At 57.7% G+C, this 57,671-nt stretch carries 56 protein-coding genes (2 of these 56 running past the window's edge); 10 read left to right on the forward strand and 46 right to left on the reverse strand.

Features of this window, described 5'->3' with window-relative positions; genetic code table 11:
- The 5 genes from CBW65_RS21010 to recQ form a co-directional block, all read right to left on the reverse strand.
- Positions 1-75, reverse strand: partial view of a methyl-accepting chemotaxis protein gene (locus CBW65_RS21010; protein WP_087458519.1) — the beginning only. The gene continues 1,389 nt to the left of window position 1, outside the view; only the first 75 of its 1,464 coding nucleotides appear in the window; it begins with the start codon at positions 73-75; the stop codon falls past the left edge of the window.
- Between the two features lie 93 nt (positions 76-168).
- Positions 169-801: a hypothetical protein gene (locus CBW65_RS21015; RefSeq protein ID WP_087458520.1), complete on the reverse strand. Its 633-nt coding sequence runs from the start codon at positions 799-801 to the stop codon at positions 169-171.
- Between the two features lie 15 nt (positions 802-816).
- Positions 817-1,269, reverse strand: coding sequence for a hypothetical protein (locus CBW65_RS21020; RefSeq protein WP_087458521.1), 453 nt, complete (start codon positions 1,267-1,269; stop codon positions 817-819).
- Between the two features lie 90 nt (positions 1,270-1,359).
- Positions 1,360-1,938 (reverse strand): TetR/AcrR family transcriptional regulator, encoded by a 579-nt coding sequence (locus tag CBW65_RS21025; protein WP_087458522.1) that lies wholly within the window; start codon positions 1,936-1,938, stop codon positions 1,360-1,362.
- Between the two features lie 27 nt (positions 1,939-1,965).
- On the reverse strand, positions 1,966-4,098 hold the full coding sequence (gene recQ, locus CBW65_RS21030) for a DNA helicase RecQ (protein ID WP_087459325.1): 2,133 nt from the start codon (positions 4,096-4,098) through the stop codon (positions 1,966-1,968).
- Positions 4,099-4,319: 221 nt separating this feature from the next.
- Between recQ and CBW65_RS21035 the strand changes: the two genes are divergently transcribed.
- A complete protein-coding gene (locus CBW65_RS21035; protein WP_087458523.1) occupies positions 4,320-4,967 on the forward strand; it encodes a hypothetical protein in 648 nt (215 codons plus the stop codon).
- A gap of 41 nt (positions 4,968-5,008) precedes the next feature.
- Here the strand turns inward: CBW65_RS21035 and CBW65_RS21040 are convergent, their stop codons facing one another.
- From CBW65_RS21040 to CBW65_RS21110, 15 genes are all read right to left on the reverse strand, one after another.
- Positions 5,009-6,634, reverse strand: a complete 1,626-nt coding sequence (locus CBW65_RS21040; RefSeq protein ID WP_087458524.1) for a M20/M25/M40 family metallo-hydrolase — start codon at positions 6,632-6,634, stop codon at positions 5,009-5,011.
- 103 nt (positions 6,635-6,737) lie between these two features.
- Complete coding sequence (locus CBW65_RS21045) at positions 6,738-7,940, reverse strand: D-alanyl-D-alanine carboxypeptidase family protein (protein ID WP_232463388.1); 1,203 nt, start codon at positions 7,938-7,940, stop codon at positions 6,738-6,740.
- A gap of 120 nt (positions 7,941-8,060) precedes the next feature.
- Entirely contained in the window at positions 8,061-8,276 is a 216-nt protein-coding gene (locus CBW65_RS21050; RefSeq protein WP_087458525.1) for a DUF1540 domain-containing protein, read from the reverse strand.
- A 65-nt stretch (positions 8,277-8,341) separates the two neighbouring features.
- On the reverse strand, positions 8,342-9,670 hold the full coding sequence (locus CBW65_RS21055) for a pyrimidine-nucleoside phosphorylase (protein WP_157722104.1): 1,329 nt from the start codon (positions 9,668-9,670) through the stop codon (positions 8,342-8,344).
- A 12-nt stretch (positions 9,671-9,682) separates the two neighbouring features.
- Positions 9,683-10,858, reverse strand: a complete 1,176-nt coding sequence (locus CBW65_RS21060) for a phosphopentomutase (RefSeq protein WP_087458527.1) — start codon at positions 10,856-10,858, stop codon at positions 9,683-9,685.
- 146 nt (positions 10,859-11,004) lie between these two features.
- Positions 11,005-11,835: an STAS domain-containing protein gene (locus CBW65_RS21065; RefSeq protein ID WP_087458528.1), complete on the reverse strand. Its 831-nt coding sequence runs from the start codon at positions 11,833-11,835 to the stop codon at positions 11,005-11,007.
- Between the two features lie 185 nt (positions 11,836-12,020).
- Entirely contained in the window at positions 12,021-12,908 is an 888-nt protein-coding gene (gene xerD / locus CBW65_RS21070) for a site-specific tyrosine recombinase XerD (protein ID WP_087458529.1), read from the reverse strand.
- A gap of 92 nt (positions 12,909-13,000) precedes the next feature.
- Positions 13,001-13,246 carry a DUF4227 family protein gene (locus CBW65_RS21075; protein WP_157722105.1) on the reverse strand — a complete coding sequence of 82 codons (246 nt, stop codon included), beginning with the start codon at positions 13,244-13,246 and terminating at the stop codon, positions 13,001-13,003.
- A gap of 90 nt (positions 13,247-13,336) precedes the next feature.
- A complete protein-coding gene (ald, locus tag CBW65_RS21080; RefSeq protein WP_087458531.1) occupies positions 13,337-14,455 on the reverse strand; it encodes an alanine dehydrogenase in 1,119 nt (372 codons plus the stop codon).
- 228 nt (positions 14,456-14,683) lie between these two features.
- Positions 14,684-15,124 carry a ferric iron uptake transcriptional regulator gene (fur, locus tag CBW65_RS21085; RefSeq protein ID WP_087458532.1) on the reverse strand — a complete coding sequence of 147 codons (441 nt, stop codon included), beginning with the start codon at positions 15,122-15,124 and terminating at the stop codon, positions 14,684-14,686.
- A 64-nt stretch (positions 15,125-15,188) separates the two neighbouring features.
- Entirely contained in the window at positions 15,189-16,037 is an 849-nt protein-coding gene (locus CBW65_RS21090) for a HEAT repeat domain-containing protein (protein WP_087458533.1), read from the reverse strand.
- Between the two features lie 60 nt (positions 16,038-16,097).
- Entirely contained in the window at positions 16,098-16,439 is a 342-nt protein-coding gene (locus CBW65_RS21095) for an RNHCP domain-containing protein (protein WP_087458534.1), read from the reverse strand.
- A gap of 22 nt (positions 16,440-16,461) precedes the next feature.
- Positions 16,462-17,112 carry a stage II sporulation protein M gene (gene spoIIM, locus CBW65_RS21100; protein ID WP_157722106.1) on the reverse strand — a complete coding sequence of 217 codons (651 nt, stop codon included), beginning with the start codon at positions 17,110-17,112 and terminating at the stop codon, positions 16,462-16,464.
- 81 nt (positions 17,113-17,193) lie between these two features.
- Positions 17,194-18,381: an endonuclease Q family protein gene (locus tag CBW65_RS21105; protein WP_087458536.1), complete on the reverse strand. Its 1,188-nt coding sequence runs from the start codon at positions 18,379-18,381 to the stop codon at positions 17,194-17,196.
- Between the two features lie 3 nt (positions 18,382-18,384).
- Complete coding sequence (locus tag CBW65_RS21110; protein ID WP_087458537.1) at positions 18,385-18,942, reverse strand: NUDIX domain-containing protein; 558 nt, start codon at positions 18,940-18,942, stop codon at positions 18,385-18,387.
- 84 nt (positions 18,943-19,026) lie between these two features.
- Between CBW65_RS21110 and mciZ the strand changes: the two genes are divergently transcribed.
- Entirely contained in the window at positions 19,027-19,188 is a 162-nt protein-coding gene (gene mciZ, locus CBW65_RS24420; protein ID WP_157722107.1) for a Z-ring formation inhibitor MciZ, read from the forward strand.
- On the opposite strand, the gene CBW65_RS21120 is transcribed toward mciZ, so the two are convergent.
- Both CBW65_RS21120 and CBW65_RS21125 read right to left on the reverse strand, forming a co-directional pair.
- A complete protein-coding gene (locus CBW65_RS21120) occupies positions 19,134-20,303 on the reverse strand; it encodes a DUF3866 family protein (RefSeq protein WP_087458539.1) in 1,170 nt (389 codons plus the stop codon). The genes mciZ and CBW65_RS21120 overlap by 55 nt on opposite strands.
- Entirely contained in the window at positions 20,303-21,484 is a 1,182-nt protein-coding gene (locus CBW65_RS21125) for a M20/M25/M40 family metallo-hydrolase (protein WP_157722108.1), read from the reverse strand. Before CBW65_RS21125 ends, CBW65_RS21120 begins: the two co-directional genes overlap by 1 nt.
- A gap of 135 nt (positions 21,485-21,619) precedes the next feature.
- Here CBW65_RS21125 and CBW65_RS21130 point away from each other — a divergent pair, with 135 nt between their 5' ends.
- Positions 21,620-23,548: a metallophosphoesterase family protein gene (locus tag CBW65_RS21130; RefSeq protein ID WP_087458541.1), complete on the forward strand. Its 1,929-nt coding sequence runs from the start codon at positions 21,620-21,622 to the stop codon at positions 23,546-23,548.
- A 41-nt stretch (positions 23,549-23,589) separates the two neighbouring features.
- On the forward strand, positions 23,590-24,543 hold the full coding sequence (locus CBW65_RS21135) for a Gfo/Idh/MocA family protein (protein WP_087458542.1): 954 nt from the start codon (positions 23,590-23,592) through the stop codon (positions 24,541-24,543).
- 52 nt (positions 24,544-24,595) lie between these two features.
- On the opposite strand, the gene CBW65_RS21140 is transcribed toward CBW65_RS21135, so the two are convergent.
- The 3 genes from CBW65_RS21140 to csaA all read right to left on the reverse strand — a co-directional run bounded on the left by CBW65_RS21140 (position 24,596) and on the right by csaA (position 26,161).
- Positions 24,596-24,856: an NAD/NADP transhydrogenase alpha subunit gene (locus tag CBW65_RS21140; RefSeq protein ID WP_232463389.1), complete on the reverse strand. Its 261-nt coding sequence runs from the start codon at positions 24,854-24,856 to the stop codon at positions 24,596-24,598.
- 65 nt (positions 24,857-24,921) lie between these two features.
- Positions 24,922-25,827 (reverse strand): DMT family transporter, encoded by a 906-nt coding sequence (locus tag CBW65_RS21145; protein WP_087458543.1) that lies wholly within the window; start codon positions 25,825-25,827, stop codon positions 24,922-24,924.
- 1 nt (position 25,828) lies between these two features.
- Positions 25,829-26,161: a chaperone CsaA gene (gene csaA, locus CBW65_RS21150; protein WP_087458544.1), complete on the reverse strand. Its 333-nt coding sequence runs from the start codon at positions 26,159-26,161 to the stop codon at positions 25,829-25,831.
- A 100-nt stretch (positions 26,162-26,261) separates the two neighbouring features.
- Between csaA and CBW65_RS21155 the strand changes: the two genes are divergently transcribed.
- Together CBW65_RS21155 and CBW65_RS21160 are read left to right on the forward strand one after the other, a co-directional pair.
- Complete coding sequence (locus CBW65_RS21155; RefSeq protein ID WP_087458545.1) at positions 26,262-26,501, forward strand: hypothetical protein; 240 nt, start codon at positions 26,262-26,264, stop codon at positions 26,499-26,501.
- Between the two features lie 113 nt (positions 26,502-26,614).
- On the forward strand, positions 26,615-26,839 hold the full coding sequence (locus CBW65_RS21160) for a DUF1450 domain-containing protein (protein ID WP_157722109.1): 225 nt from the start codon (positions 26,615-26,617) through the stop codon (positions 26,837-26,839).
- Positions 26,840-26,894: 55 nt separating this feature from the next.
- Here CBW65_RS21160 and CBW65_RS21165 read toward each other — a convergent pair whose 3' ends face one another.
- The 8 genes from CBW65_RS21165 to trpS form a co-directional block, all read right to left on the reverse strand.
- Positions 26,895-28,874, reverse strand: coding sequence for a methyl-accepting chemotaxis protein (locus CBW65_RS21165; RefSeq protein ID WP_157722110.1), 1,980 nt, complete (start codon positions 28,872-28,874; stop codon positions 26,895-26,897).
- 143 nt (positions 28,875-29,017) lie between these two features.
- Positions 29,018-30,136 carry a M20/M25/M40 family metallo-hydrolase gene (locus tag CBW65_RS21170; RefSeq protein WP_087458548.1) on the reverse strand — a complete coding sequence of 373 codons (1,119 nt, stop codon included), beginning with the start codon at positions 30,134-30,136 and terminating at the stop codon, positions 29,018-29,020.
- A complete protein-coding gene (locus CBW65_RS21175; RefSeq protein ID WP_087458549.1) occupies positions 30,133-30,348 on the reverse strand; it encodes a hypothetical protein in 216 nt (71 codons plus the stop codon). Before CBW65_RS21175 ends, CBW65_RS21170 begins: the two co-directional genes overlap by 4 nt.
- Positions 30,349-30,359: 11 nt before the next feature.
- The gene (locus CBW65_RS21180; protein ID WP_087459328.1) at positions 30,360-31,886 is read right to left on the reverse strand and encodes an acyl-CoA carboxylase subunit beta; all 1,527 of its coding nucleotides are present in this window, start codon (positions 31,884-31,886) and stop codon (positions 30,360-30,362) included.
- Between the two features lie 15 nt (positions 31,887-31,901).
- Entirely contained in the window at positions 31,902-32,330 is a 429-nt protein-coding gene (gene mce / locus CBW65_RS21185) for a methylmalonyl-CoA epimerase (RefSeq protein WP_087458550.1), read from the reverse strand.
- Between the two features lie 5 nt (positions 32,331-32,335).
- Positions 32,336-32,740, reverse strand: coding sequence for a cobalamin B12-binding domain-containing protein (locus CBW65_RS21190; protein WP_087458551.1), 405 nt, complete (start codon positions 32,738-32,740; stop codon positions 32,336-32,338).
- 15 nt (positions 32,741-32,755) lie between these two features.
- Positions 32,756-34,411, reverse strand: a complete 1,656-nt coding sequence (locus tag CBW65_RS21195) for an acyl-CoA mutase large subunit family protein (RefSeq protein ID WP_087458552.1) — start codon at positions 34,409-34,411, stop codon at positions 32,756-32,758.
- A gap of 226 nt (positions 34,412-34,637) precedes the next feature.
- The gene (gene trpS / locus CBW65_RS21200; RefSeq protein WP_087458553.1) at positions 34,638-35,621 is read right to left on the reverse strand and encodes a tryptophan--tRNA ligase; all 984 of its coding nucleotides are present in this window, start codon (positions 35,619-35,621) and stop codon (positions 34,638-34,640) included.
- 245 nt (positions 35,622-35,866) lie between these two features.
- On the opposite strand from trpS, the gene CBW65_RS21205 reads away from it, so the two are divergent.
- Positions 35,867-39,754, forward strand: a complete 3,888-nt coding sequence (locus CBW65_RS21205; protein ID WP_198299681.1) for a non-ribosomal peptide synthetase family protein — start codon at positions 35,867-35,869, stop codon at positions 39,752-39,754.
- A gap of 297 nt (positions 39,755-40,051) precedes the next feature.
- Positions 40,052-41,812 (forward strand): methyl-accepting chemotaxis protein, encoded by a 1,761-nt coding sequence (locus tag CBW65_RS21210; RefSeq protein ID WP_198299682.1) that lies wholly within the window; start codon positions 40,052-40,054, stop codon positions 41,810-41,812.
- 125 nt (positions 41,813-41,937) lie between these two features.
- Here CBW65_RS21210 and lipB read toward each other — a convergent pair whose 3' ends face one another.
- The 8 genes from lipB to CBW65_RS21250 all read right to left on the reverse strand — a co-directional run bounded on the left by lipB (position 41,938) and on the right by CBW65_RS21250 (position 52,146).
- The gene (gene lipB, locus CBW65_RS21215; RefSeq protein WP_087458556.1) at positions 41,938-42,693 is read right to left on the reverse strand and encodes a lipoyl(octanoyl) transferase LipB; all 756 of its coding nucleotides are present in this window, start codon (positions 42,691-42,693) and stop codon (positions 41,938-41,940) included.
- Between the two features lie 52 nt (positions 42,694-42,745).
- Positions 42,746-43,672 (reverse strand): lipoyl synthase, encoded by a 927-nt coding sequence (gene lipA, locus CBW65_RS21220; protein WP_087458557.1) that lies wholly within the window; start codon positions 43,670-43,672, stop codon positions 42,746-42,748.
- A gap of 25 nt (positions 43,673-43,697) precedes the next feature.
- Positions 43,698-45,044, reverse strand: coding sequence for a dihydrolipoamide acetyltransferase family protein (locus CBW65_RS21225; protein ID WP_087458558.1), 1,347 nt, complete (start codon positions 45,042-45,044; stop codon positions 43,698-43,700).
- Between the two features lie 24 nt (positions 45,045-45,068).
- Positions 45,069-46,052, reverse strand: a complete 984-nt coding sequence (locus CBW65_RS21230) for an alpha-ketoacid dehydrogenase subunit beta (RefSeq protein WP_087458559.1) — start codon at positions 46,050-46,052, stop codon at positions 45,069-45,071.
- Positions 46,053-46,067: 15 nt separating this feature from the next.
- Positions 46,068-47,063, reverse strand: coding sequence for a thiamine pyrophosphate-dependent dehydrogenase E1 component subunit alpha (locus tag CBW65_RS21235; RefSeq protein ID WP_087458560.1), 996 nt, complete (start codon positions 47,061-47,063; stop codon positions 46,068-46,070).
- 14 nt (positions 47,064-47,077) lie between these two features.
- Positions 47,078-48,523 (reverse strand): dihydrolipoyl dehydrogenase, encoded by a 1,446-nt coding sequence (lpdA, locus tag CBW65_RS21240; protein ID WP_087458561.1) that lies wholly within the window; start codon positions 48,521-48,523, stop codon positions 47,078-47,080.
- A gap of 47 nt (positions 48,524-48,570) precedes the next feature.
- Positions 48,571-49,644, reverse strand: a complete 1,074-nt coding sequence (locus CBW65_RS21245) for a Leu/Phe/Val dehydrogenase (protein WP_198299857.1) — start codon at positions 49,642-49,644, stop codon at positions 48,571-48,573.
- Positions 49,645-50,058: 414 nt separating this feature from the next.
- Complete coding sequence (locus tag CBW65_RS21250) at positions 50,059-52,146, reverse strand: sigma 54-interacting transcriptional regulator (RefSeq protein ID WP_087459329.1); 2,088 nt, start codon at positions 52,144-52,146, stop codon at positions 50,059-50,061.
- A 240-nt stretch (positions 52,147-52,386) separates the two neighbouring features.
- On the opposite strand from CBW65_RS21250, the gene CBW65_RS21255 reads away from it, so the two are divergent.
- Positions 52,387-52,629 carry a DUF2627 family protein gene (locus tag CBW65_RS21255; protein WP_087458563.1) on the forward strand — a complete coding sequence of 81 codons (243 nt, stop codon included), beginning with the start codon at positions 52,387-52,389 and terminating at the stop codon, positions 52,627-52,629.
- Positions 52,630-52,652: 23 nt separating this feature from the next.
- On the forward strand, positions 52,653-53,030 hold the full coding sequence (locus CBW65_RS21260; RefSeq protein ID WP_087458564.1) for a hypothetical protein: 378 nt from the start codon (positions 52,653-52,655) through the stop codon (positions 53,028-53,030).
- Between the two features lie 84 nt (positions 53,031-53,114).
- On the opposite strand, the gene CBW65_RS21265 is transcribed toward CBW65_RS21260, so the two are convergent.
- The 5 genes from CBW65_RS21265 to steA form a co-directional block, all read right to left on the reverse strand.
- Positions 53,115-54,239, reverse strand: a complete 1,125-nt coding sequence (locus CBW65_RS21265; RefSeq protein ID WP_087458565.1) for a glycosyl hydrolase family 18 protein — start codon at positions 54,237-54,239, stop codon at positions 53,115-53,117.
- Between the two features lie 135 nt (positions 54,240-54,374).
- Complete coding sequence (locus tag CBW65_RS21270) at positions 54,375-55,238, reverse strand: hypothetical protein (protein ID WP_157722111.1); 864 nt, start codon at positions 55,236-55,238, stop codon at positions 54,375-54,377.
- Positions 55,238-55,900, reverse strand: coding sequence for a glycosyltransferase family 2 protein (locus CBW65_RS21275; RefSeq protein WP_087458567.1), 663 nt, complete (start codon positions 55,898-55,900; stop codon positions 55,238-55,240). The genes CBW65_RS21270 and CBW65_RS21275 overlap by 1 nt, the downstream gene beginning before the upstream one ends.
- Positions 55,897-56,814, reverse strand: a complete 918-nt coding sequence (locus CBW65_RS21280; protein ID WP_157722112.1) for a copper transporter — start codon at positions 56,812-56,814, stop codon at positions 55,897-55,899. The genes CBW65_RS21275 and CBW65_RS21280 overlap by 4 nt, the downstream gene beginning before the upstream one ends.
- A 7-nt stretch (positions 56,815-56,821) precedes the next feature.
- Positions 56,822-57,671 carry the 3' portion of a putative cytokinetic ring protein SteA gene (gene steA, locus CBW65_RS21285; protein WP_087458569.1) on the reverse strand. 302 nt of this gene lie beyond the right edge of the window, so only the last 850 of its 1,152 coding nucleotides appear in the window; its start codon lies beyond the right edge, outside the window; it ends in the stop codon at positions 56,822-56,824.

A 57,671-nucleotide genomic window follows, 5' to 3' on the forward strand; every position in this document is an offset into this window, starting at 1 on the left:
ACGGGCCAGGTTGACCGACTTCAGATAAAAGTCATGCTGAAACAGCCTCTCTTGCAGTCTTTTTTCGTTTGTCACAGTTCCACCCCTACACTATGAATCAATCAAACTCAATTATAGGGGTTTTTTAACTTCATTTCCATAGCAAAAAACCGGGGATCTCATCCCCGGTTAACTTTTTGTCAGTCGATATCCATAATAGATCAGCCCGATGCCAATCGAGTTGGCAAGCGGCAGCATCTGCGGCAGGTCGAGGCGCGTAAACGTCCCGCCCATCGCGATGATCAGCGACCCGATCCCAATCCACAGACCCGATTTGGAACGGCGCGCGATCGCGGTGAAAAATGCGCCGCCGATCAGAGCCAGACTGCCCGGAATCGTCAGGATCGGCGAGAAGATGCGCACCGCGCTCGGCAGCGCTTCGCCGCCGATCTCGCCTTCCGCCCCTTGCAGCACCGTCAGATCGACCGGCACCGTCAAGGCCTGGTACAGCATAACCGCTGTGACGCCTACGATCAGCACCAGAAAGACATGGGCCCAGCGGGGCCTGATCGTAAAATACAGCTGGCCCGCCCCGAGGAATGCGACAAGCGATGCTGCCGATACATACCACAGCCGGTAGACAGTCTCGTCCCAGCCCCAAATATAGGAGAGTGCGCTGCCCAGCGCGCTGAAGGTGTACATCAGAAAGCCGATCAGCCAGGCCAGCTGAGCCGCCTTGCGCTTCCGCAGCCACTCCTGCAGGATCTGCAGGGAGAAATAGCCGGCGAGCAGCGTGGCAAAGCTCCACAACAACAAGTTCATCATGCGTCCTTCTTTCTACGTGATCTTCAGAGAAACGACGCCAAGCACCGCCAGCACGCCAACGACGGTGACCAGCAGCACCAAGCGGTACGGCCATGCTGCTTGGATCGCAGCGTCTGCCCCGCCTGCCGTGTGCAGACGCTTTTTCAAACGGCGCCCCACCAAAGCGAGCACGATGGTGGAGAACAAGACCATCATCGAGCCGCCTTGTTCCATAAACGAGATCCAAAACGGCAGATTGCTATGTTCAATCCCCAACTGCTGGAGCATGACGGCGCCCGAGATCAGCACGATCACTGCGCTCGGATGCGACAGGCTGTTCGTCAGCTTGAGGTACGCGATGATCTGTGCTTTAACAGTTTCTCCCGCACCGCGTTTGATCATGACGAGCAAAAAGCATAACACGACCAAACTGCCCAGCCAAATGGCCAGACCGGTGATATGCAAAAAGAACATGAATTCATACATCAGACTTCACCTCGATCTCGATACGTGCAAAAGCAACCCGACACTAGTGTCGGGTTTGATTATGTCATAGGCTGACCCGTGAGTCAAGAATCAATTCGGGACCTGCAGACCGCCGTACAAGAGGTCGAAAATCTGCTCGCTCCACCTCCCTGCCTGCAGCCCTTCCGGGTTCGGCAGCAGAACAGATTGGAACAGCAGCGCGGCGATCATCGCGGTCGGCACGTCGCGGCGGATTGCGTTTTGCCCTTGCGCTGTTTCCAGCGCTGCGGTCATCAGTTCGGCCAGCCACTGGTGATCCTCCTGTACGGCGGCGAGCGCCTGGGCCACTTTTTCCGAAGCGGCACCCGCTGCTTTGAGCGCCGGGATCAGCTGCACGATCTGATGGAGTTGCGAATGCGTGTGGAAGATGCGGATCATCCCTTTGATCTGCAGCAGGGCTTCGTCCTCGGCCCGCAGGCTTTCGCATTCTGCGATGATCCCGGCCATCGCGTCGGTCATGTAGGCGGCGATCAGGTCGTCTTTGTTGGAAAAGTGGTCGTAGAGCGTGCTGCGACCGACGCCTAAGCGTTCGGAGAGCAGAGAGAAATTGAACCCGTCATAACCTCGCTCCACAAGCAGCCGTTCGGTGGCGGTCATCAGGTCGCCCCGCTCCACTTTTTTCTTCGCCACAAGCTCTACCTTCTTTCCGTGTGCGTGCTAGGCGTGCTGCAGGGAACGCTTGCAGAGCACGCCTTTGATCGCAAAATAGTCGACGTCGCCAGGCAGCGCTTCTTTGAGCGGCTTGAGCGTTTCTGCGCCCAGTTCGTCGATCGCAGCCAGGATCAGGCTTTCCTGCTCCGGCGGGATGATCCGCTCCCACTGCACCGGCTGCCCTTCGGAGATGGCGCGGATGATGTGATCCTGCACGGTGACCGGCTTCAGCCCGCGCTCGTCGGCGACTTCGGCGAGCGACAGGCCGTCTTGGAACAGCTGGTAGGACTTGAGGTGGCTTGGCGTCTCGTCTCCTGCTGCCCCCTCCTGTGCAGCAGGCGCGGGGGTGCGGGTCGAGGTGATGCCGCGCTCCTGTGCGTACTCCTGCAACAGTTGCAGGAACGGGGTGCCGTAGCGGGCCATCTTGCCTTCGCCGATCCCTTTGACACCGAGCATCGCCGCTTCGTCGGTCGGGCAGTATTCGCTCAGTTCGCGCAGCGTGCTGTCCGAGAAAATGATGTACGGCGGCACTTTTTCACGCTGCGAGATCTCTTTGCGCAGTTCGCGCAGGCGTTCGAACAGCGTGTTGTCGCCGCTGACCGTCTTTTCCGGGCGCAGGCGGATCTTTTGCAAAACTTGCGCTTGCCCTTTCAGCACTTGCGCCGCTTGGGCGTCGAGGCGCACCACCGGATACTGCCCGTCGGTGAGCACGAGATACCCTTCGGCGATCAGGACGTGGATCAGGTCGGTGATCTCTTTTTCTTTGTAGGACTTCATCAAGCCGTAGGTCGGCAGCTTGTCGAAGCCGAACTGGAGCACTTTTTTGTTCGCCGAGCCTTTCAAGACTTGGGCGACGAGGGACGCGCCAAAGCGCTCCTTCATCCGGTAGATGCAGGAGAAGATCTTTTGGGCCTCGACGGTGATGTCTTTCAGTTCGCTTTCGTCTTTGCAGTTGGAGCAGACGCCGCACGGTTCCACCGCTTCATCGTCGAAATACTCGAGGATGTAGTTGCGCAGGCAGCGCGTGGTGTGCGAGAAGTCGACCATGGTCTGGAGCTTCTTGTACTCCTGCGGTTTGCGCTCGGGGGCCATCACCGACTGCTCGATGAGAAACTTCTGCAGTTGCACATCCTGCGGGTGGTACAGCAGGATGCATTCGCTGGGCTCGCCGTCGCGTCCGGCGCGGCCTGCTTCCTGATAGTACGATTCCATGTTTTTCGGCAGGTTGACGTGCAGCACATAGCGGACGTTTGACTTGTCGATGCCCATGCCAAATGCGTTGGTGGCGACCATGATGCGGATGTCGTCGTAGAGGAACTGCTCTTGGTAGAGCGTCTTCTCTTCGTCGCTCAGCCCGGCGTGGTATTTGCCGGCCGTGAAGCCGCGCTGCAGCAGTTCGGCGTGCAAAGTGTCGACTTCTTTGCGGGTGGCGGCGTAGATGACGCCGGCCTGTTCGCGGACTTGTTCCAGATAGTGCAGCACAAAATCGCGCTTGTTCTCCCCGCGCAGGACTTTGAACGTGAGGTTCTCGCGATTAAACCCGGTGACGAACGAATACTCCGGGTCGATGCCAAGAAGCTCGACGATATCAAGCGTGACCTCGGTGGTCGCGGTCGCCGTAAACGCGGTGACGAGCGGACGCTGGGGCAGCAGGTCAAGCACCTTGGGAACGGCGAGATAGCTGGGGCGGAAGTCGTGACCCCACTGAGAAATGCAATGCGCTTCGTCGATGGCGATCATCGAGATGGGGAGAGTTTCGAGCTGGGAGCGGAACCGTTCGGAGTCGAGCCGCTCCGGGGCGATGTAGATCAGCTTGTACGCGCCGTGGCGGGCTGCTTCCATGCGCTCTTCCGCTTGGGACTGGGTGAGCGATGAGTTGATATACGTGGCGGGGATGTCGATGCTGGTGAGCGCGTCGACTTGGTCTTTCATGAGGGAGATCAGGGGGGAGATGACCAGGGTGACACCGGGCAGCAGGAGCGCCGGGATCTGGTAGCAGATCGATTTGCCTCCGCCGGTCGGCATGATGCCTAGGACATCGTGTCCGCTCAAGATGCTGGCAATGATCCGTTCCTGTCCTTTGCGGAACGAATCGTACCCGTAGTATTTCTTGAGCAGGTGCAGAGCTTGTTCAAACACGGGCAACACCTCGCTTTCCTTCTATCCTACCACCCCTTCTGTAAAAAAGAAACGAGACTTCTGTGCAAATCCGGGCCAAAAATGTTCAATCTAGGCAAAGCGACAAGCTTGCGCTATAATGACCACATCCTGCTCTTCCGACTTACAAAATACGTGGATGTTACTCTTTTAAAAGAGAGACAGCATCCCTTTCACTCCAATTGAAAAGGAGCAAGATCCCCATGGAACAAAAACTCGACCAAGTCCTCTCCATCCTCACCGCCATTCAGCAAAACGTCTCCGCTATTCAGCAAGACGTAACCGGACTTCAGAAAAACGTCTCCGCTATTCAGCAAGACGTAACCGGACTTCAGAAAAACGTCTCCGCTATTCAGCAAGACGTAACCGGACTTCAGCAAAACGTCTCCGCACTTCAGCAAGACTTCACGGCTTTCAAGGCTGAAACTGCAGCCAACTTCACAAGACTGGAACAACGAATCACCGGTCTGGAAGAAGAGGTAGCGGGTTTGAAACAGGAGTTTTACGATCACCGTCAAGAGTTTAATGATCTCCGTCAGGAATTTAACGAGCACCGCCACGAGTTTAGCGATCTCCGTCAGGAGTTTAACGAGCACCGTCAGGAATTTATCGCGTTTACGGAGGAGACCGCCACGCATTTTGCCATCGTGGAACGGGACATTGCTGCGGTGCAGGCAAAAACCGGCTTCATGGAAAAGCATTTCGCCATGATCAATGAGCATACCCTTCATATCCTCAAGTTCCTGCCCAGTCACTTTGAGCTACAGTGCCTGGTGTACAAGCACCAGATCATCTTAGCGAAACTTCACATTCAGCGCGAAGAACAAGCACCTGTTGAAGTTGCCGTTTAATCAAAAGAGTCAACCTCCACTCCGAGGTTGACTCTCCCCTTTTACTTCCCCGCCAATAACTTCTCGATCGCCAATGGCAACAGTTCCCTTAGCGTACCAAACGAATAGCTCAGCTCCAGTCGCTCCGTCCACTTGTGCGCATCTTTCCCCACCGGGCCAATGTTCAGCACCGGCACATCCAGCCGCTTCATTTCATCCAATGGCAGCTGATACCCTTTTTCCCACAGGGGCATGTTGGCCGTCATCGGGCGCATCGCATCCGGCGGCACCGGCAGCCCGACATAGCTGAGGTCGCAGATCCCCGGGAAAAAGTGCACCTGCTCCAGCTCAATCCCATACGTATCCTCCGCACGCTTGATTACGTCTGCCACCACATCCTGCACCAAGCAGTGACGGCGCGAACTCACGGCCGGGTAAAACGACGGCGTGAAAAAGACCACGATCATCGGCGCCAATTCTTTGCACAGTCCGGCCAGATCATCAACCAGTTCCACCGAGAAGTTCCGATCGTCCATCCCGCCGCGCCCGGCCGCCAACTTCGCCTGACGCTGTTCCAGCACTTCCTGCCCATGTGTCTGCACGGCATATGCATGCAGCTGTTCATAGCTGAGCACCCGCACCGAGACCGCTCCGCTTTCTGCCGAGCCCAACTGCCGGCTGTGTTGGATGCGCTCTGCATAATGCTGCTCAATCTTCCGCGCTGCCCGGTTTGCAGCTGTCAGCAACTGCTGCATGACATCATCGATCGACCGCTCGAACAAAAACAGATTAAACAACGTCACCGCCCGGCTGGGAATCTGCACCGAATAGTCTTTGCGCAGATCCTTCTGCAGCAAATTGGTCGGCGGCGGGGTCACTTCCCCTTCCACCCGCTCGCAAAAATCGGCGTTCAACTCCACTTCCAGCGTCGCCAAGGATGCCATCAGATTCGCATTCAAGCCCCGAAACGGCTCCCCGACATGCGATTCCTTCCCGTAGCAGTACAGCCCCGGCAGCACTTTGCCGATCGTCCCGGTGTAGAGGTACTTTTTCGTGTCACCCGGCGGCAGCGCAAACATCGGCTCTGAGTTGAGCACCGCTTGGTACTCCAGACCATGCTCTTCCGCAAGTTTCAGCATGGCCGGCACCGCTGCCCGCATCCCGATTGAGTCCACCTCTTCATCCGGCACGGTCAGCAAGAGCACATTCCCGGCAAACTTCCCGGCGCACGCCTGCTCCACCATCGCCATCTGCAAGGCCAGCCCGGCCTTCATATCCATCGTCCCGCGCCCGAACAGCCACTCCCCCGACTTCAGATCATCCTGCACCTCGGGAGGTAGCACTTCCTGGTGCTCATTAAAGAACCTGGTCAGTTCTTTCGCATCAAACGCCATGTCCTTCCACTCGCCATAGTCCTGCACCGACACCACGTCAAAATGCGAGAGCAGCACCACCGTCTCGCGCACATCCGGCGCCTTTTTCACCAAAGCGGTCACAAACTCCCGCCCATCCCCGGTCGGATGGAGCTGCAGATGCTCGCGATGCGCCTGAAAATAAGCCAGCGTCCCCAGCTTCTCTGCGACCAGCCCCGGCACCGCTTTTTCCGCGTCGGTCAGCGTGATGCTTGGCACTCGCACCAGTTCGCACAAGAGCTCTGTCAAATCCGCTTTCGTCTGCCACATCTCCATCGCTCCGCCTCCTCCCATCACTCTAGTAAATTTATAATGCCATTATAACAAAAAGAGCACCAAAGACCCACGATGGCCTTTGATGCTCTCCCGTTCATTTCAATTACGAACCAAACGTCAACCAGCTTTCCACCGTGCGTTTGAACATGGTCCACATGCCGGCTTTGCTGACGTCGATGCTGGCTACGAGTTCCGATTTGGCGATGACCCCACCGTCTTTTTTGATCACGATGGCGCCAAGCACCTGACCTTTTTTAATCGGGGCCTGCACATCGTTCAGGACGATTTCCTGCTGGTAGGCCGCTTTCTTGTCGCCTTTTTTCATCAGGACGCCAACCGTGTCGCGGGTGACGATCGGCAGGTTGCGGACGTCGCCTTTGTCGATCGGGACTTGCTGGACGACTTGGCCTGGCTTGAACAGGACTTCCGACTTGTAGTTGGCGAAGGCGTAGTCCATCATCTGCGAGATCTCCGCGTTGCGCACCGGAGAGGTCGGCGCGCCCATCGCAACGGCGATGACGCGGAAGCCGCCGCGCTTGGCCGTCGCGGACAAGCAATATTTTGCTTCAGCCGTGAAGCCGGTCTTCAGGCCGTCCATGCCGGTGTAAAAGCGCACCAGCTTGTTGGTGTTGACCAGCCAGAACGGCTTTTCGCTCGTTTTGCGCAGATAGTCCTGATAGATGCCGGTGAACTTCGTCACGCCGTCATGCTTCAGCAGTTCGCGCGACATCAGCGCAATGTCATACGCCGAGGTGTAGTGGTTCTCCACTGGCAGACCGTTTACGTTGCTGAAATGCGTGTTTTTGCAGCCGAGCTGCTCAGCGCGCTCGTTCATCATCTGCACAAAGCCTTCTTCCGAACCGGCCAGATGCTCCGCCACCGCCACCGCTGCGTCATTGCCCGAAGCGACGGCGATCCCTTTGAACATCTCTTCCAAAGACATCTCTTCGCCCGGCTCCAGGAAGATCTGCGAGCCGCCCATGCTGGCCGCGTTTTCGCTGGTGCGGATCTTGTCGCTCCATTTCACTTTGCCGTTTTCCACCGCTTCCATGATCAAAAGCATCGTCATCACTTTCGTCACCGACGCAGGCGGCAGTTTCTGGTTGCCGTTTTTCTCAAACAGCACCGTGCCGGTCGCCTGATCCATCAGCACTGCCGATACCGATTGTTTCGCCAGGTCTACCTGTGCCGCTTTGTTATCCTTTTTCTCGGCTGCCGCTGCCGAGCCTGTAAAAGATGCAAACATAAGTGCCGTCGCGCACAGCAGCGCTGTGCAGTTGCGGCCAAGTCGTCTTGTGAGAGACATGTCTTACCCTCCCTGGATCGTTTCAAGTTAAAGTCAGCACTTGTAGCATGCTTCCAGTTCGGTTTTTTTATTACAAAACATGAAAAGACATGAAAAAACCCCTCCGATGAGGGGTTGTGTTTAGTGTTGCTCGTCAAAACGCTCACGATATTCTTTTTTGCTGAGGCCTGCATCCGCGCGATAGTGGTCACGGTAATCAAAAGTCCCGCACATGGTCCCTTTGTTGGTGCCCACCACATCGTTTCCGTTCGAGGTCACTTCGATCATCTCCGCGACGCATGCAGTCTCTTTATTGTACGTGCACTCTTCCACTTGGCATTTTACACCTGCTGGCATTCCATTCACCCCCTATGGAGCTTATTGTTGCCAGCAAAAATGCCGCGTATACCGCATCTGTGACCTTAGACGAAGCGTTCGATCCCCGTTTTGGTGACCACGCCGTAGATCAGCGGAGGCGCCGCAGTTGGTTCATCTGACAGCACGTACGCCGCCTGCAATCGCGAGATCACTTCCCGCAGCCTGCTCTCGTCGTTGACGTGCAGGGTCGCGATCGGTTCGTTGGCCGCCACCGCATCGCCCGCCTTTTTGTGCAGCACGATGCCGACCGCCAGATCGACTTCCGACTCTTTCGTCTCCCGCCCTGCGCCAAGCAGCATCGCGCAGGTGCCGACCTCTTCGGCGTGAATTTCCGCCACATAGCCCGCGCGGCCCAGCGTCACCGGCACCTGGCGCCCTGCTTGCGGCAGCAGGGCCGGGTCGTCGACAACCGCCGGGTTGCCGCCTTGCGCTTCGATAAAGCGGCGGAACGTCTCCAAGGCCTTGCCGCTTTGCAGCGAATCGGTCAGCATCTGCAACGCTTCCTCTGCCGTCTGGGCATGGTTGGTCGCGACCAGCATGTACGAGCCCAGCACGAGGCACAGCTCGGCCAGATCTTCCGGCCCTTGACCGCGCAAGGTGTCGATCGCTTCCTGCACTTCCAAGGCGTTGCCGATCGCATAGCCCAGCGGCTGCTCCATCCCGGAGATCACGCCGATCGTGTTGCGCCCGACGTTGGTGCCGATGTCGACCATCGCCTTGGCCAACTCAAACGAGCCGTCCAGCGTTTTCATAAACGCGCCGTCACCCGTCTTCACGTCCAGCACGATCGAGTCGGCGCCCGATGCGATTTTCTTGGACATGATCGAAGAAGCGATCAGCGGAATCGTGTCGACCGTCGCCGTCACGTCACGCAAGGCGTACAGCTTTTTATCGGCCGGCGCCACCGAGCCGGTCTGGCCGATCAGGGCACAGCCGTACTCGTTGACGTTTTTCACAAACTGCTCCTCCGGCATGTCGATCCCAAAGCCCGGAATCGCCTCCAACTTGTCGATCGTGCCGCCCGTATGCCCAAGGCCGCGCCCGGACAGCTTGGCGACCGGAACGCCAACAGATGCGACCAGCGGCAAGAGCACAAGCGTGGTCGTGTCGCCAACGCCGCCGGTGGAGTGCTTGTCAACTTTGTTCCCTTTGATCGCCGACAGGTCCATCATGTCGCCCGACTGCGCCATCGCCAAGGTCAGTTCTGCCGTCTCTTCGGCCGTCATGCCTTGGAAATAGATCGCCATCGCCATCGCCGACATCTGGTAGTCGGGAATCGTGCCGTCGGTGAACCCTTTGATCACGTAGGTAATCTCCTGCTTGTTCAGTTGGCCGCCGTCGCGTTTTTTGTGGATGATGTCATACATTCTCATCGCAGTTGCCCCTTAGCCTTTCACGATTTGGCTCAGGAAGCTTTCCCCGAGAGCGGTGCTCTTCAAGCCGTAGTTCTCCGCGATCGTCGCCCCAAGATCGGCAAATGTGCTGCGGGTGCCGAGGTCGAGGTCGCCTGTTGCGTTTTTCCCGTAGACCAGGAGCGGCACATACTCGCGGCTGTGGTCGGTGCCCGGCGTGGTCGGGTCGCAGCCGTGGTCGGCGGTGAGGATCAGCAGGTCATCTTCTTTCATCGCCGCGATGATCTCCGGCAAACGCGCGTCAAATTCGAGGATCGATTTCGCAAACCCTTCCGGATCGTTGCGGTGCCCGTACAAAGCGTCAAAGTCGACGAGGTTGGTAAAGATCATGCCCTTCTCGACTTGCTTCATCTGCTCAAGCGTCTTCTCAACGCCGTCCATGTTGCCATTGGTCGACGCTTTGCCGTTCACGCCGGAACCGCCGTAGATGTCGTAGATCTTGCCGACGCCAACAACCGCCAGCCCCGCCTCGTCCATCTCGTTGAGCACGGTGCGGCCAAAATCGCGGGAATAGTCGTGACGGTTCGCCGTGCGGGTGAAGTTGCCCGGCTCGCCGATAAACGGACGGGCGATGACGCGGCCGACCGCATGTTCGCCGACGAGCAGTTCGCGGGCGATTTTGCACATGTTGTACAGTTCTTCGAGCGGAATCACTTCTTCATGCGCGGCGATCTGGAACACCGAGTCGCCCGAAGTGTAGATGATCGGCGAACCGGTCTTCATATGCTCTTCGCCGAGGTCTTGGATGATCTCGGTGCCCGACGCCGGGTAGTTGCCAAGCGTCTTGCGGCCGGTGCGGCGCTCAAACTCGTCCATCAGATCGCGCGGGAAGCCGTCCGGATAGGTCGGGAGCGGCTTGTCGAGCTTGATACCCATCATCTCCCAGTGGCCGTTGGTCGTGTCTTTGCCTGCCGACAGCTCGGCCATCTTGCCATAAGAGCCAAGCGCTTCAACCTGCGCACTCACGCCTTGCAGCGGGTGAATCTTGCCCAGGCCAAGGCGCTCCAGGTTCGGCACGTTCAAGCCGCCGACCGCCTTGGCGATGTTGCCAATCGTATTCGAACCTTGATCTCCATATTCAGCAGCATCGTACATCTCACCGATGCCGCAGCTATCCAATACGATAAACACGATGCGATTAAAGCTCATGTTAGAATCTCCTCCGTTTTGCTCGATACTCACAATTAGGGTATGTCTTTCCTGTCTTGTCCATTAATGTACCCCAAAGGACAGATGTCTGACAACCCATAGAGACCAGGAATCAAAAAACCGCCTCCTGTGGAGAAAGCGGTACCTTACAGTCCATACGAAGCTAACACCTGTTTCAACGACCCTTTGGTCTGCACTTCCTCCGGCATTCGCAAACCAAGCTCCACCATCGTCATGGCGATTTCCGGACGAATGCCGGTCACCATCGCTTCACAGCCGAGCAAGCGGATGCCGTCGAGCAAGCGAAACAAGGTGCCTGCCACCGCCGTGTCCATCATCGGAACGCCGGACAGGTCGAGGATGATCAAGGTCACGCCATGCTCGGCGACTTGTTCCAGCACCTGATCTTGGATCTTTTGCGCCCGGAACGTGTCGATCATGCCGATCAGCGGCAGAATGGCTTTGGTCGCCGACAGCGGAATCACCGGCACCGACAGCTCTTCCACCAGCTCGCGGTGCAGGCGGAGCTGTGTCTCCTTGTGCTCCAAAAAACCTGTGTAATAGCTCTGCGAATACAGATCCACCAGATGGTTGGTCAAGCCTTCCAACTCAAAAAAATCGTCTGCAGCATACGGCTTGCCTGCAGAAAACTCCTGCAGCAATGTCCAATACGTTCTGCGAAACGCCGGAATCAGCTGCCCGATATATCTGATCGGCAAATCGTGTTTCGCGGCCGTGATGCCGCGGCGGTATCCGATCTCCTGCAGCATGTGCGCTTCCGACTGTGCCAGGTACAAAGCGACCATGCGAAAATGCTGATAGAAATCGGTATTGCCTACATACTCGGTCTCGATCATAAACTCGTACACATTTGCCCGTTGCAGCTCTTGCGCATACTGCCGGTCAAACGCCTCTTGATGAGAAAGCAAAAAAGCTTCCCAGTCATGCGACTGTTGTGCCCGCTCCTGCAGGTTCATCCGCTCTCCCCCTCACCCGACTATTATATACAGAAAAGATTGCCAGAGAAAAGCCCCTCGCGCCGATTGGCGGAGGGGCTGCTCTCTCACATTGAGGGTAGGGGGAGTGTTGTTCTACTTAAATGGGTTGGCTGTTATATAAATACGAAACCCCCACTTCAAATGTGGGGGTCAAATTCATTTGCTTAGGCACGCGGATGTGCTTTGGCGTAGACTTCTTTTAAACGAGATTTGGTGAGATGCGTGTAAATCTGTGTGGTCGAGATGTCGGCATGCCCCAGCATCTCCTGCACCGCACGCAAGTCTGCACCGTTCTCCAGCAGATGTGTCGCGAAGGAGTGACGCAGGGTATGCGGTGTGATCTCTTTATCGATCATCGCAGTTTGCGCGTATTTCTTAATGATCTTCCAAAAGCCCTGGCGCGACAACCGCTGCCCGTGATGGTTGAGGAACAGCGAATCTTCCGTCTGATCGCGGAGCAGCTTGCCCCGGCTCTTCAGCAGATAATCGCCAACGGTGGTCAAGGCCACCGAACCGAGCGGAATGATGCGCTCCTTCGAGCCTTTGCCGTAACATTTGAGAAAGCCCATATTGATGTTCACGTCCGAGATGTTTAAAGACACCAGCTCGGAGACGCGAATTCCCGTCGCATAAAGCAATTCGAGCATCGCCTTGTCCCGCGAACCGGCCACCGTGCCCGTGTCGGGGCCTTCGAGCAGCGATTCCACCTCAGCGACCGACAGCACCTTCGGCAGGCGCTTCTCGATCTTCGGCGATTCCAGGTTGGCCGTCGGGTCACCGTCGATCAGGCCGTCACGCAGCAAAAAGCCGTAGAACGCGCGCAAAGAAGCCAGGTTGCGCGAGATCGTGGAAGTCGCACGGCCTTTGCGCTGCAGTTCCGCCAGAAACGCGATGATGTTGGCGCGCCGCGTTTGGTTGAGGTCACGGATGCCGCTTCGCTCTAAGAAGCCCACATACCCGACCAAGTCACGCTGATACGACTCGAGTGTGTTCAGTGCGAGTCCTCGTTCTACTGCTAGGTAATGTATAAATCGCTCGATCAGCCTGTCCATGTAACGACTCCTTTTGCCCATTGCTTGACCTTGAAGAAATTCGGCAATCGGGGCGCAAATCCTGCCGCCGGACAAAAGTTATGTAAAGAAATCTATTCCCCTATTTCATAAAACAGGCTGAGCCGGTCCAGCATTTCCTCATAGATCTCATCCGACTGGGCCTCTTCATAACGCGCTTCCACCTTCACCGCATCGCCGCCGACCGGCTCTTTGTACTTGTTGGCCGGCTGGATCATCTCCTGCACGATCATCAGCACTTTGAAGCAGATGAAACTGAAGATTACGGTAAAGATGACCATGCGCAAAAAGCGCGACAACTGGCGAACGGAAATGATCATCTCTTGTCCCCCCTTACAAGTACCTCTTTCTATCTGTATGGACAGGGACATAAAAAAAGAAGGAGCAATTGCTGCTCCTTCTCGGTTGGATTATGCAGTTACAGCTGCCAGATCGGTGAAGCCGTAGCCCAGAGCGGTTGCAACCGCTTCGTAGGTGACTTTGCCGCCAACAACGTTGACGCCTTTTGCCAGCGCTGCATCGTCCTTCACAGCTTTCTCCCAGCCCTTGTTCGCCAGCGCAACCGCGTAGTTGAGGGTGACGTTGGTCAAAGCCAGGGTCGAGGTGCGGGCAACAGCGCCCGGCATGTTCGCCACTGCGTAGTGGACAACGCCGTGCTTGACGTAGGTCGGCTCGGAGTGCGTGGTCACGCGGTCGATCGTCTCGATCGAGCCGCCTTGGTCGATCGCCACGTCGACGATGACAGAGCCCGGAGACATCTGTTCAACCATGTATTCTTTGACCAGCTTCGGAGCGCGCGCGCCCGGGATGAGGACAGCACCGACGACGAGGTCCGCAACGCGCACCATCGATTCGATGTTGAAGGAGTTGGACATCAAGGTGCGCAGACGGCCGCCGAAGATGTCATCGAGTTGACGCAGACGAGCTGCGTTGTTGTCGAGGATCGTGACGTTTGCGCCCAGGCCCAGCGCCATTTTCGCAGCGTTAGTGCCGACGATGCCGCCGCCGATGATCACCACGTTGCCCGGCAATACTCCCGGTACGCCGCCAAGCAGGATGCCTTTGCCGCCCCACGGCTTCTCGAGGAACTGTGCGCCGATCTGCACCGACATGCGGCCTGCCACTTCGGACATCGGAGTGAGCAGCGGCAGGGAACGATCCGGCAGCTGGATGGTTTCGTATGCGATCGCGACGACGCCATTGTCGATCAGAGCCTTGGTCAGCTCCGGTTCCGGCGCGAGGTGCAGGTAGGTGAACAGAATCAGGTCTTTGCGGAAGTAGCCGTATTCAGACGGGAGCGGCTCTTTTACTTTCATGATCATGTCAGCGGTGCTCCAGACTTCGCCTGCCGTTTCGAGAATCACAGCGCCTGCGTTCTGGTAGTCTTCGTTCGTGAAACCGCTTCCCAGACCGGCCTGGGTCTCGATAAATACGTTATGGCCGTTTGTGCGGAGCGCTTCTACGCCCGCCGGAGTGATGGCGACACGGTTCTCATTGTTCTTGATTTCCTTCGGAATTCCAACGTTCATAATTATGTAGGCCCCCTTAAGTGCGAGCATGGCTCGTCCAAACAATACAGTTCATTTCTTATGCAATAAATATGCCAAGTCGAGAGGACTTGGAAACTTGTCCAGCGTTCGTACAGAATTTAGTCTGACATCATCAAGAATGAAGTATACCGCCTGTCCCGGATATCTGCAAAAAATAACAGGGTCTGCAAAAACATGCAGGCAGTCTTTTGCATAGGTATTGCGGTGTTACTCATCGCCTTTGCAAGTTTCGCAGTAGCCGAGGAAACTGACGCGGTGGTCCACGATCTTAAACTTGTGATCGCGTTCGACCCGCTCCTCAAGATCGTCGAGCATGTCTTCGATCTCCGACAGCTTCCCGCATTTCAGGCAGATCAGATGATGGTGGTGATGCGGGTGATCGTCGGTGCGGAACTCGTAGCGCGCCACGCCGTCGCCGAAGTTGAGCTTCTCGATGATCTTCAGTTCGCACAGCAGATCGAGGGTGCGGTAGACGGTCGCAAGGCCGATGTCGGGCGACTTTTGCTTAACCAGCATGAAAATCTCTTCCGCACTCAGATGGCTCTCTTCGTTCTCCAGAAGCACGCGAAGGGTTGCTTCACGCTGAGGGGTCAGCTTAAACTGCTCCGCATGGAGTTGTTTTTTAATCTGTTCGAGTCTCTCTTGCATCTCCTGCCCCCCTTAGCCGTTTTCTCTAAATCCTTCCTTATTATATTCAACGCTTTTAGACGTGTCAAACATTTGCCAGTTCTGCAAATCGCTGATCTTCCGGGCAGCGCTTGCGCAGGTTTTTCAGCGTTTTGCGGGCCGCCTTGCGCACTTCTTGGTGCGTATCGTCCAGCAACAGTCGAAGAATCGCCCAGGCATCATCAGGATGCGCCGCCCCCTGCGCCCCGGAAAACGACATCACGGCGTTCCAGCGCACCGGCCAGCTCTCCGCTCCCGCCCACGCGTGCAGTTTGCACAGCGTCTCCTGCGGATAGATGCGCAAGAGACCGTCGCCGATGCAAAACGGGCCGAGGTTGATCCGCACATACTCGTGCTCGTCCGGCAGCAATCGCTCCGTCAGCTCCAGCAGCTGGCCTGCGCTCTCCGGAATCTTTTTCTGCGCGGTCTGCTTGATGGCGAGCGCGACCTGGCGCTTGACCGACTCGTGCGGATGGGCGGTCAGCTCTTCGATCAGCCCGAGGTGCTGCGGCCACTGTGCGGACAACAGGCAGGTAAACGCCGGCGCCGCCCACTCCCGCACTTCCCAGTCGTCGTCCATGGTCAATTGCAGCATCAGCGGCGTCAGATCGGTCTGGCGCGGCCAAAGCTCCTGCATCAAGGCGCAGGCGACCTGTTTCGCCATCGGCGACGGGTGGGCGGCCAGTTCGCGCACCCGCGCGGTCAGCTCGGCATCATCGCCGCGATATGTCGCAAGCATCGTTTTGGCTACCAGAATCTTCTCCGCCTGATTCGCCCCCGGCTTGCCATGGTGCGTGCCTTCGTTCAAAAGATCGACCAGATCCTGCACGCTGCCCATTGTTGCGAGCCGCACGATGTTTTGCCCGCGCTCGGTCAGCACTTTCTGTTTTGGCATAAAAAACCGCTCCCTTTTCTTGGTAAGTCTATTATAGACTTCCGAGAACGGGAGCGGCTATTAAAAGTTTTGAAAGGAAAACTTCTGGATCAGCTTGACCATCTCATCAAACGAATCGGGCTGCACCGGATCGTCAAACGCCAGCTTGTTGCGTCCGACATGTCCGCATTGCTGGCAGCGGTGGACGACCATGTGCCCTTTTTTCTTGTGCTCTTCGAAGCTGATCGGCACAAGCAGCCCGCCGCAGTTCGCCGCCCGGTCGCCCGGGTTGATGTCGAGATGCAAGGAATGAAAACACTTGGGACAGTGGTTGCGGCAGGACCCTTGCGCCAAGGGCTGCACCTCCGTCCCGCAGTGGACACAGGCAAAATTTTCATTGATCACAGTAAACTTACGGCTCATGAGACAATACGCTCCTCGCCTCCTACACGTGCGGCACGATCAAACGCATCAGGGTCGGCGAAAGATAGCCTTCCACAAAGGCGGCGAGCACCATCGCCACGGCGACCGCGCCGATCAGTCCGGTGTAGGAGAGGAAATTTCGATAGAGCAGCGTGCCGGTACCGCCGCGCTGCTGATTGGTGAAGCGGCTTCTGACGATCATCAGCGAAAACGAGATGCCGGCCACGCCGCAGAGGATCAACGCCGGCACATAGATCAGATTTTGCGGCAAGATCGCGGCCATCGAAAACAGCAGGCCCTGCCCTTTGAACTGCGACACGATCACGCCGACCGAAAAGCCGACAACAAATCCTTTAATAAAAATATAGATGACGATAACAGGCAATCCGACGATCGACATGCCCAAGATCCACAACAGACCCACCGTCTTCAGAAACGATGCGGCCGAATGCCAGGTGATCTCCGATGCGGTGGTGCCGGTCTGATCGAGGGAGATTGCGTTAAAGAACCCTTTTAACGACTCGTTGAGCGAGGCCACTTGATCCTCAGCCAACGCGCCGACGACGATTGCGCCAAACAGTGCTCCGATCATAAACAGCACCGATGTAAAGACAAACAAACTCAGGTGATCCCGCATGTATAACGACGATGCTTGTTTCATTCTGCCAAACATAGCTGGCCCCTCCTCCTCCGACATGCTGATGCTTCAGTCTATGCCGGAGAGTGAGAGACTATGAATCTCAATCCTGCTCGTCTAGGAGAGAATCTTTCCGTAGATTCCGCCGCCGCCCGTGGCGATCGCAAGCTTCCCCGCCCGGGCCAGCACGATATCCTGTGCGATCTTCGCCCCGACCACATCGGCGAGCTGTTCCTCAGTCGCCTGATGCAGCACGTTCATCTCCGTGCCGAAATGGTCGAGCAGTTTGTCGATCGTCCGCTTGCCAACCTTGGGGATGAAGTCCAGCGGCACTTGATAGAAATACGGCGGACGATGCGGCGGATGCACCGGCTCGGTGCGGTCGGCGATCGTGCGGATGCGGTCGAACACGCCGCGCACGATTTTGGAGCCGCCGCAGGACGGGCAGGACAAGCTCTGCACCGCAGCCGTGTCCAGCACTTCGTCACAGGCCAGGCAAAACGTGCGATGGTACTTGCCAAGCAGCGGGTCAAGCCCGTAGTTGGCCGTCACGCCCCGCCCGTCCTGGCGCAGGAGCGCTTTTTTCACTTCGTCAAACGTCGGCTCGGCCACCCGCACGCGATTGTACTCCCGCCCGATCTTGGCCAGCGAATGCGCGTCCGAGTTGGAGACAAACGTCACTCCGCCCAGCTCCGAAAACAGGTCGGCCATCGCCGAATCGGACGACAAGCCCAGCTCCAGCGCCGTCAAATGCTCCAGTTCCACCATGTCTGACACACGGGGGACGCAGTTGCCAAGCACGCTTTTGTGCGGGGTGAAGGCGTGGTTGATGATAAACATCCCACGAAGCTCCGTGCATTTGGCCTGCAGCTCAAACGAGGTGCAGCGCGCCCGCTGCGAGGAGAGCACACGGTTGGTAACCCGTTCGCCCAGCCACTCGGAAAACTCGCGCATCGCCCCGATGTCACGCATCCAGACGCCAAAATGCGCCGCGCCGCCGCTTGGCCCCGACGTCTCCACCTCCGCGCCAAGCAACAGCGTCGTCCGGCCCTCGTAGTCATAGCCGCCGCCGGGCAATTCGGTCATCACGCCGCTTTTCACGTAGTCTTCGATTTCATCTAATACGGGCGGCGACACAGCGTCGATGATCCCGATGATCCTGACCCCTTTGCGGTCGGCCGCCTCGCGGATGATTTCAAAAAAGGTCAGATCTTTGCCGGCGGTGATCTTCACCGGGCGGTTGTCCCGCGTGCGCCCGATATGGATATGTAAGTCCAGAAAGTATTCGTGAAGCTCCCTGCTCATCGTTTACGCCTTGCCCTGCAGAGCGCGTTCGCGCAGCCACCAGTACACACAGGCCAGCGTCTTCGCGTCATAGATCTGCCCGTCGGTGACCATCTGCTGCGCTTCTTCGGCGGTCACTTCCAGCACGTCGAGGAATTCGTCGTCGTCGAGGTTTTGCTGCTTCAAGGTCAGCCCCGTCGCCACATAGGCGTGCATCAGCTCGTCAGCAAAGCCCGGCGAGGTGTAAAACGACGCGAGGTGCTTCCACTCTTTCGCCTGATACCCGGTCTCCTCTTCCAGTTCGCGCTTCGCCGATTCCAGCGGGTTCTCCCCGCGCTCCAGCTTGCCGGCCGGCGTTTCGATCAGCACGCGCTCGGTCGGCTTGCGAAACTGTTTGACGAGCAGGATGGTATCGTCTGCGGTGATGGCGAGCACCGTCACTGCGCCCGGGTGCAGCACCACTTCGCGCTGCGCTTCTTTGCCGTTGGGCAATTGCACCGTCTGGACGGTGAGGTCGATGATCTTGCCTTCGTAGATCGTTTTCGAGGACAGCGTCTTTTCTATCAAATGATCGTGAGACAACTTTTCTCCTCCTCCGATTGGTATAACTCCTCCACTCCCGGAATAGACTGGGAACAAACAACAAGTTCGGGAGGGACAACCCACATGGTGAAAACCTACATGACAGAAAACAGACTGCGTCTGGTCGGCAAAGCCTGGGAGATCCGCGCCGTGCTCCGCACGTTCGCAGGCAGCAGCGGCGCTACGCTCGCTCAGTTTTTATCGGCCAACAACGCACCGGCAGAAGCAGAAGACCGCACGGCATGATGCCGGGGCGGTTTTTTTATCCTCCGGGACACCCATTCGCCCGCTGCGCCCGCCGCTAGGAAAAAAGCGGGATCTTCTGCCAGCGTCCGTCCCATCGTTCTCAATGGTACTTGAAAATGGTCGGCTGCGTCCAGTATCGAGCGTCCGCCGACGCCGACAAAGCGGTGCCGCTCCGGGAGACCTGCCTGGGTGATCTGCTTGAAGATCAGCCGGGTCTCCCCTTCCTCCAGATTCGGCAGTGGCACGGTCGCCGGAGCTAATGCCACCTGCCCGAGCGCCGTCAGCGTGTGATGAGACACCCCGTGGTGACGTTCGCGAGCGTCGGCAAACGACAGGCGCGGCACGACGACCGGTTCGCCGCCAAGCGAATGCACAGCGTTGACCGCCTGCCCGACTTCGATGCCGGTGTGTCCGTACTGGGTGCCTGTGCCGACGATGCCCGGCCCCATCGCGACGATGATCGCATCCGCTCCGATGGCATGGCGGGCCGCGAGCAGGCCGGAGTAAAGGTTGACCGCTTCCAAGTCGCCGCCGTATGCATGCCCGACGGTGACCGTGCCGGAGAGCAGCTCTTGCTCTTTTAACGCGCGTACCGTCTTGGAAAACGCCATCGGCAATGCCGCGCCGTCTGTCATCACATAAGCGATGTTGCAACGCGGCCGCCCCGCCTTTTCCAGCTCATATTGCAAGGTCATCGCGACGGCGGGCACCATCGAATGCAGTTCACAGATCACCACAGGAGCTCCTTGCAGATCATCTCCCTCGCGGATGCGGTCATGCAGAGGATGGTCCGGCTCTTCCACCGCGTGCACCGCCCGCTGCAGCGGGGTATAGCGCAGCTTCATGATGTGGCCGGGCGATGTCAGTTGCGCCGGGCTGCCCAGACCTGCATTTTCCAAAACGGCGACAACAAAATGCACGCCGCCGGTGCCGAGCCCCAGCCGGACGCCCGTCGTGTTCAACAGAATGCTGTCGCCGACTTCCGCCTGCCGGACAACGCCGGGCTCTTCATAAGCACGCTCCTCTTGACCGTTCACGTTGACGAGCAGTTCCCGTCCATCCGGGGTGTCAGCAGCCACTGCCGTTACGACACCCCGCTCCAAACCAATTTTCATCAGGACTTCACCCCGGTGCGCTCGGCAGCCGTCTGAATGATGCCGATCACAAGACGGGTCGCGTCGATCAGGTCTTGCACTTTCAAGCTTTCTTCCACCGTGTGGTCATTGGTCGCGCCGACGCCCAAGTTGACGGCCGGAATGCCTTTGGCGTTAAAGTTGTTCGTGTCGCTGCCGCCACCGCGCGGCGCCAGTTTCGGCTCCAAACCGGCCCGGCGCACGCCTTCCATGGCGAGGTGCACCACTTCATCGTCTTCGTTCAGGTTGAAGCCGAGATAGATCTTTTGCTCTTCAAAATCCATCTTCGTGCCCCACTTCTGGCAGGCCATGTCGAACGCGGTGCGGATCTTTGCCAACTGCTCACTGAGCTTTTGGTCGTTGCGGCTTCTGACTTCTCCATGCACTTCACAGCGGTCGCAAACGATGTTCGTGCGCTCGCCGCCTTGGATGATCCCGATGTTCGATGTCGTCTCCTCGTCGATGCGCCCCAGCTTCAGCTGCGAGATCGCGTCGGCCGCCACAGAGATCGCGTTCAGGCCGTCTTCCGGATTGACGCCGCTGTGTGCCGCTTTGCCATAAATGCGCGCGATAAAATCGACCTCGGTCGGCGCCATCGTGATGATCGTGTCCGGCGGACCGCCCGAATCCATCACAAACGCATACTGGGACTTGATCTCCTGCGGCTCCAAATACAGCGACCCGTACAGACCGGTCTCTTCGGCGATCGTGAAGACAAACTGCAAGTCGCCATGCTTGACGTCATTTTCCTTCAAAAAGCGGATCGCCTCCAGAATCGCCGTGATGCCGGCGCGATCGTCCGCCCCGAGGATCGTTTTGCCGTCCGTTTTGATCACGCCGTTTTGAATCTGCGGCTTGATCCCTTTTGCCGGGACGACCGTGTCCATATGCGCGGTGAACATCAGCGCCGGAGCCCCTTCGAGATTGCCTGTCAAGTTGGCGATCACGTTGCCCGTCTTGCGCACCTGCCCAAGAATCTCGACGGTCGTTTTGTCAAAACCGTGACTGGCGCGCTCGCCGGCGTTGTCTTCATGCACCTCAAGGCCGAATTCCTGCAAGGTTCGCAGCAAATAATCGGCCATCGGCCGCTCCTCATGTGAAGGCGTGTCGATCTTGACCAGTTCCAAAAAACGATCGACCACCTGTTGTTGGTTCAATTGCACACAAAACACCCCTTTCAGCACCTAGTATGACCTGATTTTGACAGGGATAAGCGGCGGCGGGATGCCGGGCAGGAGAAAGGGCTGGGGATGACAAATAGTACTGAGACTTGAAAGGATTGGGAGGGGAACCGGGAGATGAATCTGCGAACCGTGCTGGCAGGACCGATCCTGCGCCGGGCTGAACGAGGCGGCGTGTACATTTGGCTTGCGACCAGCCGGCCTTTTTATGTCAAAGGCGAAGTGTTTCGCGTCCCCCGCGACTCCAAACAGCGTCTGGAAAAAGTCGGCTCGGGCAGCGCACAGTCCCTTCAGCTCGGCGAGCAGTTGTTCATCACGCTGGTGCGGGTCGCGCCGATGAGCGGATTGTTTCCGGCCGACGTGCTGCTCGCCTATGATCTGGAACTGTGCCATCATGCTGCCGAGCGCTACGGCCTGCGCCTGCATGACCTCGGGCTCCTGCACGGCCCGGACCGGCTGACCTATGACGACCTGCCGTTGCCGAGCTTCTTTTTGCGTGAGACGCTGCCGTACAACTTTTTGCACGGTTCCTGCCGCAAACTGCACGGGGACGGCGATGACTCGCTGACGGTGGCCGATGACACCTTGGCGCTGACCGCACGCGACTTGAGCAGACGCCCAAGTGCTATGTTTTTGACCGGCGACCAGATTTACGCCGATGATGTGGCGGCCGATCTGCTGCCCTGTCTGACCGAGCTTGGGATGACGATCACCGGCCGCGAGGAATCCATTCCCGGCATCGATGTGCCGTGGCAGGACATTCCGGTCGGCGGGCGGGGTGAGCTGGTGCGGGAAAAAGCTCATTTTACATCAAGCAAAGCTGATCAGCACCTGATGAGCTTCGGCGAATATGCCGCGATGTACCTGCTGGCTTGGAGCCCCGATCACTGGCCGGCCAAACTCCCGTCGCGCGACCTGCGCCACACCCGTGACCGGCTGATGGCTGTCAGGCGGGCGCTGGCGAACATCCCGACCTATATGCTGTTTGACGACCATGAGATCACCGACGACTGGAACCTGTCCGGCCAGTGGCGGGACGATGTGTTCGAATCTCCGGCCGGGCGGCGGATCATCGCCAACGGACTGGCCGCCTATTGGGCGTTTCAAGGATGGGGTAACGATCCATCACGCTATGACGCATCCTTCATTCGCACGCTGCAAGACCACTTGGCAGGCGACCCGGACCGGAACGCAGACCGGGCGGCCGATCAGTTCGAGAAACAGCTCTGGCTGTGGCCGGACTGGAGTTACGCCATCCCTGTTACACCGCTGACTCTGGCGATCGACACCCGCACCCAGCGCCAGTATGACACGATGCATGACCCTGGGCGGCTGCTGTCTGAACATGCGCTGGTTCGGTTGCAGGAGCTGGCTCTGCAGAGCGGCTATCTCCCGGGCGATCCGCTGACGATCATCTCGCCGACGCCGGTGTTTGGCTATGAGGAGATCGAGACGTATCTGCAGGACAATGGCCGGGCGCTGGTCGGCCCGTATGTGCCGGATGCCGAAGCCTGGCACTCCAACCCGGACGGCTGGGTTGCGCTGATGTCTTGGCTCGCTGGCGTTTTGGCTCCGTCCCGGGTGCTCTTTTTGTCGGGCGATGTGCATTATGCGTTTTCGGTGCGGGCGCTGTATCACGAATATGCTCATCCCCCGCTGCCCGTCGTGCAGCTCACCTCTTCCGCGCTGAAAAACAGCTCCGAATTTAAAAAGATCATCGAGCTGAGCTCCCGGGTCGCCAAGTTCCTGACCGGCACCTCCCGCCGCGTGGGCTGGAAGCCGGATGGGGACCGCGAGATGTTCGCCCGGTTCCCGATCCTCGGCGCACTGGCCGAACTGCTGCCCGATCTCCCGCCGGACTTCGAGGTCTGGCGGGAATATGTGCCGACCCTCGGCTACTCGACAACACCGATCCAAGGCGCCAACAACCTCGGGCTGGTGCAGCTCTCCCCTGACGGCCGGGAGATCGAACATCGTCTGCTGATCCGCAAAGGCGAGGAAGTTTTTGTCACCACCGCCCTTATCGAAAACGACGGGAAATGGTAGAATTGAACAAAACATCTTTTAACGGAGTGGAGGAACACCGCATGACAACAACACCTTTTCGCGTCGGCATCATCGGTCTTGGCGCGATCGGCGAACGACTGATCCAAAGCTTCACGACGAACGAGGAGATCACCGTGGCGGCCGTCACCGACGTGCGCGAAGATCTCGCCAAACAAAAATCGGAGCAGCTCGGCGGCATCCCGTGGTTTACCGATCACAACGCGATGCTCCAAGCGGCAGAGCTCGACCTCGTCTACATCGCCGTGCCGCCGAAATTCCATCACCGCATCGCGCTGGATGTGCTGGCGGCAGGCAAGCACCTGTTCTGTGAAAAACCGCTCGCCAACTCCTTGCAGGAAGCGAAGGAGATGATGGAAGCGGCTGAGCAGGCCGGCGTGATTAACGCGATCAACTTCCCGCTGCCGTACTCCCCGTCCACCGTCAAACTGCGTGCACTGCTCGACGCGGGCTACCTCGGCACCTTGCGCCGTGTGGAGATCCAGACGCATTTCCCGCAGTGGCCGCGCGGCTGGCAGCAAAACGACTGGGTCGGCGGCCGCGAGCAAGGCGGTTTTGTGATGGAGACGGGGGCGCATTGGATTCACTTCACTCAATTTCTCTTCGGAGATGTCGAAGTGGTCACCCACACGCTGGAACTGCCCGCCGATCCGGAGCAGGCGGAAACGGGCATCCTCGCTCATCTGGAACTGGAGGACGGCACACCGGTCGTCTATGACGGCTTGTCCCAGATCGCCGGCACGGAACGCGTCGCTTTTACTCTGTATGGCACCGACGGCACGCTTGGCATGACCGAATGGTACAAACTGCACGGCGGCAAGCTCGGCGAGACCATCGAGCCGATCCCGTTTGAAGACGAGCCGGCGAAAAACATTGTCGCCAACCTCGTGCTGGCATTGAAAGGCGAACCGGCCCTGCTGATCGATTTCAAAGCAGGCTATCAGGTGCAGGCGATCTTGGAGACCTTGCGCCAATAAAAACCAATAAAAAAACAACTCGAGAGCTGCTCTCGAGTTGTTTTCTTTTTGCTTACGCCGGGATCAGCACTTCGAACATGTCGCTGTGCTGGAGGATCGTGACGTTCTGCCGTTTGACTTTCAGCACGGCCACGTCCAATTTGACGCGCATCTCATCCAAATATTCTTCCTCCACTTGTCCGCCGCCGCTGACCTTTACGCCTTCCACTTCGGTCTCTTGGCCTTCGGAAAGGGTGAGGTTCTCAAGCCCGGCATACAGGTCGGAAAAGACCTCGATATTTTTCGTATACACCTTGAGTACGTTCATTGCCATAACGATCAAGCACCTTCCTTTCGACTTCCTACAGTCTGCCCAACGGTTGCCATCCGACATACACGTTAGAGAGCAGCCGCTTCCTCCTTCTTCTTTTCGTCACCGCGCATCGAAATTCCTACAGAGACGAGAATCAAGAGGCTTCCGACCAGAAATGACGGGGTCAACTGCTCATCGAGCAGCAGCCAGCCGAGGAAGGTGCCAAAGATCGGCTGCACAAAGAAAAACAGGGCGGCTGTGCCCGCATCCATCAGCTCAAACCCTTTGGCCCACAGGAAAAAGGCCACGGCGGTCGAGACGATAGCGAGGAACAGGATGCCCAAGATGATCAGCGGGTCGCCAAGCGGCAGCGAGAATCCTTCCACGGAGATCTCCCACGCGGACAAAGGCAGCGTAAACAGCACGCCAAACACGGTCGCCCAAAAGGTGACGGTCAGCGCCGAATACCGCTCGGTCAGCGCTTTGCCAAGCACCGAGTACAGCCCCCAGGTGACGGCGGCGATGACGAGAAACAGATTGCCGAGCAGATTGCTCCCGTCTTCCCCGCCATGGTCGGAGCCGATGACGATCAGCACCCCAAGCGTGGCGGTGAGCAGCGCACCGAATTTTTGGAAAGTCAGCTTCTCTTTTAAAAGCAGCCAGGCGAACAAGGCGATGCAGACCGGGGACGCCGACGTGATCACCGCGCCCATGTGGGCGGTGGACAGGTGTGTCCCGATAAACTGGGTGGAGATGGAGATCGTATAGCCGACCAGCCCGTAGCGGGCGATCTTGCCCCAGTCTCCCTTCTGCACCTTGTCGCCGCCGCTGATCCGCAGCGCCAGCCACAGGACGAGCGCTGCGATCACAAAGCGCACGACGACCAGGGTCAAAGCCGGCACGTAGTCGAGCACATATTTGGATACCACATACGTGCCGCCCCAGATCGCGGCGGCGCCGGCTAAGCAGAGCGCACCGATCAGCCGCTGCATCTTAACTGATCCTTGTGCCGTTTGGAACAGGGTGGTCGAGGTTCATCAGCACCACATCCCCTTCCGGCAGCACGCCGCCCATAACCAGCACTTCCGAAGCAAATCCGGCGATCCGGCGGGGCGGAAAGTTTACGACCGCCACCACTTTGCGGCCGACCATCATCTCAGGGGTATAGCGGACGGTGATCTGTGCCGAAGAGCGTTTGATCCCGATCTCTTCGCCAAAGTCGATCTCCATTTTGATCGCAGGCACCCGCGCTTCCGGGAACGGCTCCGCTTGCAGCACCGTGCCGACGCGCAGGTCCAATTTTTGAAAATCATCAAACGTTGCCATAAATCTTCCTCCATCTGCATGACAGGCACCCATCCGCCTTTCAGCACGTATACTGTGACAACTCTCCTTATCTTACCACAAGTGAAAATGGGTGATCACGATGAATCCATGGAAGAGGTTTTGGAAACCGCTGACCGGACGGTGCCCGTATTGCAGCTACAAGCTGCTGACCACACCGTCGGAAACGGGCTTTGGCGGCCGCTACCGGGCCTGCCCGAACCAGCATTATGTGGAGGAAACGGTGCCGGCGGCCGATACGGTGCTCGTCTATGAATTAAAAGGCGCCGTGATCGAGCATCCCGTTTTTACCGTGATCCAACCTGACAAGCTGAACAAATAAAACACGGACAGGGTGCCCGCGAGGCATCCTGTCTTTTTGCAAAGTTTAAGGCTTGGTCAGCGTTGACGCCGGGGGTGTAGATGGGCGAAGATAGATGTGAGGAGCGTGATGGGATGGTCATCGAGATCTGTGAGACAAATGAGACCGCCAAACTGGTCAATCAGCTGCGCATCACGTTTCCCGATGCGGACGTTGTTGTCTATTCCTGTCTGAGTCGCTGCGCCGGCTGTTTTCTCTGCTACTTCGCCATCCTCGACGGAGTGCTGATCGAAGCGTTTTCCGCCGAACAGCTGCTGCATCAGATCATCCTCGGGCTGCAGTCTGCCAAAGGCAATTGATACAAATAGCACCTGTCACATCGACAGGTGCTTTTGTTTTGCGCTCTTGTTTGCGCTATTCGAATGTAAAACGCGAGACGGCCGTGTTCAGCTCCTCAGCGAGCAGCGCGAGTTCCTGCATCGATTCGGCAAGCGCCGCCATCGTCGCTTCCTGCTCTTCGATCGCCGCCGCCACTTCCTGGCTCGATGCGGCGGTCTGTTCAGAAACGGCTGCGATCGACTGAAACTCCGCTTCCACGCCGCTGGTCTCATCGGCCGCTTCGTCGGTCAGGCGGTGCACGTGCGTGATCTCACGGGTCACGTCGGAAAGCGAGGTGCGGACGATTTGGAACGCCTGCTCCGTCTCTTCGACCGCACGGCTGCCGCTGGCCACCACCGTCAAGCCTTGTTGCATCCCGGCGATGCTCGCGTCCACCTGTTCACGCATCTCGCGGATCAAGGAAGCGATCTCTTCGGCCGCCTTGCCCGACTGCTCAGCGAGCTTGCGCACTTCATCTGCAACCACGGCAAATCCTTTGCCGTGTTCCCCGGCCCGCGCCGCTTCGATTGCAGCATTCAGCGCCAGCAGATTGGTCTGCCCGGCGATCCCGCCGATCAGATCGACGATGTGGCCGATCTTTTGCGATTGCTCTCCTAAGAGGTTCATCGTATCAGCCGTCTGTTCCACCTGTCGATGGATCGAATCCATCTCAGCGCGGGTTTGGTTCATCGTGCGCTGGCCGACTTCCGTCGCTTCTTCCACCTCATCGGCCAGTTCGCTAAGACCTGCGGCACGCTTTTGAATCTCCTCCAGCGAACCAAGCGCCGTGCGCATCCGGTCGTTGGCGCGTTGCAGCGCATCGTTTTGCGCATCCGACCCGGTGGCGACCGCGTCGATCGCTTGCGTGACTTGCTCCGCTGCCGCCGATGCCTCCTCGCTGCCTTGGGACAGCGACTCGGTCAGGCCGGCGACGCGGGACGCTGTCGCTTTGGCGGTGGCGAGCAGTTCGCCGACATTCTGGATCATGCTGTTATAGTGATCATGAAGCTGCTGCAGTTCACCCGACGTTTTCACCGGGGCAGCCGAAGTAAGATGTCCGCCTGACGCGCGCTGCAGACCTTTCATCACCGCCGTCATCGGCCGCACGATGGAGCGCGTGCTGAAAGTGGCGACCAGCACAGCGAGCACGATCACGACAAGGGCGAGTCCCAGCGTGTAGAGCAGGCTTTCCCGCTCAACAGCGGCGATCGCCGCCCGTGATTTGGCGATGCGCAGCACGCCAAGCGTCTTGAATTTGTCATAGTCGGTGAGCGGCACGTACAGGAAATCATACGGAACGCCGTTCACTTCCCCTTGGGTACGATAGACCTGCTGTTGATTGATCACGCTTTCGATCAGCGCAGAGTCTGTCATTTGATCCTGCTCCCCTGCAATGGTGGAGACCAGCAGCTGTTGTTTTTCTGCGCTGTAAATGCCGATTTCACCGTTGACCATGTGTTTCAGCCGCTCGGCAAAATCAAGATTGGTGCTGAATCCGGTCATCACCGATCCTCTGACCACATCGCCCTGCTTGATCGGGGCCACCCCGCGCACAGCAAGTCCGGAACTGCCTTCGTCGACCGAAGCGACAGGAATCCCTTTGGACAGAGCGATCGAAACGACCGGATCTTCATATTTGTTGTCACCGAATTTTTGCGGATTGTGGCCGCGATAGTTGACTTGTCCCATCCCATTGCCAACTTCGAGCACCGAGATGCCCTCCGGTTTTAAAACTTGAAACAGCGGATCGATCACTTTGGCGATCCGGGTGCGATCCCCGGATTCAACAGCGGCGAGCAGTTCTTGGTTTAACGCTGCCTGCTCCGCGAGCATCACCACCGTGCGCTTTTGCGACTCGATCATTTCGATCGTCGTCTCTTCTGCCGCCTGCACCGCCGACTCTTGCAGCGTGTTCAGCGCATGCGACGAGACGAAGTTATTGACGCTGCCCATGATGATCATCGGAATCAGTGCCATACCCAGCAGCATGCCAAACGTCTTCGTTCTCAATTTCAAAGCCTTCCCCAATCCTTTCCCTCTCTATCTCTATATCTCTTGTTACAATTTGACGAAACATGTCGATTTACCTGTTTAACGAACAAAAAAACACCGCCTTTCCCGATATAGGAAAGACGGTGTCCCGATCAGTGCCGCTGCAATTAGACCGCTTGGGTCACGGCGATGAACAGTTTGGCTGCCGTTTCGAGGTCGTCGAGCATGATGAACTCTTCGACGGTGTGAATTTTTTGATATCCGATCGCCAAGTTGACCGTCGGGATGTTTTGGCCGTTCAGGACGTTGGCGTCAGAGCCGCCGCCGGACGACATCGTGCTCGGCTCGATGCCCAGCATGTTGATCGCTTTGAACGCCGTTTGCACCACTTCTGCGCTCTCTTCGTGGCGCAGGTTGTGGTACAGCTTGTTGACAGTTACTTCTGCCGTAGTGTTAAAATCGGCTGCGGTCGCTTCGAACGTTTCTTTCATGTGTGCGATCTGCACATCGAGTTCCGCCGGGTCGAGCGAGCGCGCTTCCGCTTTGATCTCCACGCGGTCGCACACGACGTTGGTCGCTTCGCCGCCATGGAAGGAGCCGATGTTCGCCGTGGTGTTTTCGTTGATGCGGCCCAGCTTCATGCGGGAGATGGCAGCCGATGCGACTTTGATCGCTGAGATGCCCGCTTCCGGGTTGACGCCGGCATGCGCCAGACGGCCGTTGATCACGATGTCGAGGCGCGCCTGCGACGGGGACATGGTGACCACTTTGCCGATCGGGCCGTTGGAGTCAAACGCGAAGCCCATGTCGACGTGCGGGAGCTTGCTCCAGTCCGCATGGCGGGAACCAAGCAGGCCGGTCTCTTCGGAGACGGTCAGGAACAGTACGATGTTGCCGTGGTTCATGTTCTGCTCCTTGAGCGCGCGCACCATTTCGAGGATGCCGGCGATGCCCGCCTTGTCATCAGCGCCGAGGATCGTCGTGCCGTCGGAAGTGATGCGGTCTTCGAGCAACTGCGGCTTGATGCCTTTGCCCGGCGCGACCGTGTCGAGGTGACAGGTGAAGAGAATGGTCTTTTTCGACGGGTCGCCTTTGATCGTGCAGATCAGGTTGCCAGCGTTGCCGTCGATGCGCTCGCCGGCGTTGTCTTCCACCACTTCGACGCCGAGCGCGGTCAACTTTGCCGTCACCGCGTCTGCCATGTTCCGCTCGTCGCGGGACAAGGAGTCGATTTGCACCAGTTCCATAAACTCTTGGATCAGTCGTTCACGATTCACTTGGATCATTTGGAATTCCTGCCTTTCCGATAGTAAGTGGCGTTGGGGAATTTCTCACTGTGGATCTCGTCGCGCTGCTCGGTATAGCCGATGCGGGCCTGCAAGGCGGATTCCTCCGCCTGCAGACGCGTGCCGAGCGTCATCTCGCGGGCTGCTTTGCGCCACGGGGACACATCGCGCGGCCCGCGGATAAACGTCACGTCAAATCTGTCCTGTGCCATAGACATCCTCCTTAGAGCGGGATGTTTCCGTGCTTCTTCGGCGGGCGGGTCTCCCGCTTGTTGCGGAGGATCTCCAGCGCCTCTTTGAGCTTTTGACGCGTTTCGCGCGGGTCGATCACATCGTCAACCATGCCAAGCGATGCCGCCACGTACGGGTTGGCGAACTTTTCTTTGTACTCGGCGATCTTCTGTGCACGGGTTTCGGTCGGGTTCGCGCTGTCAGCGATCTCTTTGGCAAACACGATGTTTGCAGCGCCCTCCGCACCCATGACCGCCACTTCGCCGGTCGGCCAGGAGTAGACGAGGTCGGCGCCGATCGCTTTCGAATTCAGCGCGACATAAGCGCCGCCAAACGCTTTGCGCAGAATGACGGTGATCTTCGGCACGGTCGCTTCCGAGTATGCGTAGAGGATCTTTGCGCCGTGGCGAATGATGCCGCGGTGCTCCTGCATGACGCCTGGGATGAAGCCGGTCACGTCTTCGAAGGTGATCAGCGGGATGTTGAAGCAGTCGCAGAAGCGGATGAAGCGGGAGATCTTGTCGGACGAATCGATGTCCAGACCCCCGGCCATAAACTTCGGCTGGTTGGCGATGATGCCGACCGGGTGGCCTTCGATGCGCGCCAGGCCGATCACCGCATTTTTCGCGAAGTTCGGCTGCACTTCCATGAAGTCGCCATTGTCGACCACGCGGGTGATCACGTCGCGCACATCGTACGCCTTGGTCGCTTCAACCGGCACCACTTCCAGCATCTCTTCGCAGTAGCCGTCATCCGGCTTGGCGAAGATGCGCGGCGGCTCTTCCATGTTGTTTTGCGGCAGGAAGGACATCAGACGGCGCACATCGTTCAAGACTTCTTCTTCCGTCTTGCCCGTAAAATGCGCCACGCCAGAAACGCTGGACTGCACGCGCGCACCGCCGAGGTTGTCGGCCGAGATGTTTTCGCCGGTCACCGTCTCGATGACTTTCGGACCGGTGATGAACATCTGCGAAGTGCCTTCGACCATGAAGATGAAGTCGGTGATCGCCGGCGAATAGACAGCGCCGCCTGCGCACGGACCCATGATCACGGAGATCTGCGGGATGACGCCGGAGTAGATCGAGTTGCGGTAGAAGATGTGTCCGTAGCCGTCGAGCGACTGGACCCCTTCTTGAATCCGCGCGCCGCCGGAGTCGTTCAAGCCGATCACCGGCGCGCCGTTTTTCGCCGCCAGATCCATCATCTTGGCGATCTTCAGCGCATGCATCTCGCCAAGCGCACCGCCAAAGACGGTAAAGTCTTGGGCAAACACATAGACGATGCGGCCGTTGATCTTGCCCCAGCCGGTGACGACGCCTTCGCCCGGGCCTTCCGCATCGGCCATGCCGAAGTGGATGGCGCGGTGTTCGATAAACGGATTCAGTTCGCGAAACGATCCTTCATCGAGCAGAATCTCCAAGCGCTCGCGGGCGGTCAGCTTGCCTTTGTCATGCTGCGCGGCGATTCGCTTGTCGCCGCCGCCCAACTCAATCTTGCGGCGGCGGTCATGCAGTTCCATCAGCTTCTTCTCCACTTATTTCTCCTCCGTCTCCTCGATCTTCTGGCAGAACTCGGTCAGGACGCCGTGCGTGTCTTTCGGATGCACGAAGCCGATCAGCTTCCCATGGCCGCCTTGGCGCGGCTGCTCGTCGATCAGGCGCAGGCCTTGTGCTTTGGCATGGTCGAGCGCCGCTTGCACATCTTCGACCGCATAGGCGACATGGTGAATCCCCGGTCCTTTTTTCTCGATATATTTGGCGATCGGCGACTCCGGGGAAGTCGGTTCGAGCAGTTCGACACAACTCTCCCCCACTTCCAGAAAGATCGCGCGCACCATCTGGTCGGCGATGATCTCTTCGTGGATCACTTTCAAGCCGATCCCGCCGGTATACAGGGGCAGCGTCTCCTCAATCGAGCGGACGGCGATGCCCAAATGGTCAATTTTATAGGGAACAAACGTCATTTCGCTTACCCCCGGTCTTTCACGTTGGCGCGGATGTAGTCGGACATCGCGGTGAGCGGAGTGCCCGGCGTGAACACTTCGGCAACGCCTGCTTCCTTCAGCGCCGGAATGTCTTCATCCGGAATGACGCCGCCGCCGATGATCAGCACGTCGTTTGCTCCTTGCTCCTTCATCAGGCGCACCACTTCCGGGAACAGATGCATGTGCGCGCCGGACAGCGAGGACAGGCCGATCACATCGACGTCTTCCTGAATCGCCGAAGCGGCGATCTGCTGCGGCGTTTGGCGCAGGCCGGTGTAGATGACTTCCATCCCGGCATCACGCAGCGCTTTGGCGACGACCAGCGCCCCGCGGTCATGACCGTCGAGGCCCGGCTTGGCAACAAGTACACGGATTTTTGTTTCAGACATGATGTGCTCCTCCTCTTACCACTGTGCTGGCTGATATTCGCCAAACACGTCGCGCATGACGTTGCAGATTTCGCCAAGCGTTGCGTACGCCTTGACCGCGTCCACGATGAACGGCATCAGGTTGTCGGTGCCCTGCGCCGCTTGCTTCAGCGCCGCCAGCTTCGCGTCGACCAACTCGTTGTCGCGGCCCTTGCGCAGCTCGGCGAGGCGCTCGTTTTGGATCCGCTCCAGCTCCGGGTTGATCTTTTGCAGTTCCGGCTTCGGCTCGTTCTCGAGGCGGAACTTGTTCACGCCGACAACGACTTCCGAGCCGTCTTCGATCGCCATCTGCGCCTGGTAGGCCGCGTTTTGGATCTCGCGCTGCATGTAGCCTTGCTCGATCGCTTTCACCGCGCCGCCCATCTCGTCGATCTTGGCGATGTACTCCAGCGCCTGAGCCTCGATCTCGTCGGTCAGCGACTCGATGTAGAAGGAGCCGGCCAGCGGGTCGACCGTGTCGGCCACGCCGCTTTCATACGCGATGATCTGCTGGGTGCGCAGCGCGATGCGCGCCGACTCTTCGGTCGGGAGCGCCAGCGCTTCGTCTTTGGAGTTGGTGTGCAGGGACTGCGTGCCGCCGAGCACGGCTGCCAGCGCCTGCATCGTGACGCGGACGATGTTGTTGTCCGGCTGCTGAGCGGTCAGCGTCGAACCGCCGGTCTGCGTGTGGAAGCGCAGCTGCCACGACTTGGGATCTTTCGCGCCGAAGCGCTCCTTCATGATCCGCGACCAGATGCGTCTGGCAGCACGGAATTTGGCGACCTCTTCGAGGAAGTTGTTGTGCGCGTTAAAGAAGAACGACAGGCGCGGCGCAAAACGGTCCACGTCAAGACCCGCCTTCACCGCCGCTTCGACATAGGCGATCGCGTTGGAGAGCGTAAATGCCACTTCCTGCACAGCGGTGGAGCCTGCTTCGCGGATGTGGTAGCCGGAGATCGAGATCGTGTTCCAGTTCGGCACGTGCTCTGCGCAGTAGCCGAAGATGTCGGTGATCAGGCGCATCGACGCTTCCGGCGGGTAGATGTACGTGCCGCGCGCAACGTACTCTTTCAAAATGTCGTTCTGAATTGTGCCGGACACTTGATCGGACGACACGCCTTGCTTTTCAGCAACGGCGATGTACATCGCGAGCAGCACGGACGCCGGCGCGTTGATCGTCATCGAAGTCGACACTTTATCGAGCGCGATGCCGTCGAGCAGCGTCTCCATGTCTTTCAGCGAGGAGATCGCCACGCCGACCTTGCCGACTTCGCCTTTGGCCATCATGTCGTCCGAGTCGTAGCCGATCTGTGTCGGCAGGTCGAACGCGGTGGACAGGCCGGTCTGTCCGTTTTCGAGCAGGTATTTGAATCGCAGGTTCGTCTCCTCTGCGGAGCCGAAACCGGAGTATTGGCGCATCGTCCAGAAGCGGGAGCGGTACATCGTTGGCTGCACCCCGCGGGTGTACGGATATTCGCCCGGGAAGCCGAGCTTCTCCAGATAATCCCCTTGCACATCTTCAGCCGTATAGAGGCGCTTTACCTCGATCGTGTCCGAAGACGTGTTGAACGTTTCACGGCGTTCCGGAAAACGGGAAGCTGCCTTGTCCGCTTTCGCCAGCCAGTCATGCAGTCTTTGCTTAAAGTCTGACATTGAATCAAACCCTCCTACCAAAGTAGTGCTTCTATGTGTTGGATAAATGCTGTCACCACGAGTAAAAAGAATGGCACATACGGGTTATTATACCATACAACCGCTTTCAGAAAGGGCAAATCGGTGAATGAATGCTCATTTTTTGCATAGAAAAAACTGACAAGCCCCGATCGGAAAACTTGTCAGCTTTATAAGGAAGCGTTGCATAATTCCCAGCTTGGATTGATTACAAACGCACCAGACCCATGGCGTCTTTCACGCGGTTGACCGTCTGTTCGGCGATCGTGCGGGCGCGTTCAGCGCTAGCCGCCAGGATCTTGTCCAGCTCGGCCGGATCGCTCAGTTCGCTGTAGCGCTTTTGAATCGTGCCAAGCTGGTCGGTCATCACTTCGACCAGGTCCTTTTTCAGGTTGCCGTAGCCCTGCCCCTGGTAGCGGGCGACGAGCTCATCGACCCCAACGCCGGCAAACAGCGAGTAGATCGTCAGCAGGTTGGAGACGCCCGGCTTATTGTCTTCGTCAAAGCGGATCTCGTTTTCGGTGTCGGTCACCGCACGCATGATCTTTTTCTTGAACACAGCCGGATCTTCGAGAATCGCGATGCGCGACCCTTCGTTCTCCGCCGATTTGGACATTTTCTTCGTCGGCTCGTCCAGCGCCATGATCCGCGCGCCAAACTCCTGAATGTGCGGCTCCGGCAGCACAAACGTGTCGCCAAAGCGCCCGTTGAAACGCGTTGCGATGTCGCGGGTCAGTTCGATGTGCTGCTTCTGGTCGTCCCCGACCGGCACATGCGTCGTGTCGTAGAGCAGAATGTCTGCCGCCATCAAGACCGGATATGTATACAGGCCGACCTGCACCGACTGCTTCCCTTCCGACTTGTCCTTGTATTGGGTCATGCGGTTCAGCTCACCCATGTAGGACGCGCATTGCAAGAGCCAGCCCAGCTCCGCATGCTCTTTGACGTGGGACTGGATAAACACGGTCGCCTTGTCCGGATCAACCCCGCACGCCAGGTACAGCTGAGCGATTTCCCGCGAGCGCTTGCGCAGCTCCGCCGGGTCTTGCGGGACGGTGATCGCATGCAGGTCGACGACGCAGTACAAAGCATTCGCTTCATTTTGCATCTCCACAAACTGCTTGATCGCGCCCAAATAGTTGCCGATCGTCAGGTTGCCTGACGGTTGTACACCGGAAAATACTCGTTTCAAACGTAACGGCCCCTCTCATTCTCTTCGACGTTTCTATTTGCATTTTAGCATAACTTGGAGGAGGAAAAAACCTGTGCCACACCTCCCATTTCCTGCCTGAATAGGACATCATTAGGTTAAACCTTTCATGCGAAGATAAAAGCGCATTAAAATTAACGGTCTATTAAGTTGACGGCGGAAAAGGATAGAAGTATAATTTTAATGGGGATTGAAGAAAAAATTACCATTGGGGGATGGGTGTAGTTATGCTGAATGAACAGGGTAAAGGTCTCTCGGGGAAAGAGACCGCCGAACAAAAGCTTGCGGCTACGGGGGTAACGCAGGCATCTGACAGCTTGAAAAGTTTCTTTGCCAAACACTGGCAGTCTCCGCTGCCGGTCTTGGAAATGTCGACCGATTTCTCTCGCGCCCAAAAGAAAGCCACAGAGCTTCGCGAATGCGAAAGCACTCTGTCTGTTGAGCTGACTGAGAAGCTTCGCCTTCTGGCCGACTCGACACAAACCTCGCTCTCGTCTGTCGTGCTGTCCGCTTTCACGGTGCTTCTGCACCGCTACAGCCGCGCCGAAGAAATGATGATCGGCGTACACAGCTCCGCCTTGACGGAGACGAGCGAAGACCGGAACTTCCTTTTGCCGCTTCGCTTAAATTTTTCGCAAAACTCCGATTTCTCGGAACTGCTGGCGGAGGTCAACCTCGCCGCACTCGTCGCGCAAACCTGCGAGCTTGAACAGTTGCTCGAAGAGCAGGCGAAAGAGAGCGCCGAGTTTAAACACGCAGCGTTTCCGGCATGTTTTGCCATGGAAAACGGCAAGCGCAAAGGTCATATCCGCGCCTTGAAAAAAGTGGGCGTCGAAATCGGACTCACCTTGAAAAACAGTGAGACCGATCTGCGCGTGTCCTTTACTTATGATGGCGGGCTGTACGAATCGAGCACGATCAAACGGATGATGAAAAACTTCCAAACGCTGCTGTCCTCGATCACCGAAGCACCAAAAACTTTGGTCTCCGAGCTGCACATGCTGTCTGAAGAAGAGCTTCAACTGCTCGCTTCCTTCAACGATACGGAAGCCTTTTTCCCGTCTGACAAAACGATCATCGAGATCTTTGAAGAGCAGGCCCTGCGCACGCCGGACAACATCGCCGTTCGTTATCAGGACGAGGAACTCACCTACGCCCAGTTAAACGAAAAAGCGAACCAGATGGCGCATGCGCTGCGTGCCTCCGGCTGCGACCGCGACTCCATTATCGCGATCATGGTCAACCGCTCGATTGAGATGATCATTAGCGTTATGGGCATTCTCAAGTCGGGCGGCGCTTACCTGCCGATCGACCCGGATGCACCGCAGGCGCGCATTGACTACCTGCTCGAAGATTCGAACGCGTTGCTCATCATCACGAAGGACTTCCTGCTCGACAAGCTCACCGGCTTTAACGGCGAAGTCTTCTCTCTGGACAAGGAAATGCCGGTCGTCGGAACGTACCCGGCAACGCCGGTTGCTTCCGAACTTACCCCGGACGACCTGGCATACGTCATCTACACATCCGGTTCTACCGGCAAGCCGAAAGGGACGATGCTGCATCACCGCGGCCTGTGCAACCTGGCCGTGGCGCAAGGCGAGTTTTTTGAACTTCACGAAAAGAGCCGTGTGCTGCAATTCATTTCGCTGGCGTTCGACCCGTCCGTCATGGAGATCTTCTTCACCTTGACGCGCGGCGCGACGCTGATCATGGCTCCTTCGCACGAGTTGAAAAACGCAGAAGCCCTGACCGATTTGCTGGAGCGTGAGCAGATCACGTTCTTCGTGACCACGCCTTCCATGCTGAGCCAACTGCCGCTGGAAGCAGGCCCGAATCTGGAAGTGATCGTCACCGGCGGTGACGCTTGTCCGGTACCGCTCGCTGAGCTTTGGTCCAAGCGCGTTCATTACATCAACAACTATGGTCCGACAGAAACAACTGTCAGTGCAACCGGCTGGTCTTCCCGTTCGTACCAAAGCCTGCCCAATCCTTTGCCGATTGGCCGCGCTTTGCAGAACACCGAAGTGTACCTGCTTGACAATCATTTGAATTTAGTGCCGATCGGAGCGAACGGCGAACTTTACATCGGCGGTGCGGGCGTAGCGCGCGGATACTTCAGACGCCCGGAGCTGACCGCAGAAAAGTTCATCGACAATCCGTTCCGTCCCGGCGAAAGAATGTACAAGACGGGCGACCTGGGCCGCATGCTGCCGGATGGGAACATCGAGTTCCAAGGCCGCATCGACAACCAGGTCAAGATCCGCGGCTACCGCATCGAACTCGGTGAGATTGAAGCTGCTCTCTTGATGCATCCTGCGATCAAAGAAGGCATCGTCGTCGCCAGCGTTGACCCGATCGGTCAAAAGCGTCTGGTCGCGTACATCGTCACCGAACTGCCGCTTCGACCGGCAGAAGTTCAAGCATTTTTAGCTGAGACATTATCCGATTATATGGTTCCGGCACACGTGATCAACATTCCGTCGATTCCGGTTACAATCAACGGAAAGATCGATCACCGGGCGCTTCCGTCTCCGGAAGAGGTCAACACCGGCGGCGAAGAACTTTATGTTGCGCCGCAAAATGACGTGCAGCGCCTGATCGCAGAAGTCTGGCAAGAAATTCTCGGCGTGAAGCAAGTCGGCATCCATGACAACTTTTTCGCCATGGGCGGCCACTCGCTGAACATCCTGCCGTGCCTTGTAAAATTGAAACCGTACTATCCGACGCTGACGATCCAGGATTTCTACAAACATCCGACCGTCGCAGAGCTTGAGCTGCGCATCGCGCAGGATGCCGCATGCGAAATCGCTCTGACCCACTTTGAACAGCTGCTCGTGCAAACGGCAGAAGGCGCGGCTGCAGGCAAGAAAAAAGCAGCTTCCCGCTTGAAGCTGCAAAAGCCGAACGTCGTCTTCCTGACCGGCGCCACCGGTTACCTCGGCTCGCACATTCTGCACGACCTGCTCAAAGACACCGATGCTCATATCTACTGCCTCGTGCGCCCGTCCAACGACGTCACCCCGCAAGAGCGTCTGCTCGAAACGGTTGACTATTACTTTGGTCAGGCATTGGCAGAGGAAGCGAAAGATCGCGTCACGGCTTTGGCCGGCGACCTGACCCAGGAAGGCCTCGGCCTTTCCGGTGCAGACCGCGAGATCCTGTACGCACAGGCGGACGCTGTGATCCACTGCGGCGCCGACGTGCGCTACTACGGTGACGAAGATCACTTCGATCAAGTCAACGTCCGCTCGACGGAGCAGTTGATCGACATCGCGCGCCGACGTGAAGGTGTGCGCTTCCACTATGTTTCCACCCTGAGCATCATGGGTCCGTCCGATGCGGACGGCAATGAGTATGTAGTTACCGAAAGCGACTTCGACCGCGGCCAGACCTTCCACAACCTCTACTGCGAGAGCAAATTCCGTGCGGAAAAGCTCGTGCGCGAGGCGATGAAGCAAGGGGTGCTGTGCACCGTCTACCGCGTCGGCAACCTTGTCGGCCATTCGGTGAGCGGCCGCTTCCAGCGCAACATCGAGAGCAACGCTTTCTATCAATGGATGAAAGCGACCTTGATGCTGGAAACGACGCCGGAAGATCCGAACTACGTCGACATGACGCCGGTCAACTACTGCTCGAAAGCGCTCGTTCACTCGGTCATGCGCAAGGATACGATTTCTCAGACCCTGCATCTGTGCAATCCGAAGCAAATCAAAACGGAGACGTTCATCTCGGTCCTGCAAGGGCTTGGCTACAGCATCCTGACCATGGATACGCAAGATTACATGTGGTGGCTGTTCCAAGACAATGACTCTCCGAAACATCATGAGGCATTGCAATTGATCTTCGCTCACTTCAATGAGCTGAACACCGAAGACCCGGTGATGAAGATCTCCTGCAAAGCGACGCAAAAATTGCTGGCCGGATCGAACATTGTTTGTCCGGAACCGGATCGTGATCTTATCTATGTCATTCTTAAACATGCGATCAAAGTAGGCTATCTGCCGGCTTCCAAGCACTGGTCTCTCCTCGAGACCCTCGAAGCGAAGAAGCAAGCTGCCGCGTACACGCAAGCCAAAGCCGCCAAAAAAGCGGAAAAAGTGCTGCAGTTCGTATAAGGCAGGGATCGACCGTAACCGAAACACCCGGTTTGCTCCGGGTTGTTTCGGTTTTTTTATGAATTATCCGTCGCATTTCAACAAGAAATTCCAAGAGTATTACCTGAGAACTAATATTCCTGCCCGTTTGAACTAAAAATAGGTTTTGAAGTTTTATTGGTTATCAGGTAATATACTACTATTAGTAAAATCTTGAACTTCTAGGACTAGAAGTATACTTGAAGGAAGGATAAAGCGACGTTGATGTAGAACTTCATTACTATCGAACTATTTATCATATTAAGGCGGTGTATGTGCATGTTTAAAAGATTTTCCTTTTTCCAGAAAAATCTTTTGCTCTCGGCCATTTTTACCTTCTTAGTCGGCATCATTTTGATTGCTGCCTCCTACTACTTCGAAGGTAAGGTCATCACCGAGACCCTGTCCCAGCAAGGCAAGGGCTTGGGGAACCTGATCGCGAACAGTTTCGATCCGGAACTGGTCAAAAAGGCCGAAACAGAATTGGATGTCAACGCAGAATCGCAAAAGCAAATTGTCGCACAGTTGGACAAGATCTCGCAACACAACACCAACGTAGCACAAGGTTATCTGTTCGAAGGTGAACTGAACGAAAACAACAAGTTCAAATCGATCACCAACCCGTCTTCCCTGATCGAAGTCGGCGCCGTACCGGGCGCTGAAATGGAGCCGTTCCCGTCCTACGTCACAGCGGTTGAACAGGCGAACGCAACAAAAGAGCCGGCCACCACAGATATCTATGATGACCAGTTCGGCACTTGGTTCACCGTTATCACGCCGGTGCTCGATTCCAGCGGCAACGTCGTGGCGATGTTTGCGATCGACATGAGCGCGACCATCATTCGCGAATCGCAGATGATGATGGTGCAGCGTCTCGGCGCCGCTCTGGTCGTACTCTTCCTGATCATCTTCGCGATTCAGTACTTCTTCCTGAAGCGCATGCTGAACCCGATCAAAGACCTGTCGAACGCAGTGGATGAAGTGGGCGCAGGCAACCTGAACGTTGAACTCGATGTGAAGAGCCAAGATGAAATTGGCGTCGTTGCAGCCGGCTTCAACGAGATGGTGAAGAAGATCCGCAACATGATGAAAGAGATCGAGTCGGCAACCGGTCAGCTCGTCTCCACGTTTACACAGGTTGCTGCTGTCTCTGACAACTCCAAAGGCCAAGCGGAGCATGTGCTTCGTTCCCTGCAGGAGATCTCCACAACGACCGAATACCTCGCTTCGGAAGCGGAGCGCGGGAACAGCCAGCTGTGGGATATGAACTCGAAGATCGGCGAGATCCTCGAACATACGTCGGAAGCGCACAGCTCGATCGCAAAATGTGTTGATGAATCGGTTCAAGGTATTGATATCGTCGAAGGTCTCAAGCAAAAGTCTTCGCAGACCGAAGCGATCACCTTGGGTCTCGGCCAGAAGATCTACTCGCTGGAAGAGCGTACCCGCCGCATCAACTCCCTCCTGTCGAGCATTCAAGACGTTGCGGAACAGACCGGTTTGCTGTCGCTGAACGCTTCCATCGAAGCAGCGCGCGCAGGCGAACACGGCCGCGGCTTCTCCGTAGTAGCAGATGAGATCCGCAAGCTGTCGACGAACACCAAGCAAGCGTCGCAGGAAATCGATGAGCTCTTGAGCGACATCTCCCGCGACATCGTATCGACCGGTCAGGAAATGCGTATTGCGGAAGATTCACTGCGTGAACAGACCAACCAGGTTGAAAACACGATCCAGAGCTTCTACCACATCCGCAACAACGTCCAAGCGGTCGCATCGTCCGTACAAAAGGTCACCCAGACGATCCAAGTCGTCGAGCAGAGCAAAGAGTCCCTGCTCTCGACGGTCGAATCGGTCTCCTCGATGTCCGAACAGACAGCTGCATCGGTCGAACTGATCCAGCAAAACTTCACGGAACAGTTGAAGTCGATCTACTCGCTCAACGAGTCCAACCAGGCCCTGCAAGAGCAAGCCAACCGCCTGGCAAGCCAGCTGATCCGCACCGAAGACGAAGAAAACGAACTCCAGAAAAACCAGGGCTAACGCCCCAAACAAAAAAGCAACCTCGCCTCACGGCAAGGTTGCTTTTTTCATGCCCGCTTCTTTGGAAAGCACACACGCAGTATCACGCAGTACTCGCGGGTTTCACGCGATTTTGTGCCGTCAGGCTAGTACATGCAGTCCGTTCGGAATGCGTGGTTGTCGCTGGGTTCAGTCCCCTGCTCGCCTTGGAGCTTTTTGACGATCTCATCTGTTGGCCACTCGACGGTCGCGTCGAACACTTCGGTGAACGCCTTGACCCAGCGGAGCTTCATTTCCTGCATGTCTGGGGCGTGGCCGAGCAGTTGGTGCAGGGAGGTTACTCCGTACTCGGTGATGCCGCAAGGGACGATGTAGCCGAAATGGGACAGGTCTGGCTGGATGTTAAACGCAAACCCATGCGACGTGATAAAGCCTTTGTGAGCCGTATCCCGGTTCGCTTTGACCCCAATGGCACAGATCTTCTCATCCCCGACCCACGCCCCTGTCATCCCCTCTTTACGCCCTCCTGTGATGCCAAAATCGGCAAGGACCCGGATGATCACCTCTTCTAACAGCCGCACATAGTGGCGCACATCATTTCCCCACGGCTCCAGATGCAGGATCGGATACCCGACCAACTGCCCAGGACCATGGTAGGTGATATCGCCGCCGCGGTCCACGTCGAACATCGTAATCCCGAGCCGCTCCCGCTCTTCCGGCGTTACCAGCACGTTCTCTGCCCCCCCTGAACGGCCCACCGTAAACACAGGCGGATGCTCCAAGAGTAGGATCGTATTTTCCAACTTGCCCTCCAGCATCGCCCGTACCGCCTGCTTCTGTAGGTCAAAGGCCGGGCCATACTCGATCTTCCCGAGGTCATATATATGACAATGCGGTTTCATCGCTGTTTGCCTCCTTACAAAAAGGCCACAGCAGACGCTGTGACCCTGTGCATTACGCGTTTTCTTTGAACTTTTGATCTGCCGATTGGGCTTGCTCATGCGCATGGTAGGAACTGCGCACCAGCGGACCCGACTCGACATGCTTGAAGCCGCGCTTTAACGCCTCTTCTTTCAAAGTGGCAAACTCTTCCGGCGTCCAGTATTTCTTGACCGGCAGATGCTTCTTCGTCGGCTGCAAGTATTGTCCCATCGTCATGATATCCACATCGACAGCCCGCAAGTCATCCATCACCTGAATGATCTCTTCCCACGTTTCCCCGTGGCCGAGCATCAGCGACGATTTGGTCGGGATCTGCGGTTTGTACTCTTTAGCGAAGCGCAACACTTCCAGCGTCCGGTCATACGTCGCCTTGGCCCGTACTCTCGGCGTCAGGCGGCGTACCGTCTCGATGTTGTGGTTGAAGATGTCCGGCTCTGCATCGAGCAGCACCTTCAGCGCTTCGTATTGACCGCCCATATCGGACGGGAGCACTTCCACCGTGCACAGCGGCATTCGGTTGCGGATCGCCCGCACCGTATCCGCAAACACAGAAGCACCGTGATCTTTCAGATCGTCGCGGGCAACCGAGGTCACCACGGCGTGACGCAGCTTCATGATCTCCGCCGAATCGGCCACGCGCTCCGGCTCCTGCAAGTCCAGCTCCGACGGAAGGCCCGTCTTCACTGCGCAGAACCCGCAAGCGCGGGTGCAGATGTCACCGAGGATCATAAAGGTCGCCGTCCGGTTCTCCCAGCATTCATAGATGTTCGGGCAACGTGCTTCTTCACAGACGGTGTGGAGCGTATTTCCCCGCAACAGATCTTTCAGTTCCGTGAAGTTAGGGCCCGTGCGCAGCTGAATCTTCAACCAGTCCGGCCGGCGCAGCGGGCGCTCCTCCTCTGTCTTCGGGGAATTGTCCAGAACGTTCAGTTCTTCCACGCTGACACACCTCTTTCCTCAAATCTTAGTACAGGTTCGGCTCGACGTAAGACTCGATGCGTTTCTTGACCGCCTGCAGGAAGCGGCCGCATACCAGACCGTCGAGTACACGGTGGTCAAGCGACATGCACATGTTCATCATCGAACGGATCGCAAACGAATCGTCCGGCATAACGACCGGGCGCTTGACGATCGCTTCCATCGACAGGATCGCCGCCTGCGGCGCGTTGATGATCGGCATCGACTGAATCGAGCCAAACGAACCTGTGTTGTTGACGGTAAACGTGCCGCCCGACATATCGTCCGGCGTCAGTTTGCCTGCGCGCGCGCGTTTCGCCAGGTCGTTGATCGCATGGGACAGGCCGAGAATGCTCAGGCGGTCCGCATTTTTGATGACCGGAACGAACAGCGCGTCTTCTGTCGCCACTGCAATCGAGATGTTGATGTCTTTTTTAATAATAATCTTATCATCCTGCCATGTCGAGTTGATAATCGGGAACTCTTTGAGCGACTCGACAACCGCTTTGATGAAGAACGGCAGGAAGGTCAGCGACACGTTTTCTTTTGCTTTGAACGCGTCTTTGTTTTTGTCGCGGAACTTGGAGAGCGTCGTAACGTCCGCTTCCATCATCGTCCACGCGTGCGGAGCGTTGTGCTTCGACTCCAGCATGCGGCGGGCGATCGTCTTGCGGATGCCCGATGCTTCGATCACGGTATCGCCGTCCGCAGCTTGGTAAGCTGCTTTCGGAGCGGCCGCTACCGGAGCTGCTGCCGGTGCTGCCGCGCCTTGTGCGCCGATCTCGGTCAAGCCGGTCGCCGGCTTGGTCGGAGCAGCCACGGAGGAGAGATCTTCCTCGGTCTTGGTCAGACGCGGAGCTGCTGCCGCACCGCCGCCTTCCACAAACGCCAGCACATCTTTTCTCGTGATGCGGCCGCCTGCACCGGTACCGGTGATTTGGCTTGCATCGAGGTTGTGGTCTTGAATCAGACGCAGAACGGCCGGAGAGAAGCGCGCGCCGCCAACGCCTTGCGGTGCTGCCGCTGCCGGCGCTTGGCCTGCCTGCGGAACAGCAGCCGCTGCTGCGCTCGGCGCTGCCGCCGGAGCTGCTTGGGGTGCTGCCGGAGCCGGCGCTTCGCCTTCTTCCGCGATCACAGCGATCGGCGTGCCAACCGCAACGGTCGAGCCTTCCGGAACGAGGATTTCGGTCAGGGTGCCGACAAACTCGGACGGCACTTCTGCGTTTACTTTATCGGTGATGACTTCAGCGATCGAGTCATACTTGTTGATTTTGTCGCCTGGTTGTTTGAGCCACTTGGCAATGGTGCCTTCCGTAACGGACTCGCCAAGCTGGGGCATCAAGATCGTTGCCATGGAGAAGTCCTCCCTTAGTACGAATTAGAATTTGGCCAGTTCACGAATCGCATCTGCAATCTTGGCAGGGCTCAACATGAAGAACTTCTCTTGCGGCGGGGAGTACGGCATTGCCGGAACATCCGGGCCTGCGAGACGCTGGATCGGCGCGTCGAGGTCAAACAGTGCTTCTTCTGCGATGATCGCGGAGATTTCGCCGCCAACGCCGCCGAATTTGCTGTCTTCGTGCACGATCAGGACTTTGCCGGTCTTCTTGGTCGCTTCGAGGATCGCTTCACGGTCGATCGGCTTGATCGTACGCAGGTCGAGGATGTGCGTAGAGATGCCTTCTTGCGCCAGGGTCTCTGCCGCTTCCAGCGCGTAGTGCACCATCAGACCATAAGTGATAACGGTAACATCGTCGCCTTCGCGCTTCACGTCCGCCTTGCCGATCTCGATGGTGTATTGCTCGGACGGCACTTCGCCTTTGATCAGGCGGTAGCAGCGCTTGTGCTCAAAGAACAGCACCGGGTCGTTGTCGCGCATCGCTGCGGTCAGCAGGCCCTTCACGTCGTACGGAGTGGACGGCATGACGATCTTCAGGCCCGGAACGTGGTGGAACAAGGCTTCGACCGACTGGGAGTGGTACAGCGCGCCGTGGACGCCGCCGCCGTACGGTGCGCGGATCGTCATCGGCACAAACCAGTCCGACTTGGTGCGGTAGCGAATGCGCGCCGCTTCGGAAACGATCTGGTTGTACGCCGGGAAGATGAAGTCGGCAAACTGAATTTCTGCGACCGGACGCATGCCAACCATGGCCGCGCCGATCGAAACGCCGACGATCGCCGACTCGGACAGCGGAGAGTCGATGACGCGCTCTTCGCCGTATTTTTCGATCAAGCCTGCAGTGGCGCGGAATACGCCGCCGCGCACGCCTACGTCTTCACCGAGGATAAAAATCGAGGAGTCGCGCTCCATCTCCTGATCGAGCGCTTCGGTTACTGCTTCGATATATGATTTAATCGCCATGTCTGCGCGTACCTCCTATTGTTCTTCATAGACGTGCGTAAGCGCGTCTTCCGGGGCAAAGAACGGCTCTTTTTCTGCCGCTTCGGTGCCTTCGTTGACTTCACGCATTACGCGGTCGTTCATCTCTTTTTCCTTCTCTTCGGTCAGAACGCCCTTGTCGCGGAGATATTGCGCAAACGTGATCAGCGGGTCTTTCTTCTTCGCATCTTCCACTTCTTCGCGGCTTCTGTATGCTCTGTCATCATCGTCCGAGGAGTGCGGCACGAGACGGTAGGTGCGGGCTTCGATCATCGTCGGGCCTTCGCCGTTGCGTCCGCGCTCGGCAGCTTCTTTTACGTACTTGAAGACTTCCAGCACATCGTTGCCGTCGATCTGGTAGCCCGGCATGCCGTAGCCGACCGCGCGGTCTGCCGTGTTGTGGTTGCCGAGCTGCTTGGAGAGCGGAACGGAGATCGCATAACCGTTGTTCTCGATGTAGAAGACGCACGGCAGCTTATGAACAGCTGCAAAGTTGCACGCTTCATGGAAGTCCCCTTGGTTGGAGGAGCCTTCGCCGGTCGAGGTGTACGCCACGCTCTTCTCGCCGCGCATCTTAGCAGCCAGAGCGGCGCCTACTGCGTGCGGGAACTGCGTGGTAACCGGAGAGGAGCCGGACAGGGTGCGGTATTTGCGGCCCCCGAAGTGGCCCGGCATCTGACGGCCGCGGGAGTTGACATCCCCCGGCTTCGCGAATGCGGACATCATGATTTCGGTCGGCGTTTGGCCAAACACAAGCACGCAGCCGAGGTCACGGTAGTACGGAGCCAGATAGTCGGTCTCTTTGTCGAGCGCGTAAGCTGCGCCAACTTGCGCTGCCTCCTGGCCCTGACAGGAGATAACAAACGGAATCTTGCCGGCGCGGTTGAGCAGCCAGAAGCGCTCGTCGAGCTTGCGGGCGAGCAGCATGTAGTAGTAAAGCTCAAGGACCTGCTCTTCAGACAAGCCCAGTTCTTTGTAATCGTACTTGGACATCGAGGATAACCTCCCTAGAAATGAATCGCTTTGCCGTCGACGGCGAGCGCAGCTTCACCGATCGCTTCCGACAGAGTCGGGTGCGGGTGAATCGCAGTGCCGATCTCCCACGGAGTCGCGTCGAGGAATTGCGCCAGGCTCGCTTCGGAAATCATGTCGGTGGCGTTTTGGCCGATGATATGAACGCCGAGCAGGTCGTTCGTCTTCGCGTCTGCGATCATTTTGACAAAACCGTCAAATTCGCCGTTGACCAGCGCCTTGCCGATGCCGCGGAACGGGAATTTGCCGACTTTGATCTCGCGGCCTTCTTCGCGCAGTTCCGCTTCTGTGTAGCCAAGCGATGCGATCTCCGGACGGGTATATGTACAGCGCGGGATCATCTTGTAGTCGATCGGATGCGGATGCTCGCCCGCGATCACTTCCATCGCGTGAATGCCTTCGTGCGCGGCGATGTGCGCCAGCTGCGGCGTGTTGATCACGTCGCCGATCGCGAAGATGTTCTTTTCTTTGGTGCGGTAGTGCTCGTCGACTTGGATCGTGCCGCGTTCAACGACGATCTCCGTCGCTTCAAGGCCGATGTTATCGACATTCGCCGCGCGGCCGACCGAGACGAGGATCTTGTCTGCGGTGAAGGTCTGCAGCTCTTCTTTGTCGGTGCCGACGTTGACAGCTGCCGAGATCGACACCTGATCCTCTTCGATCTTCACGCTGTCCGCCTTGACGCCGGTCGAGGTGTGGATCTTGATCTTCGACTTGCGGCGGCCAAACAGCTTGGCCAGCTCTGCCGATACATCCGCATCTTCGAGCGGCAGGATGCGCGGCGCGTATTCGATCATCGTGACTTCCACGCCGAAGTCGGACAGCATCGAAGCCCATTCACAGCCGATGACGCCGGCGCCAACGATGATCACCGATTTCGGGAGCTCTTCCATCTCCAGCGCTTCGTCGGAGGTGATGACGAATTTGCCGTCGATCTCCAGACCCGGCAGCGATCTCGGACGGGAGCCGGTCGCGATCACAACGTTGCGCGGCGCGATGATCTCCGCTTCGCCGTTGGAACGCTCCACCGAAACTGCGCCTGCGGTCGGCGAGAAGATCGACGGGCCCATCACGCGGCCGAGGCCTTCGATGACCTCCACGTTGTTCTTCTTGAGCAGGCTCTGCACGCCTTTGTGCAGGTTGTTGATGATCTTTTCTTTGCGAGCCATAACATTGCCAAAGTCGAGCGACACGGAGCCCTCGACTGCAACGCCAAACTCTTTTGACTTTTGCACGGTCGCCATCATGTCGGCGCTCTTCAGTAGCGCTTTGGACGGGATGCAGCCGCGGTGCAGACAGGTGCCCCCGACTTTTTCTTTTTCGACCACTGCCACTTTCAGTCCGAGCTGGGCAGCACGAATGGCGGCTACATAGCCGCCCGTGCCCCCGCCCAGGACCACAACATCGTATTGATCAGACATTGAATCCTTGGCTCCTTCCACTGGTTCAAATCGTTCTGCGGAGAATGTTATTTCGACAGCAGGGAACGCTCAGTCTTCAAGAAGTTCGAACGGGTGTTTTTCAGTTGGTTGATGCGGTCTTCCGCCATGCGGTCAGCCGCTTTGTAAGTCGGGATGTTGTCGCGCTTGGAGATGTCGAAGATGGTGGAGATGATGTTGTAGATGTTTTCGACTTTCTTGCGCGCCAGGTTTTCGTTGTAGCCTTCGAGTTCCACCGCAACGTTGATCAGGCCGCCTGCGTTGATGACGTAGTCCGGAGCGTAGTAGATGCCCATCTCGTGGATGAGGTCGCCGTGACGCTCTTCGCGCAGCTGGTTGTTCGACGAGCCTGCGATCACTTTGCACTTGAGTTGCGGGATGGTCTCATCGTTGATGATCGCGCCCAGCGCGCACGGTGCGAAGATGTCGCATTGTACGCCGAAGATGTCGTTGGGAGCCACAACTTCTGCGCCGAACTCGCGGACGACACGGTCGATCGACTCTTGGTTGATGTCGGTGACGATCAGCTTCGCGCCTGCTTCGTGCAGGTGTTTGCACAGGTAGTAGCCAACGTTGCCCACGCCTTGCACCGCGACGGTCTTGCCGCTTACGTCATCGGAGCCAAACGCTGCCTTGGCAGCAGCTTGCAGGCCGCGGAAGCAGCCGAGCGCCGTCATCGGGGACGGGTTGCCGGAGGAGCCGTACTCGACGGAAACGCCGGTCACGTATTCAGTTTCCATATGGATGTAGTTCATGTCCGCTTCGGTGGTGCCGACGTCTTCTGCGGTGATGTAACGGCCGTTCAGGGACTCGACGTAGCGGCCGAGCGCGCGGAACAGCGCTTCCGATTTGTCGGTCTTCGGGTTGCCGATCAGGACGGTCTTGCCGCCGCCGAGGTTGAGGCCGGCTGCCGCTGCTTTATAAGTCATACCGCGTGCCAGACGCAGTGCATCTTCGATTGCCATTTCTTCCGTTTCATAGGTCCACATGCGGGTGCCGCCCAGTGCCGGCCCCAAGGTGGTATCGTGAATCGCGATGATTGCCTTCAGTCCGGATGCTTCATCATGACAGAACACCACTTGTTCGTAGTCATATTTCTCCATATATTCAAAAATTTTCACGATAGTTCCCCCTTCGAGAGTTGAGAAGTCTTTTTTCTGAAAGTTAAGATAAGGTCTTAGCAACACCCCATACCCAAGAAACAGAATACCATAAGTATGGGTTGCTGTGGAAGCGAAAGGCAGTTATGGATAGCATCTGCCACACTCCCGTTAACTATGTCCAGTTTTGCCAAAAGAAAATTGGCCGGAAAACTGTCCACGCCAATATTCTATATGCAAGGTCCATGCCAACTTTTTTGAAAGCGTTTACGAAGCGGTGCTGCGAAACGCTTCACGGGCAGAAAAATACTTCCCTGCTCTAAAGCGCCTCTGTGCAAACTGCAAAGTTTTGCAGAGTGTGCGCAAATTCTTGCAAGCAACAACTTGCGCAACTATGCAAAACCATTCATACCTCTCTCACTGTAACCCATATTTGTCCAACTTATAATACAGGCTGCGCACGGCGATTCCCAAAAGTTTCGCCGCTTCCGTCTTGTTGCCTTTCGTTTGCGCGAGCGCCCGTTCGATGTGCAGACGCTCCGCCTCGCCGACCACATCATCAAGCGTGCGCACAGCTCCGGCTTCCCCGGCCACTGCCGCAAGCGGCGCTGCGCTGCGCTCTGTGGCGGTGCCGCCGACCAGATTCTGCCCGGGGTTCTCGCCCGGCAGGATCAGGTGGTGGGGCTCGATCACCGTTTCCGCAAACTTCATGTTGATCATAGCTCGTCCAATCGCATTTTCCAGTTCGCGCACGTTGCCCGGCCAGGCGTAGCTTTGCATTTTGATCAAGGTCTGCGCGGCGATGCGCTCTACGCTGCGTCCGTACTCTTGGTTGTATTTTTGAATCAGGCGCTGTGCAAACGCCTCCAGATCCACTTTGCGAATCCGCAGCGGCGGGATGATGATCGGCAGGACGTTCAGGCGATAATACAAGTCTTCGCGGAACTGCCCCTGCTGCATCGCCCGTTCGAGGTTGACGTTGGTCGCCGCGATCACGCGTACGTCGACGGTGGTTGCTTTGGCGCCGCCGACGCGCAGGATTTCCTTTTCCTGCAGCACGCGCAGGATCTTCGCCTGCATGCTCATCGACAGCTCGCCGATCTCATCGAGGAAGATCGTGCCGCCCGACGCCTCTTCGAACAGGCCTTTCTTGCCGCCGCGCTTGGCGCCGGTAAAGGCGCCCTCCTCATAGCCGAACAGCTCCGATTCGAGCAGGCTCTCGGAGATCGCTGCACAGTTGACGCGGATGAACTGGTTGTATTTGCGCTCGCTGTCGTTGTGAATGGCGTGGGCGAACAGTTCCTTCCCCGTCCCCGATTCGCCGCGCAGAAGCACCGTAGCGGGCGTCTGCGCCGCTTTGCGGGCTTGTTCGATCGCCATGACCATCTCATTAGACGTGCCGATGATATCATCAAAGGTATATTTCGCTTCCAGCTTTCTTATGAGTTGCTTTGCCTGATTCAGCTCATCGGTCAGCTTTTTGATCTCCGAAATGTCGTGGATGATGCCGACCGAACCTTTCAACATGCCATCCACTTCGATCGGCGCCACGTTGACCAGGACTTCGCGCTTCATCGGGCCGACTTTCAAGCCGACGCCGCGCACCGGTTTGCGCGTGGTCAGCACTTTCATGTGCATCGATTCCCCTTCGGCGATATCCGCTTCGGCCGGCTTGCCGATGATGTCCCCTTCGGTCAGCCCGGTCAGCCGCGTGTAGGCCGGGTTGATCATGATGCCCCGCCCTTCCTTGTCAACGACAGAGATCGCGTCCTGCGTGGAATTGATGATCGCCTGCAAAAGCTCCTGAATCTCCTTGAGGTTGGTCACCTCTTCGGCCAGCTGCTGCACCTCGGTGATGTCGCGAAAAACGGCCACAGCGCCGACGACCTGCCCGGCCTCATCCCGGACCGGCACGCGGTTGGTGATGATCCGCGTCTTGCCGAACTGCTGCAGCTGATTGAGCTCCGGCTCTCCCGTCTGCAGCACGACATGCAGACGCGAGTTCGGCACCGCAACGCTTGCCAGCTTCCCGATCATCTCCCCGGCGTCGATGCCGGTCAGCCGCTCCGCCGCTGCGTTATACAAGGCGATCACGCCGTCCGCATTGATCGCGATCATCGCGTCATGCGTCGAGTTGAGCACGATCGACAACTCCGAGCGCGAGACTTTAAGCTGATGGATCAGCGCTTCTTTTTCCAGCATCAAATGCATCATCAAAGAAGCGATCGCCCCCGGCACAAGCGTCGTGTGTTTTCCTTTCAGCTCATTGATCCGCCGGTTGACGCCGGGATCGCCCGTCGCTTCGATCACCACATCGACCTGCTCATTCAAATACTCTTCATAGCTCTCCCCGGCCGCGATCCCGTTCTCACGCGCCAAAGCCAGTCCCGGCGCGGACGGATCGATGTCGACGATGCCGATCACGCGGACTTTGGCCAGATCCTGAAACGCTTTGAGCAGCGCCGTTCCCCCACGGCCCGCTCCGACAATCAAAATGTTGATCAACCCTGCCACCCCACTCTGTCTTCTATATCAGTCTGCAAAATTTGTCTTGCAAACGATTGCATGTATGAAAAAAATTGCACACTCAAAACGCTTTCGACAGCAGAAAGCGGAAATCCTGCAACCAATCTCTTCCCCTCGCGTATAGAAAGAGCAGGCCGCTTTGCACGTTCTTGTGAAGCTCTGTCCGGTACGGTATAGTAAACATGAATCTACCGGCAAGTTTGAAAGGACGAGACCCCTATGTTTAAAAAAGTGATCGTTTGGGCGATCTTAATTGGCATTTTCCTCATCGCCGGCTACGGACTGAATCTGATTCGCGTCGCGATCATCGACAAGATGGCGCACCCGGACGCGGTCATCTGGTGGCGTATCGTGCTCGGCGGCCTGCTGATGACAGGCGGGATCGCCTTCCTCGGCGGCTTTGTTTTCTACCGTGACAGCAAGCGCGGCAAAGTAAAACCTCCCGCTTGGAAAACGAAATAACTCTCGAAGGAGGCGTTTTCCCGATGAAAAAACAACTGTTCCTCGCAGCCCTCGCCGCTGCTTTTGTGGCGGCCGGATGCTCCGTGACCATCGACCAGGATGCTTTGACCCAAAAGGCAAACGAACTCAAACAACAGGCGCAGGACACCTTGAATCAGTTCCAGCAAGATGCACAGCTGACCGAGAAACTGATGCAGGTTGCCAATGTCGGCCAGACGGAAGTCAACCAATTCCTGAGCGACCTGATGCAAGACCCGTCCACACAGCAGGCGGTCGACCAGCTCGGCTATGATGTGGTGATCGGGATCATCCAGCAGCAGGTCATGGCAAACAACGGCGTGATTGAAGGCGCGGTGCTGAACATGATCCAGCAAGAGCTGGAGAATCGCATGGGCCAATAGTTTTGACAAAAAGAAACCGGCACGCTCCCGCTTGGGGAGGTGCCGGTTTTTTGCTGCAGATGATTTTACTGCGGATGATATTGTTTACTGCGCCAGACCGCTCTGCACCGCTTGCCAGAACGATTCGTCTTCCAGCCCCATGCGCCAGACAGAAACGCCGCCGAGGTTGTAAAGGCCGGTCAGTTTTGTCTTCGCTGTGATCGACTGGCTGTTTTCATACCAGACGGTGTGAGCGGAGCCATCCTCCGCCGTGTACGTGAAATACGGAGAGAGCTTAACCGCATCCCACTTCGGCACAGCGCCGGTGGTGGAGATCAGGCTCGGAATGCCTTTCCACGTCACCGCTTTGCCGGTGCCGGCCGTCGTGTTCCAGTCATAGCCGTATGCCGGCAGCCCGATCAAAATTTTGGTCGAAGCGATCTGCGAAACGGCGTATTTGACCACGCTTTCCACCCACGGGTAGCCGGCAACGGAGCCCGGCGCGCCCCACGGGCCGTTTTCGTCATACGTCATGATCTGCACGAGATCGGCCGCCTGCCCGATCGCTGCATAGTCAAACGCGCCAAACCAGTTCGACGTCGGCGCATCGGACGTCTTGGCCGCCATCGAGACGATCAGCTGTTTGCCGTTGCTTTTCAGCGCCGTCGACAGTTCGTTCACGAACGACGTGTACAGCGGACGGTCGGTCGGCAGCATGTTTTCAAAATCGACGTTCAGCCCGGCAAAGCCGTTCGCTTTGACCAGGTTCAGCGCATTGCTGACCGTCTTTTGGCGCAATGCCGGGTCGGCGAGCACCGTATGTGCCAGATCTTTGTCAAAGCCGTTTGCCGTCTCATTGGTCAAAGCAGCGTATGCCCCGACATTTTTCGAAGCAGCCAGCTGAATGCCGTCCGTCGCAGCGGTGCCGGAGATGTCGCCGGTCGCCGTGGCATGGAAGGTCATCATTGAGACTCCATTAAGATACGAACCATATGAAGACAGCGAATTATACGAATTTTTGTCCCCTGTGTAGTAGACGGTGTAATAGCCAAGCACCGTCTTCACCGCCGGAGCAGGCGTTGGAACAGGCTCCGTTACAGGAGGCGGAGGAGTGGTCGTTTTGCGCTTCGCTTCCGCGCCCGGATCGTTCAGAGTAAAGACCAAGGCCAACACGAGAGTTGCGATTGCGAACAACGAGATACCGCGCCAAAATACGCTTTTCTTTTTCATGCGATTCCCTGCCTTTATAAGTAGATGTTAGTCTACTTAATAGGATAGTAGAATCCTAGAAAAAGAGATAGCGGTACAATTTGACAGCAAAAAGGCTCCCGTCAGCAACGGGAGCCTTGCTTTTCAGTTCTTTAGTTACGCCGACCGCCCCAGCACGTCCAGCCAGCGGAGCAGTCTGTTTTTCTCGATCGTTTCCGACAGCGAATATTTTTCCGCGTACAGATGCACAACAAGCAGCACGCCAAGCCAGGTCAGCAGCACCGGCAGCGAACAGGTGGCAACCACGAGCATCCCGATGCTGCCGCCAAGCAGGTTGGAACCGGCGTCGCCCATCATCATCCGCGCTTTCACATCGTCTGGGAAGTAAGCGAGCACCGCGCCCAACACCAGCCAAAACGCGGGCGAGTCGAGCGCGCGCAAGGAGCAGACGGCCAAGAGCAGCAAGGCGAACAGCACGCCTTTGCAAGCCCGGCCCGGACGCAGGTCAAGCAGGTTGACGAGGTTGGCAGACAACGCGATCACCAGGCTGCCGACCGCCAACTCCCAGCCGGCCAGCCCCAGCATCCAGGCCCCGGCGATGCCGGTGCACAGCCCGGCCACCGCTTTGATCAAGCCGGTGGTGACGACGCGCCCCCGCCACAGCTTTTTCAAATGCCCTTTGATGCCGGTCACATCGCGGTTGCCCGCCACATCATCGAGCAGCCCGATCAGCACGAATCCCGTCGAGACAAACAAAAGCCCGATCATGTCCTGCACCATCGCCCACGGAATCGGCAAGACGTCGCTGAGCAGCAAAAACGGCACGGTCGTCAGAAACATCCCCAGCCAAAGCGCCGTGCCGAGGCCGACCGGCACACTTTTGCCCGCATAATTCGGCCGGAGCAGCCCGGCATTGCGAATCGCCTGCTGCAAAGGCGGCACCATCCACCCGGTCAGCAGATAGCCGCCCCAAAACGCCAGCAACAGTCCGACAGCAGTTCCTGTCAAAAATGTGTTCATCATGTCTGCCACCTGTTCAGGAGCACGCGGGCGATCTGCAGAAACTGCTTGCCACGGTGGAGAAACCCGCGCAGGTCGCGCCCATACTCGCGGTTTTTCATGTCGACTTCCACTTCCAAGATGCGCATGCCGCCCCTGGCCGCGTCGATCGTCATCCCCACTTCCACGCCGTACCCGTCGCCAAGGTTGCCGATCGCGTCCAAGACGCTGCGGTTGAGCGCCCGCTGCCCGGAGAGCGGCGCCTGCATGTCCACGCCGCCCAGCCGCCTGATGCCGCCCCGGGCAAAATTTTTGACGAGGCCAAATCCGCCCTTGAGCGGCTTGGGCAGCCGTCCGATCGTCATGTCACAGCGGTTTTGCAAAAGGGGCCGGATCAGCTTCTCGATCTCCACCGCCGTCTCGCACATGTCCGCATCGAGAAACACATAGATGTCCGCTTCGGCCACGAGCAGGCCGGAATACAGCGCCGCCCCTTTGCCATAGTTGGTGGAGTGGCGAATCACCCGCGCCCCCGCTTCCAGCGAGATGCGGTAGGTGTCATCGGTCGAACCGTCGTCGATCACCACGATCTCGTCGACGATATCCAGCGTCCGCACGGCCAAAATCGTCTGGTCGATGCGGTCCGCTTCATTCCATGCCGGGATGAGCACGCTCACCTTCACTGGGCGCTGACCTCCTTCGCATTGGTGACTTGGGGCAGCAACGCTTCTGCCGTTCGCTTCACGCCAAAATGCCCTTTGGCGCCGCCTAAAATGTCGATCAGCGCGACCAGCCCGGTCACTTGATCGATGTTGTCCACCGTCGAGATCCCCAGATCGCGGTAGTTCGCGATGCCGGAGTGCGAAACGTCCGACTGCTCGACACAGGCGGTGTACAACTCCTGCTTCTGCAGCGCTTTCAGCAAAGGCAGGTCGACCGAATAGAGCCTGCTTTTGCCCGTCTCGCCCGCCCCGCCGACCAACACGACGCGGTCCGGGCGCACGCCAAGCTCACCGCTGGCGGTCAGCGCATTGGTGCTCTGCAGATAGTCGACCAGCCCGCCGCCTTTTTGCAAGTACAGTTCGCGCACCAATGTCTCGGCGAGGGCGGTATGCACCAGCCTGGAATCTTTGGCAGATAGCAACCCCAGACCCAGCGCCTGCAGCAAAGGCTCCTGGCGCGCCTCTAAGAGCGGCACCGCGTTGGTCAGCGTCACCGTGCTGGTCACGTTCGCCCCCGCCGCTTCCAGCTGGGTGAGCAGTCCGGAGAGGTCGGCCGCTTCCAGTTGCAGCACCGCGACCTTTTGGCCTGCGAGCCGGTCTTTGACATAATGCCCGCCGACTTGGGCGACGACCTGCTCCAACCGATCCTGATCGCGGTTTAATTCGCTGTTCTGGCGTTTCAATTTCACGTTGTCCGCTTTTGTCTGCGTGTACCGTTCTTCCAACTGCTCCAGCAGCTGCACCTGCTCTTTGACGATCACCTCTTCGCCAAGCGTTCCGCCGAGCAGCAGCCCAAGGCCCAGCGACAGAAACACGGCGATCAGCGTCATGATGTGGTATCGGAACCCGTACAGCCTGCTCACCCCCTGTCTCACGCCAAGATCACGTCACCAACAGCTTGACGTTCAGATACACCATCTTCAAAAAGGACCGGGTCGGCTGGTTCAGCCACGCCAGCACGCCAAGCGGCACCATCGCCGCCCCCACGACCAGACAGGCGGCGCGCCAGTCGACCGCTTTGCAGTACAGCTGCGACACCCCTTTGGCATCGACCAGTTTGTTGCCGATGCGCATCCGCGTCAGCACCGTGCTGGACATGCCCCGCCGACCTTTTTCCAGAAAATCGATCATGTTCGAATGCGTGCCAAGCGCAACGATCAGCTCCGCCCCGTACTCGTGCGCGATCAGCATCGCCACGTCTTCACTGGTGCCCGGGGCCGGATAGACGTGCGCCGGGACGTTCAGCCCTTCGATGCGGGACAAGCCCGGCGCGCGCCCGTCCGCATAAGCGTGGACGATCAGCTCCGCCCCGCAGCACAGCCCGGCATCGGTCACCGAATCCATGTCGCCGACGATCAGGTCGGGCCGAAAGCCCGCTTCCAGCAACGCGTCGGCGCCGCCGTCCACACCGATCAGCACCGGCCGCACATCGCGGATATACGTGGCGACGGCACGCAGATCTTCTTTGTACGTCGGCCCGCGCACCACGACCAGCACATGCTCTCCGGCCATTTTCGTATGTAAGTCTAACTTCGGCAGATCGCCGAGAAAAAAGTTCTTTTCCTGCTGCGCATAGGTCAGCGTGTTTTCCACAAACGAACGCAGTTCACTGCGGACGTTCAGCATCGCCTGCGCCATCTTGGCGAGGATCAAGGCTTCATCGAGCACCTGCCCGCTGCCCAGCACCGCGTCTTCCAGCACGACCAGGTTGTCGATCACCGACACCTGCTGC

This window comes from Tumebacillus avium, assembly GCF_002162355.1.
In the GTDB taxonomy this organism is placed as follows: Bacteria; Bacillota; Bacilli; order Tumebacillales; family Tumebacillaceae; genus Tumebacillus_A; species Tumebacillus_A avium.

Coding starts and splice junctions, on each gene's coding strand:
- CBW65_RS21015 (WP_087458520.1), bottom strand. CDS start 801: ATGAACTTGTTGTTGTGGAGCTTTGCCACGCTGCTCGCCGGCTATTTC.
- CBW65_RS21020 (WP_087458521.1), bottom strand. CDS start 1,269: ATGTATGAATTCATGTTCTTTTTGCATATCACCGGTCTGGCCATTTGG.
- CBW65_RS21035 (WP_087458523.1), top strand. CDS start 4,320: ATGGAACAAAAACTCGACCAAGTCCTCTCCATCCTCACCGCCATTCAG.
- CBW65_RS21040 (WP_087458524.1), bottom strand. CDS start 6,634: ATGGAGATGTGGCAGACGAAAGCGGATTTGACAGAGCTCTTGTGCGAA.
- CBW65_RS21045 (WP_232463388.1), bottom strand. CDS start 7,940: ATGTCTCTCACAAGACGACTTGGCCGCAACTGCACAGCGCTGCTGTGC.
- CBW65_RS21050 (WP_087458525.1), bottom strand. CDS start 8,276: ATGCCAGCAGGTGTAAAATGCCAAGTGGAAGAGTGCACGTACAATAAA.
- CBW65_RS21055 (WP_157722104.1), bottom strand. CDS start 9,670: ATGAGAATGTATGACATCATCCACAAAAAACGCGACGGCGGCCAACTG.
- CBW65_RS21060 (WP_087458527.1), bottom strand. CDS start 10,858: ATGAGCTTTAATCGCATCGTGTTTATCGTATTGGATAGCTGCGGCATC.
- CBW65_RS21065 (WP_087458528.1), bottom strand. CDS start 11,835: ATGAACCTGCAGGAGCGGGCACAACAGTCGCATGACTGGGAAGCTTTT.
- xerD (WP_087458529.1), bottom strand. CDS start 12,908: ATGGACAGGCTGATCGAGCGATTTATACATTACCTAGCAGTAGAACGA.
- CBW65_RS21075 (WP_157722105.1), bottom strand. CDS start 13,246: ATGATCATTTCCGTTCGCCAGTTGTCGCGCTTTTTGCGCATGGTCATC.
- ald (WP_087458531.1), bottom strand. CDS start 14,455: ATGAACGTTGGAATTCCGAAGGAAATCAAGAACAATGAGAACCGTGTC.
- fur (WP_087458532.1), bottom strand. CDS start 15,124: ATGCAAGAGAGACTCGAACAGATTAAAAAACAACTCCATGCGGAGCAG.
- CBW65_RS21090 (WP_087458533.1), bottom strand. CDS start 16,037: ATGCCAAAACAGAAAGTGCTGACCGAGCGCGGGCAAAACATCGTGCGG.
- CBW65_RS21095 (WP_087458534.1), bottom strand. CDS start 16,439: ATGAGCCGTAAGTTTACTGTGATCAATGAAAATTTTGCCTGTGTCCAC.
- spoIIM (WP_157722106.1), bottom strand. CDS start 17,112: ATGTTTGGCAGAATGAAACAAGCATCGTCGTTATACATGCGGGATCAC.
- CBW65_RS21105 (WP_087458536.1), bottom strand. CDS start 18,381: ATGAGCAGGGAGCTTCACGAATACTTTCTGGACTTACATATCCATATC.
- mciZ (WP_157722107.1), top strand. CDS start 19,027: ATGGTGAAAACCTACATGACAGAAAACAGACTGCGTCTGGTCGGCAAA.
- CBW65_RS21120 (WP_087458539.1), bottom strand. CDS start 20,303: ATGAAAATTGGTTTGGAGCGGGGTGTCGTAACGGCAGTGGCTGCTGAC.
- CBW65_RS21130 (WP_087458541.1), top strand. CDS start 21,620: ATGAATCTGCGAACCGTGCTGGCAGGACCGATCCTGCGCCGGGCTGAA.
- CBW65_RS21135 (WP_087458542.1), top strand. CDS start 23,590: ATGACAACAACACCTTTTCGCGTCGGCATCATCGGTCTTGGCGCGATC.
- CBW65_RS21140 (WP_232463389.1), bottom strand. CDS start 24,856: ATGGCAATGAACGTACTCAAGGTGTATACGAAAAATATCGAGGTCTTT.
- CBW65_RS21145 (WP_087458543.1), bottom strand. CDS start 25,827: ATGCAGCGGCTGATCGGTGCGCTCTGCTTAGCCGGCGCCGCCGCGATC.
- csaA (WP_087458544.1), bottom strand. CDS start 26,161: ATGGCAACGTTTGATGATTTTCAAAAATTGGACCTGCGCGTCGGCACG.
- CBW65_RS21155 (WP_087458545.1), top strand. CDS start 26,262: ATGAATCCATGGAAGAGGTTTTGGAAACCGCTGACCGGACGGTGCCCG.
- CBW65_RS21160 (WP_157722109.1), top strand. CDS start 26,615: ATGGTCATCGAGATCTGTGAGACAAATGAGACCGCCAAACTGGTCAAT.
- CBW65_RS21170 (WP_087458548.1), bottom strand. CDS start 30,136: ATGATCCAAGTGAATCGTGAACGACTGATCCAAGAGTTTATGGAACTG.
- CBW65_RS21175 (WP_087458549.1), bottom strand. CDS start 30,348: ATGGCACAGGACAGATTTGACGTGACGTTTATCCGCGGGCCGCGCGAT.
- CBW65_RS21180 (WP_087459328.1), bottom strand. CDS start 31,886: ATGGAACTGCATGACCGCCGCCGCAAGATTGAGTTGGGCGGCGGCGAC.
- mce (WP_087458550.1), bottom strand. CDS start 32,330: ATGACGTTTGTTCCCTATAAAATTGACCATTTGGGCATCGCCGTCCGC.
- CBW65_RS21190 (WP_087458551.1), bottom strand. CDS start 32,740: ATGTCTGAAACAAAAATCCGTGTACTTGTTGCCAAGCCGGGCCTCGAC.
- CBW65_RS21195 (WP_087458552.1), bottom strand. CDS start 34,411: ATGTCAGACTTTAAGCAAAGACTGCATGACTGGCTGGCGAAAGCGGAC.
- CBW65_RS21205 (WP_198299681.1), top strand. CDS start 35,867: ATGCTGAATGAACAGGGTAAAGGTCTCTCGGGGAAAGAGACCGCCGAA.
- CBW65_RS21210 (WP_198299682.1), top strand. CDS start 40,052: ATGTTTAAAAGATTTTCCTTTTTCCAGAAAAATCTTTTGCTCTCGGCC.
- lipB (WP_087458556.1), bottom strand. CDS start 42,693: ATGAAACCGCATTGTCATATATATGACCTCGGGAAGATCGAGTATGGC.
- CBW65_RS21225 (WP_087458558.1), bottom strand. CDS start 45,044: ATGGCAACGATCTTGATGCCCCAGCTTGGCGAGTCCGTTACGGAAGGC.
- CBW65_RS21230 (WP_087458559.1), bottom strand. CDS start 46,052: ATGGCGATTAAATCATATATCGAAGCAGTAACCGAAGCGCTCGATCAG.
- CBW65_RS21235 (WP_087458560.1), bottom strand. CDS start 47,063: ATGTCCAAGTACGATTACAAAGAACTGGGCTTGTCTGAAGAGCAGGTC.
- lpdA (WP_087458561.1), bottom strand. CDS start 48,523: ATGTCTGATCAATACGATGTTGTGGTCCTGGGCGGGGGCACGGGCGGC.
- CBW65_RS21245 (WP_198299857.1), bottom strand. CDS start 49,644: ATGGAGAAATATGACTACGAACAAGTGGTGTTCTGTCATGATGAAGCA.
- CBW65_RS21255 (WP_087458563.1), top strand. CDS start 52,387: ATGTTTAAAAAAGTGATCGTTTGGGCGATCTTAATTGGCATTTTCCTC.
- CBW65_RS21260 (WP_087458564.1), top strand. CDS start 52,653: ATGAAAAAACAACTGTTCCTCGCAGCCCTCGCCGCTGCTTTTGTGGCG.
- CBW65_RS21265 (WP_087458565.1), bottom strand. CDS start 54,239: ATGAAAAAGAAAAGCGTATTTTGGCGCGGTATCTCGTTGTTCGCAATC.
- CBW65_RS21270 (WP_157722111.1), bottom strand. CDS start 55,238: ATGAACACATTTTTGACAGGAACTGCTGTCGGACTGTTGCTGGCGTTT.